This window comes from Marinoscillum sp. HNIBRBA16962, from assembly GCF_057801515.1.
Genome location: NZ_CM173603.1, coordinates 3,367,267 through 3,424,937, shown reverse-complemented (window position 1 = coordinate 3,424,937; position 57,671 = coordinate 3,367,267). Strand labels below are relative to the sequence as shown.

General features: G+C 44.6%; 40 protein-coding genes and 1 pseudogene (2 of these 41 only partly in view). 36 read left to right on the top strand and 5 right to left on the bottom strand.

Annotated elements, in window-relative coordinates:
* From AC3E9V_RS14195 to AC3E9V_RS14180, 4 genes are all read left to right on the top strand, one after another.
* Positions 1 to 3,305, top strand: partial view of an Ig-like domain-containing protein gene (locus AC3E9V_RS14195; protein ID WP_488748788.1) — the 3' portion only. The gene continues 1,963 nt to the left of window position 1, outside the view; the window shows 3,305 of its 5,268 coding nt (coding positions 1,964-5,268); its start codon lies off the left edge, out of view; the stop codon is at positions 3,303 to 3,305.
* An 89-nt stretch (positions 3,306 to 3,394) separates the two neighbouring features.
* Positions 3,395 to 5,047: a T9SS type A sorting domain-containing protein gene (locus AC3E9V_RS14190; protein WP_488748787.1), complete on the top strand. Its 1,653-nt coding sequence runs from the start codon at positions 3,395 to 3,397 to the stop codon at positions 5,045 to 5,047.
* Positions 5,047 to 6,495, top strand: coding sequence for a pectinesterase family protein (locus AC3E9V_RS14185; protein WP_488748786.1), 1,449 nt, complete (start codon positions 5,047 to 5,049; stop codon positions 6,493 to 6,495). The genes AC3E9V_RS14190 and AC3E9V_RS14185 overlap by 1 nt, the downstream gene beginning before the upstream one ends.
* 74 nt (positions 6,496 to 6,569) lie before the next feature.
* A complete protein-coding gene (locus AC3E9V_RS14180) occupies positions 6,570 to 8,270 on the top strand; it encodes a pectate lyase family protein (protein WP_488748785.1) in 1,701 nt (566 codons plus the stop codon).
* A gap of 31 nt (positions 8,271 to 8,301) precedes the next feature.
* Here the strand turns inward: AC3E9V_RS14180 and AC3E9V_RS14175 are convergent, their stop codons facing one another.
* Positions 8,302 to 8,427: a hypothetical protein gene (locus tag AC3E9V_RS14175; RefSeq protein ID WP_488748784.1), complete on the bottom strand. Its 126-nt coding sequence runs from the start codon at positions 8,425 to 8,427 to the stop codon at positions 8,302 to 8,304.
* Between the two features lie 163 nt (positions 8,428 to 8,590).
* Between AC3E9V_RS14175 and AC3E9V_RS14170 the strand changes: the two genes are divergently transcribed.
* The 12 genes from AC3E9V_RS14170 to AC3E9V_RS14115 all read left to right on the top strand — a co-directional run bounded on the left by AC3E9V_RS14170 (position 8,591) and on the right by AC3E9V_RS14115 (position 29,151).
* A complete protein-coding gene (locus AC3E9V_RS14170; RefSeq protein ID WP_488748783.1) occupies positions 8,591 to 11,701 on the top strand; it encodes a DUF6298 domain-containing protein in 3,111 nt (1,036 codons plus the stop codon).
* Position 11,702: 1 nt separating this feature from the next.
* Positions 11,703 to 12,848: an iron-containing alcohol dehydrogenase gene (locus AC3E9V_RS14165; protein WP_488748782.1), complete on the top strand. Its 1,146-nt coding sequence runs from the start codon at positions 11,703 to 11,705 to the stop codon at positions 12,846 to 12,848.
* Between the two features lie 116 nt (positions 12,849 to 12,964).
* A complete protein-coding gene (locus AC3E9V_RS14160) occupies positions 12,965 to 13,870 on the top strand; it encodes a dihydrodipicolinate synthase family protein (protein ID WP_488748781.1) in 906 nt (301 codons plus the stop codon).
* A 12-nt stretch (positions 13,871 to 13,882) separates the two neighbouring features.
* Entirely contained in the window at positions 13,883 to 14,911 is a 1,029-nt protein-coding gene (pdxA, locus tag AC3E9V_RS14155; protein ID WP_488748780.1) for a 4-hydroxythreonine-4-phosphate dehydrogenase PdxA, read from the top strand.
* Entirely contained in the window at positions 14,908 to 16,080 is a 1,173-nt protein-coding gene (locus AC3E9V_RS14150; RefSeq protein WP_488748779.1) for a four-carbon acid sugar kinase family protein, read from the top strand. The genes pdxA and AC3E9V_RS14150 overlap by 4 nt, the downstream gene beginning before the upstream one ends.
* 20 nt (positions 16,081 to 16,100) lie before the next feature.
* Positions 16,101 to 17,642, top strand: a complete 1,542-nt coding sequence (locus AC3E9V_RS14145; RefSeq protein WP_488748778.1) for a sodium:solute symporter family protein — start codon at positions 16,101 to 16,103, stop codon at positions 17,640 to 17,642.
* 2 nt (positions 17,643 to 17,644) lie between these two features.
* Positions 17,645 to 19,063 (top strand): glycoside hydrolase family 140 protein, encoded by a 1,419-nt coding sequence (locus AC3E9V_RS14140; RefSeq protein ID WP_488748777.1) that lies wholly within the window; start codon positions 17,645 to 17,647, stop codon positions 19,061 to 19,063.
* Positions 19,064 to 19,065: 2 nt separating this feature from the next.
* Entirely contained in the window at positions 19,066 to 19,998 is a 933-nt protein-coding gene (locus AC3E9V_RS14135; protein ID WP_488748776.1) for a glycoside hydrolase family 43 protein, read from the top strand.
* Positions 19,999 to 20,044: 46 nt separating this feature from the next.
* Positions 20,045 to 21,823: a six-hairpin glycosidase gene (locus AC3E9V_RS14130; protein ID WP_488748775.1), complete on the top strand. Its 1,779-nt coding sequence runs from the start codon at positions 20,045 to 20,047 to the stop codon at positions 21,821 to 21,823.
* A 96-nt stretch (positions 21,824 to 21,919) separates the two neighbouring features.
* On the top strand, positions 21,920 to 23,464 hold the full coding sequence (locus AC3E9V_RS14125) for an MGH1-like glycoside hydrolase domain-containing protein (RefSeq protein ID WP_488748774.1): 1,545 nt from the start codon (positions 21,920 to 21,922) through the stop codon (positions 23,462 to 23,464).
* A 4-nt stretch (positions 23,465 to 23,468) separates the two neighbouring features.
* Positions 23,469 to 26,222: an alpha-L-rhamnosidase gene (locus tag AC3E9V_RS14120; RefSeq protein WP_488748773.1), complete on the top strand. Its 2,754-nt coding sequence runs from the start codon at positions 23,469 to 23,471 to the stop codon at positions 26,220 to 26,222.
* Positions 26,223 to 26,337: 115 nt separating this feature from the next.
* Entirely contained in the window at positions 26,338 to 29,151 is a 2,814-nt protein-coding gene (locus AC3E9V_RS14115) for a glycoside hydrolase family 2 protein (protein ID WP_488748772.1), read from the top strand.
* Between the two features lie 244 nt (positions 29,152 to 29,395).
* Here the strand turns inward: AC3E9V_RS14115 and AC3E9V_RS14110 are convergent, their stop codons facing one another.
* Positions 29,396 to 29,878 (bottom strand): helix-turn-helix transcriptional regulator, encoded by a 483-nt coding sequence (locus AC3E9V_RS14110; RefSeq protein ID WP_488748771.1) that lies wholly within the window; start codon positions 29,876 to 29,878, stop codon positions 29,396 to 29,398.
* A 2-nt stretch (positions 29,879 to 29,880) separates the two neighbouring features.
* Positions 29,881 to 30,369, bottom strand: a complete 489-nt coding sequence (locus AC3E9V_RS14105) for a hypothetical protein (RefSeq protein WP_488748770.1) — start codon at positions 30,367 to 30,369, stop codon at positions 29,881 to 29,883.
* Between the two features lie 306 nt (positions 30,370 to 30,675).
* On the opposite strand from AC3E9V_RS14105, the gene AC3E9V_RS14100 reads away from it, so the two are divergent.
* The 14 genes and pseudogenes from AC3E9V_RS14100 to AC3E9V_RS14035 all read left to right on the top strand — a co-directional run.
* Positions 30,676 to 31,800, top strand: coding sequence for a sialidase family protein (locus AC3E9V_RS14100; RefSeq protein WP_488748769.1), 1,125 nt, complete (start codon positions 30,676 to 30,678; stop codon positions 31,798 to 31,800).
* Positions 31,801 to 31,813: 13 nt separating this feature from the next.
* Positions 31,814 to 34,543 carry a glycoside hydrolase family 78 protein gene (locus tag AC3E9V_RS14095; RefSeq protein WP_488748768.1) on the top strand — a complete coding sequence of 910 codons (2,730 nt, stop codon included), beginning with the start codon at positions 31,814 to 31,816 and terminating at the stop codon, positions 34,541 to 34,543.
* Positions 34,540 to 35,928 (top strand): alpha/beta hydrolase family protein, encoded by a 1,389-nt coding sequence (locus tag AC3E9V_RS14090; protein WP_488748767.1) that lies wholly within the window; start codon positions 34,540 to 34,542, stop codon positions 35,926 to 35,928. Before AC3E9V_RS14095 ends, AC3E9V_RS14090 begins: the two co-directional genes overlap by 4 nt.
* A 95-nt stretch (positions 35,929 to 36,023) precedes the next feature.
* Positions 36,024 to 37,118, top strand: a complete 1,095-nt coding sequence (locus AC3E9V_RS14085) for a glycoside hydrolase family 88/105 protein (RefSeq protein WP_488748766.1) — start codon at positions 36,024 to 36,026, stop codon at positions 37,116 to 37,118.
* Positions 37,119 to 37,223: 105 nt separating this feature from the next.
* Entirely contained in the window at positions 37,224 to 38,159 is a 936-nt protein-coding gene (locus AC3E9V_RS14080) for a sugar phosphate isomerase/epimerase family protein (RefSeq protein WP_488748765.1), read from the top strand.
* Between the two features lie 128 nt (positions 38,160 to 38,287).
* On the top strand, positions 38,288 to 40,165 hold the full coding sequence (locus AC3E9V_RS14075; protein WP_488748764.1) for a right-handed parallel beta-helix repeat-containing protein: 1,878 nt from the start codon (positions 38,288 to 38,290) through the stop codon (positions 40,163 to 40,165).
* A 13-nt stretch (positions 40,166 to 40,178) separates the two neighbouring features.
* The gene (locus AC3E9V_RS14070; protein WP_488748763.1) at positions 40,179 to 40,835 is read left to right on the top strand and encodes a DUF3826 domain-containing protein; all 657 of its coding nucleotides are present in this window, start codon (positions 40,179 to 40,181) and stop codon (positions 40,833 to 40,835) included.
* 299 nt (positions 40,836 to 41,134) lie between these two features.
* On the top strand, positions 41,135 to 41,512 hold the full coding sequence (locus AC3E9V_RS14065) for a GxxExxY protein (RefSeq protein WP_488748762.1): 378 nt from the start codon (positions 41,135 to 41,137) through the stop codon (positions 41,510 to 41,512).
* Positions 41,513 to 42,002: 490 nt separating this feature from the next.
* Positions 42,003 to 43,133: a glycoside hydrolase family protein gene (locus AC3E9V_RS14060; protein WP_488748761.1), complete on the top strand. Its 1,131-nt coding sequence runs from the start codon at positions 42,003 to 42,005 to the stop codon at positions 43,131 to 43,133.
* Between the two features lie 44 nt (positions 43,134 to 43,177).
* Positions 43,178 to 43,402 carry a hypothetical protein gene (locus AC3E9V_RS14055; protein ID WP_488748760.1) on the top strand — a complete coding sequence of 75 codons (225 nt, stop codon included), beginning with the start codon at positions 43,178 to 43,180 and terminating at the stop codon, positions 43,400 to 43,402.
* A gap of 179 nt (positions 43,403 to 43,581) precedes the next feature.
* On the top strand, positions 43,582 to 46,041 hold the full coding sequence (gene galB / locus AC3E9V_RS14050; protein ID WP_488748759.1) for a beta-galactosidase GalB: 2,460 nt from the start codon (positions 43,582 to 43,584) through the stop codon (positions 46,039 to 46,041).
* 86 nt (positions 46,042 to 46,127) lie between these two features.
* Positions 46,128 to 46,367 (top strand): type II toxin-antitoxin system Phd/YefM family antitoxin, encoded by a 240-nt coding sequence (locus tag AC3E9V_RS14045; RefSeq protein ID WP_488748758.1) that lies wholly within the window; start codon positions 46,128 to 46,130, stop codon positions 46,365 to 46,367.
* A complete protein-coding gene (locus AC3E9V_RS14040) occupies positions 46,364 to 46,741 on the top strand; it encodes a type II toxin-antitoxin system VapC family toxin (protein WP_488748757.1) in 378 nt (125 codons plus the stop codon). The genes AC3E9V_RS14045 and AC3E9V_RS14040 overlap by 4 nt, the downstream gene beginning before the upstream one ends.
* 30 nt (positions 46,742 to 46,771) lie before the next feature.
* Positions 46,772 to 46,903: pseudogene (locus AC3E9V_RS14035) on the top strand (hypothetical protein); the annotation flags it as partial.
* A 407-nt stretch (positions 46,904 to 47,310) separates the two neighbouring features.
* Here AC3E9V_RS14035 and AC3E9V_RS14030 read toward each other — a convergent pair.
* Positions 47,311 to 47,577 (bottom strand): Txe/YoeB family addiction module toxin, encoded by a 267-nt coding sequence (locus AC3E9V_RS14030; protein ID WP_488748756.1) that lies wholly within the window; start codon positions 47,575 to 47,577, stop codon positions 47,311 to 47,313.
* Complete coding sequence (locus AC3E9V_RS14025; protein WP_488748755.1) at positions 47,574 to 47,816, bottom strand: type II toxin-antitoxin system Phd/YefM family antitoxin; 243 nt, start codon at positions 47,814 to 47,816, stop codon at positions 47,574 to 47,576. Before AC3E9V_RS14025 ends, AC3E9V_RS14030 begins: the two co-directional genes overlap by 4 nt.
* Positions 47,817 to 47,972: 156 nt before the next feature.
* Here AC3E9V_RS14025 and AC3E9V_RS14020 point away from each other — a divergent pair, with 156 nt between their 5' ends.
* The 6 genes from AC3E9V_RS14020 to AC3E9V_RS13995 all read left to right on the top strand — a co-directional run.
* On the top strand, positions 47,973 to 50,726 hold the full coding sequence (locus AC3E9V_RS14020; protein WP_488748754.1) for a T9SS type A sorting domain-containing protein: 2,754 nt from the start codon (positions 47,973 to 47,975) through the stop codon (positions 50,724 to 50,726).
* 75 nt (positions 50,727 to 50,801) lie between these two features.
* Entirely contained in the window at positions 50,802 to 53,048 is a 2,247-nt protein-coding gene (locus AC3E9V_RS14015; RefSeq protein ID WP_488748753.1) for a glycoside hydrolase family 31 protein, read from the top strand.
* 27 nt (positions 53,049 to 53,075) lie between these two features.
* Positions 53,076 to 53,816 (top strand): phytanoyl-CoA dioxygenase family protein, encoded by a 741-nt coding sequence (locus AC3E9V_RS14010; protein ID WP_488748752.1) that lies wholly within the window; start codon positions 53,076 to 53,078, stop codon positions 53,814 to 53,816.
* Between the two features lie 252 nt (positions 53,817 to 54,068).
* A complete protein-coding gene (locus tag AC3E9V_RS14005) occupies positions 54,069 to 55,658 on the top strand; it encodes a sodium:solute symporter (protein ID WP_488748751.1) in 1,590 nt (529 codons plus the stop codon).
* A gap of 10 nt (positions 55,659 to 55,668) precedes the next feature.
* Entirely contained in the window at positions 55,669 to 56,742 is a 1,074-nt protein-coding gene (locus AC3E9V_RS14000) for a mandelate racemase/muconate lactonizing enzyme family protein (protein ID WP_488748750.1), read from the top strand.
* A 194-nt stretch (positions 56,743 to 56,936) separates the two neighbouring features.
* A protein-coding gene (locus AC3E9V_RS13995) for a glycoside hydrolase family 2 TIM barrel-domain containing protein (RefSeq protein WP_488748749.1) crosses the window boundary here: on the top strand, positions 56,937 to 57,671 show its start. 2,637 nt of this gene lie beyond the right edge of the window; the window shows 735 of its 3,372 coding nt (coding positions 1-735); the start codon lies at positions 56,937 to 56,939; its stop codon lies beyond the right edge, outside the window.

The following is a 57,671-nucleotide window of genomic DNA, read 5'->3' as shown; positions in this document are numbered from 1 at the left end:
CTGATTTGACACCGACAGCCCTTGCTGTATATAGTCATGCTACTGATGGCGGCTCAATAGGAGACCCTGAATGGATAGAATCAACTGAACTGGCTGAGATTAATCTTGAGGCGTTCATTGAGGATATTACCTTATGGTCACCTGGAGATACCATTTTACTTACCAAGCCAGAGTATACAGTAACCGGTACTATCGATATATATCAGGAGGTGGTCATTATGGGAGACCCTAATTTATCCGATCCACCACTAGTCCATATGTATGATAATGGATTCCGTGCGAAGGAAGATTCGATTGCTATTTCTATTGTTGGGATCAACTTTGACGGTTTAAATCCGGAAGATGATGGTCCTGCTCCTTATCTATTAAGATTTGATCAGTCAGGCTGGCAAAACTGGACAGACATTTTGATCCAGGATGTAGAGGCCTGGGACTTCAACGGTGGAGTGCAACTGTATAAGAATACAGGATCTTATTATGAGACAGTAACATTAAACAATGTATACTTCCATGATATGGTATCTGATTATGCAGTAGATCCAAGATTGAATGTTGTAGAGGAGTTGACCATTACCAATTCCACCTTTGCAAGAGTAAAAGGGTTTGTGAAAAACCTGTATAACAACAATGACGGTACAAGTGCATTTGGTACGGTAGCTCAGAATGTAGTTATCGATCACAACACTTTCTATAATGTGCCGAGTGATGCATTTATCCAGATGAATGACGGTACGGATGGGTCAATAACCCTGAACTACACGAATAACATAGCCAGCGGATTGCTGGATCCGGATAATAGCCGACCATTCAGGATCAACCCTGATGCCGGAACATTTACTTTAAGTAACAGTGTGTTCCATGATTTTGAGACGGCAAGACTTGGCGGTTTCAATTTGGATACTGCGGCAATGCAGGCTAACATAGACACTACGGCCATATCATTTGACAATCCAGGGTATGCAGGAGAGAATGAGTTTTACTTCTCAAATCAAAGCATAAATACTGCTGCTACAGATGGTGGTGCGATAGGAGACCCACGTTGGATCCAGGATAAAAACAATGTTTTTGATCTTGAATCTTTCATTGAAAATATCTCGCTTTGGAATCCTGGCGATACCATATTGCTCACACAGCCTGAATATATTGTGTCAGGTACCATAGATATTTATCAGGAAGTAACCATCATGGGAGACCCCAATTTATCAAGCCGTCCTTTAGTGCGGATGGATGATAATGGATTCCGAGCAAAAGAAGACTCTATTGCTATTTCCATTGTAGGGATCAACTTCGACGGTTTGAATCCGGAGGATAATGGTGCTGCTCCATACCTCTTAAGGTTTGATCAGGGAGGCTGGCAGAACTGGACCGATATCACCATTAAAAATGTTGAAGCATGGGACTTTAATGGAGGTGTACAGCTATTTAAGAATACCGGTTCCTATTATGAAACGGTAACCCTGGACAGTGTTTACTTCCATGACATGGTTGGAGACTTTGTGATTGATCCTCGATTGAATGTAGTAGAGCAGCTTACTATAACCAACTCATCATTTGTCAATGTGAAAGGATTTGTGAAAAACCTTTACAATAACAATGATGGAACAAGCGCATTTGGTACAGTTGCTCAGAACGTGACCATCGACCATAACTCCTTTAATAATGTTATCAGTGATGTATTCATTCAGATGAACGATGGAACAGATGGTTCAGTGACTCTGGATTTCACTAACAACATTGTGAGTACGGTATTGGATACTGTAAACAGTCGTCCGTTCAGAATAAGTGAAACTGCAGGTACGTTCACGCTGTCTAATAGTGTTTTCCACGACTTTGAAAGTTCTCGGGATGGAGGAATTTATAACCTGTCTACAGCAGAGGCTCAGGCCAATGTTACCACCAGTAACATTTCTACAGCAGATCCGCAATACGTAGGTCTGTATACATTGAACACTTTAAATGCTGACCTGGCAACCGCAGCTACAGATGGCGGTGCTATTGGCGATCCTAGATGGTTACTTGATGCCACGCCGACACTTAATATAGTTGCGCCATCTAAAGATGTGTTTGAAGGAGATGTAATTAACCTGGAAGCTGAAACCAACCAGGCAGCTATAACCTGGAGCATTGAAAACGGTGTGAACGGAACTTCAGGTAGTGCTCTACTAGAAGATGGTAATAAGTTTATTGCAGTTGCTGAAGGTCAGGTAAAAGTGAAAGTTGTATCTGATTCCGATCCTGGTCTGTCTGATGAGTTAACCATAGACATCCAGGAAAAAGTGATCCAAGTCACTTCACTAGAGCTGTTTGCTGAATCCAGTGAAATCAATAGTGCGGGTACTGCAAGGATAACTGCACAGGTACTTCCAGCAGGAGCTTCAGACAGATCACTGACCTGGACACTGAGCACAGACTCTACAGGTACCATTGAGGTTTCAGATCTTGATGTAGCGTGGTTCCATGCGTCTGCCGTAGGTGGAGTTGAAATCACAGCTACCACCAATGATGGTTCTGACCTGAGCAGCACAGTTGCATTGAATATCGTACAGGCAGTTACCAGCATAGAAGTATCATCGGAAGGAGATGTAACCAATGTAGCTGCAGGTGGTACTTTGCAGTTCTCCGCAACTGTTGGTCCGGAAGATGCAGTTGAAGACTCGGTTCTCTGGAGTGTAAGTGGAGATACATTAGCTACGATCGATGACGCAGGTCTGTTGACTGCCCTGGATACCGGTACGGTTACCGTTACAGCTACAGCATATGACGGATCCGGTGTTACAGGCACTTTTGAATTGGATATCACGCTGCCTGTTTCTGAAATTGCAGTATCAGCAGCAGGTGATATTACCGAGATCATGAGAGGAGAAACACTACAGCTGACGGCAACAATCACTCCTGATGAAGCTTTCAATAAAGAAGTAACATGGAGTGTGGATGATGAATCAGTAGCTACGATTGATGCGGCTGGTTTATTGACAGCTGTTTCTTCAGGTACAGTAGTGGCCACAGCAACAGCAGCAGACGGATCTGGTGTAACAGGTTCGATTACCATTACCGTGGCTGTTCCGTTGGCAGCAGATGTTGACAATTCGGCTCTGTTATATCCGAACCCATCACGGGATTTCATCTACCTGAAAGTTGATCGGCCAGTGAAGGCCAGAATACTGAACCTTTCAGGTCAGCTGATCTTCGAAAGAGAGATAGATGGTCAAACCGGTATCAATATTTCCACGTTGGAGGCCGGTTACTATCTGTTAAAATTTGAATCAAACGAAGGGGTTAAGTCTTTCAAATTTATAAAACAGTAACTCCTTTTTTCAATAACACTAAAGTGCACAATACTACCTCTTTTGAGGTGGTATTGTGTTTTTATAGCGAACAGTAAAAGACAAGATCCATGTTTAAAAAATTACTTCTGTCAATAGGAATCTCCGCTTTGTATTTTATGAATCTTAATGCACAGACCATTGCATTTCCGGGAGCAGAAGGGTATGGTAAACATGCCACGGGAGGCCGTGGCGGAAAGGTGATAGAGGTAGTTAATTTGCTGGATAAAAACAGATTTGGCGCTACGGAACCAGGAAGTTTCCGTGCCGCTCTGGAAACACCAGGCACTGATCCCATTACCATTGTGTTCAGAGTTTCCGGGATTATTGAGCTCTCAGGTGAACTACGGGCAAGCAGGTCTAACATGACCATTGCCGGACAGACCGCCCCAGGAGAGGGCATTTGCATTAAAAATCACACGGTGAACCTGGGTGGAAGTGAAAATGTAATAATAAGGTATATGAGGTTCAGGCCCGGAGATACGGGAGGTGCTGAGGCTTCGGCGTTGAGGTTTGAAAACTCAAAAAATATCATTATTGATCATTGTTCAATGAGTTGGGCCATTGAAGAGGTTATGGGGTTTTACGATAATAAATATACAACTGTTCAGTGGTGTATATTGAGTGAGGGATTATACGAGTCCATCCATAAAAAAGGCGCCAGGGGGTATGCTGCTCAGTGGGGAGGTCAATATGCCTCTTATCACCACAACCTTTTGGCTCATAACAACAGCAGATCGCCGCGGATTAACGGTAGTCAATCCAATGATACAATTGCCTTGTTGGATGTTCGAAACAATGTAATATTTAATTGGGGGTCTGAAGGTGCCATTTATGGTGGAGAGGAGGCTATTGAAGAAGGTAGATGTGAGACAAACTTCATCAATAATTACTATAAACCAGGAAAAATGACATCCTCCAACCTGTTGTTCGCCAGGCCTTCCTATAAAAGGGAGAATGTACCTGCGACCGGATATGCAGGCTGGTACTTCAGTGGAAATTATATGGAAGGTATTACCGGAGGCATGAATGAGGATAATTGGCTAGGCGTAGGTATAATTTCAGAAATTGGCTCAGCCGACAATATTCGATCAGAAGTTGAGTATGAGGTATCACCGGTCACTACCCAAAGTGCTGTTGAAGCAAGGGATTTGGTACTGGAAAGTGCGGGTGCCACTCTACCTGTAAGAGATGATGTTGACGAAAGAATAGTGGGTGAAGTAAATGGTACAGTTGAAGTCCAGGGCACTGGAAGAATTGACTCGCAATCTGAAGTTGGCGGCTGGCCGGAATACGATACGCTTGGTGCATTACCTGACTCTGATGTGGATGGCATGCCCGATGCCTATGAATTAGAAAACGGATTGGACCCAAATGATCCGGAAGATGGTAAAACAATTACTGAGAGCGGATATTCTAACCTGGAAATATACCTAAATGGAATTGATGGTATTACAGGCGTGGAACCTGTTATTTTGGGAGGAGAACCAGAAAGGTTCAGGCTATTTCCCAATCCCAGCTCGGGGCTAATTCACTTCAGCAGCCCCACAGAAATAGAGTCTGTGGTTGTTCGCGATCTGGCTGGTAAGAAAATCAGCTCTTTAGATGAGGCGGCACTGTCAGAAAGCTTTGTTGACCTGACCAACATCCAACCGGGAATTTATGTGCTGCAGGTAAGATTTGTGAATGGACAGATGGTGAAACGTAAGACCAGAATAAAGTGATGCGGCGCCCTGTTTTATTTTATGTTTTTTACCTCCTTTTAAATATCTCAGGAGCTTGGGCTCAGGTTTTTGATGCAGTAATTGCCGCTGATGGCAGTGGCAATTATACTTCAATACAGGATGCGGTGGACCGTCAGCGGTCCAATAGTTCAGGGAGATTTCTGTTTTATGTTAAACCGGGAAACTACACTGAAAAGATTTCCATATTTAAGGATAATGTTAGCCTGGTAGGTGCTGGTGCTGACGAGGTGATAGTGAGCTGGGATGATTACAGTGGGGATTCAGACGGCCACACCACAAGCAACTCCTATACATTTGAGGTGAGTGGCGATTATTTCTACGCTGAAAATATCACTTTTGAAAATACTGCTGGCGATGTAGGTCAGGCTGTAGCGGTAAGCACTACCGGAAGTCAGCAGGTTTTCAAAAGCTGTCGGTTCCTGGGTTTTCAGGACACTTATTATGCGCGGCAAGGTATGCAGTACCTGGTGAATTGCTATATAGAAGGTGCAACAGACTTCATTTTTGGGGAGGCCACCACGGTAATGGATAACTGTCAGATCCATTGTCTGAATGGCGGCCAGTATATTACCGCACCGGCTGATACCAAGCTTATTACGCAAGTCGATGGAGGAGATTTTTACCACGGATTACTATTCTTAAACAGCCAGATTACAGCTGCCGGGGGAGTAGGCAATAACTCCTACTACCTGGGGCGGCCCTGGCAGCCAAATGCTTCTTCGGTGTACATAAGCTGCACCCTTGGCGATCATATCCGTCCTGAGGGGTGGTCTGATTGGGACAATGACAATCACCTGACCGGCTTTTTTGGGGAGTATAACAGTATGGATCCGGAAGGCAATCCGGTGGATGTTTCCGGAAGAGTGAGCTGGAGCACTCAGCTTACAAACAACCAGGCTGAAAACTATTACAATCTGGATTACTTCCTGAATGGCTGGGACCCTTTAAGTGTGACTTCATCATTGGAGAAACCCACAGGAGTAACTCAGGATACGGAAAACATGCAGGAGTTTAAATTGACATGGAGTGCTGTGACTGGCGCTTTGGGGTATGCTATTCTTAAGAATGAGCAGGTTTTTGCTTTCTCCGGGTCCACCTCTTTTACTGATACGACTGCCGTAAATGGAGATTCATACCAGGTAGCAGCTATCAATTCCTTCGGAGGTATCGGTATGTTATCCGAAAGTGTAACTGTGGCAGGTCTGATTGTCCTTTCGGTCGAAGGAGAATTTGGCTTCAGGTATTACAACGGCATAATAGAGGCGACTGAAAGAATAGACTTGGAGGTTTACAGCCTTCAAGGCATCCTGTTGAAAAGAAAATTAAATGCAGAACGGATGAGCCTGGATTATTTAAAACAAGGCCTCTACCTGATCAGGATACAAAAACAGTCAGGAGAAGTTATGATCCGCAAGATAGCCTTATAGTACATGATACTTTAGAAGGATTCACGCCTCAAATTTGAAGAGGATTTATCAATAAAATAAACGTTGAGGAATAAATGAGAAATCGAAAGTCATTATTACCAATAATCATATTCTTCTTCAGTCTGGGAGCATTTGCTCAGTACCCGGATGTTTCTGAAGAAGACAAAAAGAAAGGACAGGAACTTATTAGGTTGGCAGAAGAAGAAGCCGCTGAAGCCTGGAAAAAAGCGCTTCCTGTAATTGAGAAAGAAGCCAAGGAGGGTAAGCCGTATATACCATGGGCCGCACGTCCTACAGATCTTCCACAAGCTGATATTCCGGCATTTCCCGGTGCTCAGGGTGGGGGCATGTATTCTTTTGGTGGCCGTGGTGGCCGGGTAATCGTGGTTACCAGTCTGGAAGATAGCGGACCCGGCACATTGAGGGAAGCATGTTTGCAAGGAGGAGCACGTATCGTAGTGTTTAATGTGGCAGGGATTATCAAACTGGAAAAGCCATTGATCATAGATGCTCCATACATCACTATAGCTGGTAATACCGCTCCGGGAGATGGGGTTTGTGTGGCCGGAGAATCAGTATGGATCAATACCCACGATGTGGTTATTCGGCATATGAAGTTTAGAAGGGGCGAAACGTTTGTAGGTCGAAGAGATGATGCCATTGGTGGTCACCCTGTTGGAAATATTATGATTGATCATGTATCTGCCAGCTGGGGGCTCGATGAAAATATGTCGATGTACCGGCACATGTGGAATGATGGAACCGGTAAACGTCTCAAACTGCCTACGGTCAATATAACCATACAAAACAGCATTTTTGCGGAAGCTCTGGATACTTATAACCATTCATTTGGCAGTACGCTTGGGGGCGAAAACTGCTCCTTCCACAGAAATCTTTGGGCCAATAATACCGGCCGAAATCCATCTATTGGCTGGAATGGCATCTTCAATTTCACTAATAATGTAGTGTATAACTGGAAGCACCGGTCTGTGGATGGCGGGGATTATACGGCTAAGTTTAACATCATCAATAATTACTTTAAACCTGGTCCGGTAACGCCTACGGACGATCCGGTGGGCCATAGGTTCCTGAAACCCGAGTCTGGCAGGAGTGATCTGGGGCATAAAGTCTTTGGCCGTGCCTTTGTGAATGGTAATATCATGGAAGGGAATGAGAAGGTCACCCAGGACAATTGGGCTGGTGGAGTCCAGGTGGAAGGGACGCCTGATCCTGAAAACCCATATCAGGAAGTGTTACTTGAAGATGCGGGTAAATACAAGGAGGAAATTCGTTGGCACAAACCATTCCCAATGGCTCCGGTGAATATTGTTCCTGCACAGGAAGCGTACAACTTCGTCCTGGAAAATGCCGGAGCAACACTTCCGGTAAGGGATCAGGTAGACCAGCGAATTGTAAAGCAGGTAAAGACAGGCGAAGTAGGATACGTCAAAGGATTGGATCCCGATGATTTTTATCAATTCAAGTACCGGCGGCTTCCAAAGGATTCATACAAAATGGGGATCATCACGGACATAGCACAGGTGGGAGGTTACCCGGAGTATAAAGGAAAGCCTTACAAAGATAGCGACAGTGATGGTATGCCTGACGACTATGAAAAGAAAGTAGGATTAGACCCGAATGATGCCACTGATGCTACTGGTGATCTGAATGGTGATGGGTACACTAATATTGAAATGTACATCTACAATATTGACCCGAAGACGAAGATCGATTGGACAGATCTGGCGAATAATAAAGATACTTTGGTTAATTAGTAATAGGTTGAATGAACAAGCAGAGTGATATTCAAAAAGTTTCAAAAACTTCTTTTTCAAGGCGTGAGAGTTTACTTATGGTTTCAGCATCTACGCCTGCTTCTGCAAGTTCAATGGCCAGTTCAAGTTGTTCGGGAATACTAAATGTTTTCATCATTAATTCAAAGCAAACTGTACGATTAAAGTTTCACGCTTACAACGAATTTAAATGACTTTTACCAAAAGTGAGATTAAATAGGCTACATAAACCGAATCCCCCCTTGAGGGGGGTAAGGGGGGTGTCTCCCCCCAAGGAGGGATGGAAGTTATCTCCCTTGAGAGTGGCTCTTATTTTCTGTTTTGCCATATCTTTTATCCATGTTCTAAGCCAGAAAAAAGGATTTCCTGCTGTTTCTCTAAATAATGGACGGCTGGTTTATTCTGAGGATTCCCTTGGTAATCGATTACCTGACTTTTCATTAGCGGGGTATAAGTCCTCTAATGAACCTATACCTGACGTTCCTGTCAAAGTGGTGGTTTCGCACCTTGCCGGTGATCAGACGGGCAGAATTCAAAAGGCTATTGATTATGTAAGTTCGCTGCCTCTAAATGAAGCAGGATTCAGAGGGGCTGTTTTACTGGAGCCCGGCACATTCACACTATCCGGCGGATTGGAAATAGCTGCTTCGGGGGTTGTATTGAGAGGTAGCGGAATGTCAGGAGAAGGTACCGTTTTAGTGGGGGAAGGAATGAGCCGAACAACACTTATTCGCATTTTCGGTGAGGATGATATGCAGGTTTCTGGTACTACTCAGATCACTGATGAATACGTGCCGGTTGGTTCTGGGCAAATCAGAGTAAGTGATCCCAAAGCATATAAGGTGGGAGATGAGGTGCTCATAACAAGGCCCAGCACCAATGAATGGATCACAGCGATACAAATGCATGATTTCGGAGGTGAGACCAGTTATATTGGATGGAAGCCGGGAGAGCGTGATATCACCTGGAACCGGACCATTGTAGCTATCAGTGGAGATCTGATTACCCTTGACGCGCCCATTACCACCTCTCTGGATCAGCGCTATGGTGGTGGAAAAATAGAGAAAGTATCGTGGCCCGGAAGGATCACAAATGTAGGGGTTGAAAATATTCGGCTGGTTTCTTCTTATGACAATGAAAACCCGAAAGACGAGCAACACCGGTGGATGGCGATCACCATGGAAAGTATCCGGGACGGCTGGGTCCGCCAGGTCACTTTTGAGCACTTTGCCGGCTCAGCGGTGGCTATTTGGAATACGGGCAGCAGGGTTACGGTAGAAGATTGCAAATCCTTAAACCCGGTATCGGAAATCGGAGGACAGCGTAGGTACACCTTTTATACGGAAGGACAACAGTGTCTTTTTCAGCGACTTTATGCAGAATACGGGTACCATGATTTTGCAGCAGGGTTCATGGCTGCAGGCCCAAATGCATTTGTGGAATGCAAAAGTTACCTACCCTATAGTTTCAGTGGCGCTATCGATAGCTGGGCTTCAGGCTTACTCTTTGATATTGTCAATATAGATGGTCAGGCCCTGCGTTTTGGTAATCGCGGTATGGCAGCTCAGGGAGCCGGATGGACAGCTGCAAATAGTATGTTCTGGCAATGCTCAGCTGCTATGATCGATTGTCCTGCTCCTCCTACAGCCATGAATTGGGCTTACGCAGTTTGGTCTCAGTTTTCAGGGGATGGAGACTGGTTTGAAGCTAATGGTTTTCTGAAACCAAGGAGTTTGTTTTATGGGCAGCTTGCTGACAGGCTTGGCGAAGAAGCTTTAGACCAGGCTTATCTTTTACCAATTACAATGGAGGCATCAAGCAGTCCTACACTGGAGGAGGCAAAGCAGTATGTAATGGAAGCTGAGAAGCCCGCAGTTCAATTGAAAAACTGGATCGACAAAGCAGGTGAAAGGACACCAATATCGATCAGTTATCCAAATGCTAAATCGGTAGATAAAATAAAGCATAGTGTACAGGATGATCAGTCCGGTGAGGTTATGGATCCTTTGATGCTTCAGGATGGAAAACTAACCTTTGGTGATCAGCTGGCAACCGGTAATTGCCAAACAGTAATGTGGTGGCGGGGAAATGTTCGGGATTATGATGCAAATAAAGCAAGTGCCCATATTACCCGATATGTACCCGGGAGAGTGGGGAAAGGGCATACCGATGATCCGGACGAAACCATTGCTAACCTGAAGGCTGACAACGTCAGTGTTCTCGATCACAACTATGGGCTGTGGTATGACCGCAGACGGGATGACCATGAGCGGATAAGAAGAATGAACGGAGAAGTGTGGGCTCCGTTTTACGAATTGCCGTTTGCACGCTCCGGGAAAGGACTGGCCTGGGATGGCTTAAGCAAATACGACCTCACGAAGTATAATCATTGGTACTGGAGTCGATTAGGAGATTTCGCAACGCTTGCGGATAAACGCGGAGTAGTACTTTATCACCAGAATTATTTTCAGCATAACATCCTGGAAGCCGGAGCTCACTATGCTGACTTCCCGTGGAGAACAGCTAATAACATCAATGAAACTCCATTTCCGGAACCAGTAAACTATGCCGGGGATAAACGCATTTTCATGGCAGAGCAGTTTTACGATGTGACCGAACCTGAGTATCGGGCATTGCATGAAGCGTACATTCGAAAGTGCCTGGATAATTTCTCAGAAAATACCAATGTCATTCAGTTTATAAGTGCTGAGTATACCGGCCCGTTTTCTTTCGTTGAGTTTTGGCTGGATGTTATTAGTCAGTGGCAGGATGAAACCGGCAATGACCCACTCATCGCTTTGAGTACAACTAAAGATGTACAGGATGCCATTCTCCGTGATGCTGAAAGGTCACGTTTGATTGATGTCATAGATGTCCGGTACTGGTGGTACGGCGAGAATAAACAGGAGTATATGGAGCTTTACGCCCCTGAAGGCGGCCGGAATCTGGCGCCTCGTCAGCATGCCAGATTGACAAAAACACCAAAAGAGACTTTCGAAGGCACTTTTCAGGCAGTACGCGAGTATAGGCAGCAGTATCCTGATAAGGCAGTTATTTATAACACTAATAGATCGTCTGCATTTGGATGGGCAGTTTTTATGGCTGGAGGATCACTAATGAATGTGCCTGAGGTTGAAGCTGAACGATTCTTTGAGTGTACCAGGATGTATAGTCCTGTATCTGCTGAGGAGGGGGAATACTGCATTCTCAATAGGCAGACGGGAGAGAGAGTGATCTACATAAATCGTGATAAGCCTGTAAATGTAGATCTCACAGGATACCCAGGCACATTTAATCTGGTGTGGATAGATGCCGAAACGGGTAGAACTGTAGAAGAAAACGTGTCCGGAGGGAACCTGGTAATTCCTGTGAATAAAATCCCTTCGGAAGTTTTATGGATTAACAAGAAGTAACATGCGTAATATTTCAATAAATCAACCGGGTAAATTAGTTATAGGAGAGGGAAGTTTGGATGACCTTATCGATGAGTTAGGGGAGCGTAGCCTGCGCAGTGTGTTCCTTTTGGTTGACCCACATGTATCTGATCTGGCTTTACCTTCTTTTTCAAAGCTGGGAAAGAAAGGAACGGAAGTCATTTGCAACCTTACAAATGGAGGTGAGCCTTCCTTTATGGATTTTGATGAGATTTTGAAAAGAGCAATGAAGCAAAGTATAGATCTCGTTGTAGGAGTAGGGGGAGGAAGTGTTCTTGATCTGGCAAAACTGGTAGCAGCTTTAGTTGATAAGGAATCTCCTGTAGCCTCATTTGTAGGTAATGGTCAGATCAAAAAGCGGTCCATTCCTTTGATCTGCGTACCGACCACATCAGGTGCAGGAAGCGAATCATCTCCAAATGCGATTTTGATCGATGATGCCGATAATGCAAAAAAGGGAATCATTGATGCGGTGCTCATGCCAGATGAAGTGTACATTGATCCATTACTTATTACAAGTTTGCCGCCCAATGTAACAGCTTTTACAGGCCTGGATGCGCTGACTCATTGCATTGAAGCTTATGCTAATAAGTTTTCGCATCCGGTAATTGATACCTACGCACTAGAAGGCATCAGACTGATCAGCCAAAACCTGGGAAGAACAATAGTTGATGGGACAGATATTGAAGCTCGCGAAAATGTGGCGCTTGGAGCGTACTATGGAGGGATGTGCCTGGGTCCTGTGAATACCGCGGCAGTTCATGCTTTAGCCTATCCATTAGGTACAAAGTATAAAATTGCTCATGGCCTGAGTAATGCGTTACTTTTGCCATTTGTGTTGGAATTTAATTTAGAAAATGCAGCGGATAGGTACGCAGAGATAGCAATAGCTATGGGTGGGAAGAAGTTGAGTAATGACTATGAGACAGGCTTTCAGGGTATTGAGTTAATTCGTAAATTCATCAAGGATTGCGGTATGCCGTCCAGTTTGTCGGACTTGAATATACCTAACAATTCTGTGACTGAGATGGCTGAAGATGCCTTGCTCATCCAGCGATTATTAAAAAATAACGTGCGAGAAGTAAAACTGGAAAATGCCATTGCAATATATGAAAGTGCTTTTTAGTCCGGATAATCCAGGCCGCACTGAGTAAGATATACATTTGAGAATATTTAAAATATGGCCGCCGATGGAAGCTTCGGGCCGAACCAATATCACAGGAGTAAAGCAGGTTAGAGGAAATGAAACTATTTGAAGGAGTTATAGTGCCCATGGTTTCTCCACTTAAGGAGGATCATTCTATTGACACCACGTCTGTAGGGAAGATTATTGAGTCGTTTGTTGAAAATAATTGTGCGCCGTTTGTTTTAGGAACTACGGGCGAAGCTCCTTCTCTGACTATGTCTATGAAGTTGGAGCTTGTTAAAAGTGCTGTAAAATGTGTGAATGGACGGATTAAGACTTTTGCAGGCATTTCCAGTACAAGTCTTTTTGAATCCATACAAATGGGTAAGGATTTCGTGCAGTTGGGTGCAGATGTCCTTGTAGCTACTTTACCTTTTTACTATCCCATTTCACCTGAAGAGATGCTTCGCTTTTTTGAGAAACTGGCAGATGACGTAGAAGCGCCCATTGTTTTGTATAATATGCCGGCCATGGTGGGGGAGAGTATTCCATTGGACATAGCAGAGAAACTAAGTCATCATCCTAACATCATCGGGATGAAAGATTCTGAACGTGATGTAAAACGCATTGATCAGTCCATTCAGCTATGGAAGGACCGGGAAGACTTTGCATTTTATCTGGGTTGGGCCGGCCAATCTGCTTATTCGTTGTTGGCAGGGGCTGATGGCATAGTTCCCAGTACAGCTAATTTTGTGCCCGAACTTTATAAAATGCTATATGACGAGGCGGTTTTGGGAAATGAGCAGGAAGCTTACAAACTTCAGGAAGAAACGGACAAGCTTTCACAGATTTACCAAAAGGGAAGGAAATTAAATACCTCACTGCCAGCCCTGAAAGTGCTTATGGCTGAATTTGGCTTATGTGAGGTTTATACCATGCCGCCTTTATACGAGACAGTACAGGATGAACAAGTTTCTCTAAAAGCTCAAATTCGCAATATGATGGAAAGTTTGTCAGACTAAATGAGAGCGGAGTTGAGTGACAGAAAACCAATATTGGCGGTAACAATGGGTGATCCTGCGGGAATTGGGCCAGAAATAGCAGCAAAGTTATTTGCAGGTGATGATGTGTATGACAAGTGTCATCCGGTGGTTATCGGTCATCCGCAAATCATGCAAAAAGCTGTACAGTTGGTTGGTTCAGCCACCACCATCAGGGCTATCAGCAAGGTGAGTGAGGCAACTTTTGAGCATGGCGTGATGAACGTGTATGATATAGGTGGTGACGGGGTGGATGAAATCAGGTATGGGGAGGTTTCGGCGAGTGCTGGCGACCTGGCATTTCGGTCTGTGATTACAGCCATTGACCTGGCGATGCATAAACAGGTACATGCCACCGTGACAGGACCAATTCATAAGGAATCCATTAATCAGGCAGGCCATAAATTTGCCGGGCACACAGAGATCTATGCGCACTATACCGGTACTAAGAAGTATGCAATGTTACTTGTTGAAGATAATTTTAAAGTAATTCATGTTTCTACCCATGTTTCTCTTCGGCAGGCTTGTGATTTAGTGAAAAAAGACCGTGTTTTAGAAGTAATTCACTTGATTGACAGTGGATTAAAAAATCTGAAGATCGAAAACCCCAGAATTGGTGTGGCGGGATTAAATCCTCATGCCAGTGACGGAGGATTGTTTGGGTCAGAGGATAACGAAGAAATTCTACCAGCTATACTTCAGGCACAAAATGAAGGAGTTACTGTGGATGGCCCCATTCCTCCGGATACGCTATTTGCAATGGCGTATGGAGGTAAGTATGATGGATGTGTTGCAATGTATCATGACCAGGGGCATATCCCTTTTAAGGTCATTGGTTTTAATTGGGACCAGAAGTCAGGGAAAATGAAAAGTGTAAAAGGAGTAAATATTACCTTGGGGCTTCCCATTATCAGAACCTCAGTGGACCACGGTACGGCCTTTGAAATAGCTGGTAAAGGTATTGCCAGTTCCGATGCTTTGGTTCATGCGATTGAATATGCTAATAAACTTATACCGAAATGATAGTTGTAATAGCCGATGACTTCACCGGAGCTGCCGAAATTGGTGGTATTGGAATAAGACATGGATTAAGAGTAGTGGTACAGACCAGGAGTCAGGAACTCCAGTCTGCTGACCTGCTTGTGGTGGTTGCTCATACGAGAGCCATGCCGGAGCAGGATGCCATTGCCAAGATCAGAGAAATTTCAAATGAGCTTAAAACCCTGAAACCGGATTTCATTTTTAAGAAAATAGACTCTGCCATGCGGGGGCATATCCTTAGCGAAATAAAGGCTCAGATGGAGGTTTTTAATCTGAAGCAAACGCTATTGATCGCTGGAAATCCCAATCTGGGCAGAACCATCAGTGATGGTGAGTATTTTATAGATGGTGTACCCCTGAATAAAACAGGTTTTGCTGATGATGTGCACTTCCCGATCAACTCATCCTCGGTTCTTGAAATATTAAATCCCGATGGCAAATCCGAAGTGGTCAACCTGAAACCAGGAGAATCATGGCCTGATACCGGAATAATCGCTGGTGATGTTACCAGTAAAGAAGATCAGGAAGCCTGGGCAAAGACCCCTACGAAAGAACCGGTTCTTTACGCAGGTGCTTCGGGCTTTTTTGATGCATTGCTGAGCTTTATGGATTTTGCTATTGTTCCCGGGAAGGCTGCTTTTCCTTTTGGTAACAGAAACATTTTTGTAGAGGGGACCAAGTTTCCCAAACCAGCAGACTTTATGCAAAAGCTGGAATCCCAGGGAGTCTATTTTTCGAACATGCCGGAGGAGATCTACCGGAACAAAAATTTTGATCGGGGTTTGATCGAGAGCTGGGCAGACGATATCGTTTCTGCATTTGAAGAAAAAAATGTGTATATCACCATGCGGCATTCCGGTAGTAAAGAAGAAGGACTCTCGGAGAGGCTATGTCAAATTCTGGGAGAGCTCGTTTGGAGAGTAACTGCTCGCTGTGAGATGGATGAGCTGCTGATAGAAGGAGGAGATACGGCAGCTATTGTACTAGAGCTTTTAAAGATCCGAAAACTTAAACCTGTTCATGAGTATGAAACCGGAGTGATCCGGATGGAAGTAATTGGAAACAGAAATTTTTATATCACCACGAAACCAGGCAGCTACAAATGGCCGGAAGATATTCTGGTGCCCAGAAAGGTTTCTTTGTTTAAATAAATCTTAAAACTGCTTTCGCTGTGACAATCCACCCTGTAGACTTAGTGATCATTGCCATCTCTCTGATCATTCCAATATATATCAGCTTTAGGTTTGCAAAAAGACAGACAGATACTACAAAATATTTTAAAGGAAGTGGAAAGATCCCTGCCTGGGCAGTGGGTATGTCTATCCTGGCCACCCTTATAAGTAGTGTCACTTTTCTGGCTTATCCGGGTAGCGGTTATTCCTCTAACTGGATCCTACTTGTTCAGGGGCTAATGGTGCCCATTACGCTGATCTTCTTTATTTGGTTTGTGGTGCCTTTATACCGGAAAGTGATCGGAATAAGCGCTTATGAATATTTTGAGCGGCGTTTTGGTTTTGGTGCCAGGTTATACGCTTCTTTAGCCTTTTTTCTGGCCCATTTCTCCAAAATGGGTACCGTGTTTTTTCTCATTGCCCTGGCATTTTCTAAAATGGTTGGTATCGGCACAGTGGAAATGATCTGGATCCTGGGAATTATGATCATAATTATTACCCTGATCGGGGGAATAGAAGCTGTTATCTGGATGGATGTGATACAGGGCTTTGTGCTAATTGCAGGGGGGATAATTACTTTGGGTCTCATTATCAGTAATACTGCCGGAGGCTTATCAGCAATACTCGAAGTAGCTGGTGAAAATAATCGAACCGGGTTTGGTCCCTATACATTTGACTGGACAAGTCTGACCTTTTTCGTTATAGCGATCAATGGTGTCTTTTATGCAATTCAGAAATATGGTACCGATCAGACCGTGGTACAACGGTATCTGACGGCCAAATCTGATAAAGATGCTGTCAAAGCTTCTTTGATCGGGGTATTTTTGACTGTACCCGTCTGGGCGCTTTTTATGTTTATCGGAACAGCTCTGTTTGCCTTTTATCAGATCGGTGGTGGTTCTCTTCCTGCAGATATTCGGCCTGACGCGGTATTTCCTCACTTCATCATGACTGAACTGCCAGTAGGAGTCGTAGGGTTGGTTCTGGCCGGTTTACTGGCTGCAGCTATTTCCAGTCTTGACTCAGACCTCAATTGTTTGTCGGCTATTTTTATGGAAGATTACTACATGAGATTTCGCCCAAATACAGAACCCAAAAAACAGCTGTTGATCAGTAAGGTTGTGGTGGCTATAGCGGGGATCGCATCGATCATCGTGGCGCTATACTATGTTAATATAGGGGGAGAAGGAGTATTAGGCATTATTTTTAAGTTCTATGCCATATTTTCCGGGGGTATCGCCGGTCTTTTTCTGCTGGGTATTTTTAGCAGCCGTGCTAATAGGTCTGGTACTTATATTGGAATCATTGCAGGGATTTTATTCACTGCTTATGCGGTTCTTACATCCACATCATTTCCTTTTTCAGATGGTGAGCGGTTGATACTTGATCTGGGAGACTGGAACTTTACCCATCACAAATACATGCTTGGTGTATACAGCCACCTGGTGGTGTTTGGCGTAGGGTATATCTCCAGCCTTTTCTTCAGTAAGCCGGATAACATTGAAGGATTGACATATAGAAGTTGGAAAAACGGAAGATAACAGTGAAAGCAAAGTCTATGCTCAATATCAACTGGCTTCTGGTCAGTTTCTTATCATTAGGTATGTTGACATGCAATGTTGCTAACCGAGAGTCAGAATGGAAGCCTATTCAAATCAGCCAAAATGGTCGTTTTTTTGAATACGAGAATGGAGAGCCATTTTTTTGGCTGGGTGACACCGGGTGGCTTATGTTCAAAAAACTCAATCGTGATGAGCTCAGGCAGTATTTGACGGATCGAAAAGATAAAGGGTTTAATGTGATTCAGGTGATGCTTCTCCATGAATCCGGAGTAACCAACTTTCAGGGAGATGCCGCATTAATCGATAGTGATGCTTCCAGGCCAAACATCACTGAAGGGAATGACCCAAACGACTCATCCCAATATGACTACTGGGATCATGTGGAGTATGGGATAGATATTGCCCTGGAGTTAGGGATCTACATGGCGTTGGTACCTGTATGGGGCACACCAGTAAGTAATGATGAGGTTAGCGTAAAACAAGGCACTGCCTATGCTGAGTTTCTGGCTAAGAGATTTGGACCCAAACCCAATATCATCTGGCTCAATGGTGGTGATGTTGTAGGCGATCGCCATGAACCTGTATGGCAGGCGATAGGCCATACGTTGGATAACCTGGATCAGGACCATTTGATCACATTTCATCCAAGGGGACGCCGCATGTCTTCAGAGTGGTTTCACAACGCTCCCTGGCTGGATTTCAATATGTTTCAATCAGGACACAGAACTTATGATCAGGATACGGCGAGCGACTCTCACCGGTTTGGACCGGACAACTGGAAGTATGTGCAGCTTGAGTATAATATGAAGCCGGTAAAGCCTACGCTGGATGGAGAGCCATCTTATGAAGAAATTCCTTATGGCTTACACGACCCTAACTTACCTTACTGGGAAGCGCAAGACATTCGGCGATATGCTTATTGGTCTGTTTTTGCCGGTGGAGCAGGATTTACCTACGGTCACAATAGTGTCATGCAGTTTTACGGCGAAGAGGATGGGGATAATAAGGCATTCGGGGCTAAATCGTATTGGCAGGAAGCTCTGGACCATCCGGGTGCGCAGCAGATGAAACACCTGAAAAACCTGATGTTGTCCTATCCATATTTTGAACGAATACCCGATCAAAGTCTTATCGCTAATCAGGGTGAGCAGTACGAATATCAGGTAGCTACCCGTGGAGATACCTATGCGATGATCTATACGTTCACCGGGAGGGAGATTACTGTTAACATGGGAAAATTTGCCGGTGACAAAGTAAATGTTCAGTGGTATAACCCACGAAATGGGACTTATTCTGGCGTGGGGGAGATTGATAATCAGGGTACACAGTCATTTGATCCTCCGGGAAAGCACAAAGAAGGAAATGACTGGGTACTGGTATTAAAAGCTGAACCAAAGTAATAATGCGATTATTCTTAGCTATAGCAATAGTATTCCTATTGGGAGCGTGTTCTGCTCAAGAGGAGTATTACCTGTTTACTTCATTCAAAGAGCCTGCTACCGAGGGACTTTATTATTTATATAGTAATGACGGATATCACTGGAAAAGGATTGAGCACATCTTTCTGGAGCCTAAAGTAGGCAAGCAGCAAGTCATGCGGGACCCTTCGATGGTACAGGGGACGGATGGCACCTATCATATGGTATGGACAACCAGCTGGCGGGGAGACCCTGGTTTTGGTTATGCCTCTACTAAAGATTTGAAAAACTGGTCTGAGCAACGAATGATCCCGGTAATGGATTTTGATACCACTACCGTGAATGTATGGGCTCCTGAACTGTATTATGATCAGGATGCGGACCGGTTTATTATTCTTTGGGCCTCTACCATTCCATATAAGTTTGAGAAAGGTCAGGAGGATGAAAAGAATAATCACCGGATGTATTACACCACAACGAAAGATTTTCAAACGTTTACTGAAACAAAGCTTTTTCTGGATCCGGGCTTTAGTGTGATCGATGCGGTAATTGTGCGGAGGAATGAAGATGATTATGTACTGGTTTTAAAAGATAATACCCGTCCGGAAAGAAACCTTAAGGTGGCTTTTTCCGGTAGCCCCCTGGGTCCCTGGGAAAATATCTCGGAGCCTTTTACCGGGTTTCTGACTGAGGGACCAACCGTTGTGAAACCGGGTGAAGATTATGTGATCTACTACGATGATTATCAAAATAAAAGATATGGTGCGGCTCGAACCACTGATTTCAAAGAATTTGAATCCATTACTGATCAGATTGACATACCTGAGGGGCATAAGCATGGAACCATTTTTAAAGCAAAGAAAAGCCTGGTAAATGGTTTACTGGAAGCTGCAGGAGAGGAAAAACTTGATGATTGATATGCGATTAAGCTGTAAACATATTTTTGGGGTTTGTTTAACCCTTTTGTCACTAAGCCTCATGGCTCAGGATGGTGAGGTTCGCTATACCGGAGAGACACTGTCTAATATAGATTACCACCACGGTCAGCTTCAACCTGCTGTGGGTACGCACAACATTCAGGTGTTGAGAGCCAACCGGGAGTTTCCCGACAGTGCGGATGGTTTTGGGTGGACGTACAACCATGCTCCAAACCTGGCATACTGGAAGGGTACTTTTTACCTGCAATACCTTTCTGACCCCATCGGCGAACACATTCCTCCGGGAAAAACCTTTTTATTAACCTCCGACAATGGATATGACTGGGATATGCCGCAGGTTTTGTTTCCAAACTATAAGCTACCGGAAGGCTTTCAAAAAGAGGGAGTTGACAAGGTAGCTCATGACTGGTATGCGGTGATGCACCAGCGAATGGGTTTTTTCGTGAGCAGTTCTGATCGTCTGGTAACGGTTGCTTATTATGGCATATCCATGAATAAAAAAGATAGCCCCAATGACGGGAATGGCATAGGCAGGGTAGTTCGTGAAATTTATGATGATGGTTCATTTGGCCCCATCTATTTCATCCGGTACAATCATGGCTGGAATGATAATAATACCAACTATCCATTTTATAAGAAAAGTAAAGACAAAGGATTTGTGAAGGCTTGTGAGGAGCTGCTGGGCAATCCTCTGATGATGCAGCAGTGGGTAGAAGAAGCAGACAGGGATGATCCCCTAATTCCTTACAAGAAACAGTTTAAGGCCTTGAGCTATTATCATCTGGATGATGGCAGAGTGGTAGGCTTATGGAAGCACGGCCTGAGTTCTATTAGCACCGATGACGGCAAATCATGGCCAAGACCTGACAGAGCTCCTGGCTTTGTGACCAAAAACGCTAAGATCTGGGGACAGAAAACCTCTGATGGTCGCTTTGCTACGGTTTACAATCCGTCAGAGTTTCGGTGGCCTTTGGCGGTGTCTGTCAGTGAGGATGGGCTGGAGTACACCAACTTGCTGCTCATTAATGGGGAGATCACCACCATGCGGTATGGCGGCAATTATAAAAGTTATGGTCCCCAGTATGTACGTGGTATTCTGGAAGGTAATGGTATACCTTCAGACGGAAAGATGTGGGTGACATACAGCATGAATAAGGAAGACATGTGGATATCAGCGGTTCCGGTACCTATTACCTCGGCTGCTTCCAGCCATGCGAACGATGATTTCAGTAATGTTAAAACCATTGAAGACCTGAAACTTTACAATATTTTCAGTCCTGTCTGGGCTCCGGTTTCCATAGGTGAGGGTGCAGTGAGTTTGAAGGATAAAGACCCTTTTGATTATGCCAGGCTTACTCGTGTGGTACCAACATCTAAAAAGCTGAGGGTGGAAATGGAGCTAGTGCCTCAGCAAAATGATCATGGACTGCTGCACATTGAATTTCAGGATCGTAAAGGAAGCCCCGCTGTTAGATTGATATTTGATAATGATGGCGTATTGAAATACAAAAATGGCTATCGAAACTCGGGGTTTTTAGAATACAATAAGGGGGAAACTTACCGGATCAGGGTTAATCTGGATGTGGAAACCAGATTATATTCTTTGGAAGTGAATGATAAAAAAGCAGAAGGAAGAATTTTCTTTGCTCCGGTTCATGAGATTGAACGGGTAGTCTTTCGTACGGGCGAGGTGAGGAGGTTCCCCAATGCCGACACCCCAACCGATCAGGATTATGATGTAGAGGGTGCTGGTAAATGGACACGGGAAGCAGAGTTTCTAATCAGGTCTTTGAGGACGGAATAGATTTCATTTTGATAATCCAACCTGTTAGAACAGGATAGTAGTTTTCTTATACCTTTCAATATTTGTAAGAAGAGCAGATCTTTATCAAAACTCTCTATGAAACTTCTGAATAAGATAAGTCAATTTTCGTTCCTTGTTCTCAACTTGTTTTGGCTGGCCTGTACACAACCGCCTGACACGCCTGTGCTCAAGGCGGAAAACTATCGGCATTATGTTGACCTTTTCAACTCCATGGAAGATGAAAATATTACTCAGGCCATACCAAATGCTGAGTCCTGGGAATGGATGAAAACCAATATCCCGCTTTTCGAATGTCCGCAGCATAATTTTGAGGAAATCTACTATTACCGCTGGTGGACCTTGCGGAAACATATCAAAGAAACACCGCTCGGTTTTGCTATGACTGAGTTTTTAGTTGAGCGGTCCTATTCTGATAAATATAACCTTATCAGCTGTGCACTGGGGCATCACATTGCAGAGTCCCGGTGGCTTCATGACGAGAAGTATATCGAAGATTACATCATAATATGGTATAGGGGTAATGAAGGTGAGCCCATGAAAAAGCTGCATAAGTTTAGTAGCTGGACACCTTATGCTACTTACGAGCGATTTTTGGTGAATAAAGACACTGCCTATCTGCTGGATATGTATCCTGATTTTGTTGCAGATTATAAACGATGGGAAGCGGAGTGCCGACTGGACAATGGCCTGTTTTGGCAACATGATGTCAAGGACGGGATGGAAGAGCAGATCAGCGGCGGACGCCATATAAAGAATGCCCGACCAACAATTAATTCCTACATGTATGGCAATGCACTGGCTATAGCCGAGATGGCAAAATTAGAAGGAGATCCGAGGATAGAAACCTTGTATCGGGCCAAAGCAGATACCATCAAAGCTCTGGTGGATACGGTACTTTGGAATCCTGAGATAAGCTTTTACGAAACCGTAAAAGAGGACGGCACTTACGCTGGAGTGCGTGAAGCAATAGGCTATATTCCCTGGTATTTTGAGTTGCCCACTGAGGATAAGTCTGTAGCCTGGCGGCAGGTCAGGGACACGGATGGTTTTCTGGCTCCATTCGGCCTGACCACTGCAGAGAGACGTCACCCGGAGTTTCGTACGCATGGCTGCTGTAACTGCGAGTGGGATGGAGCGGTCTGGCCGTTTGCAACTTCTCAGACGCTCACTGGCATGGCTAATCTGCTTAATGATTACGAACAGGATGTGGTTAGTGATTCTCTGTATTTTGACCTGCTGGAAACATACGTAGAATCTCAATACTACAGGGGCCGCCCATATATCGGAGAGTATCTGGATGAAAAGACCGGGTACTGGTTGAAGGGCGATCAGGAACGTAGCAGGTATTACAATCACTCAACTTTCAATGACCTTATCATTACCGGGTTGGTTGGGTTGCGGCCGAGACAGGATGATGTGGTAGAAGTAAGTCCGCTTCTGCCCGAAGATAAATGGGATTGGTTTGCATTGGATAATGTGAAATATCATAATAAGATCCTGACTATTGTGTGGGACCGGGATGGAACTAAATACGGAGTTGGAAAGGGTTTGCAGGTTTTTGCGGATGGTCGATTAATAGCTTCCTCTGATAAACTGGAAAAGGTAACGGGAAACCTCTAGGACTATGAAAGCTCTACCGATAGTAATTGTTACATTTTGTCTTGGGCTATGGTCCTGTGCAGAAAAGCCGGAATTACTTGAAAATGAGGCGATTAAAATAGTAGGCCTACGGACTGAAAGGTTGATTGATCCAGTCGGAATTGATACCAGTAATCCTCGTTTTAGCTGGAAGCTGGAATCGGACCAAAATGCAGTTTATCAAAAAGCTTATCAAATATTGGTAGCCACATCACCTGAAAAATTAACGCCTGAAGGTGCCGACCTTTGGAATTCCGGGATGGTCATTTCCAATGATAATTTGCATATACCATACGGAGGTGACTTGTTAAAGAGTCGTGACAATTGCTACTGGATGGTAAAAGTCCGGACTAATAAGGGTACTACCCAATGGAGTGAGCCAGCTTACTTTAGTGTCGGCTTTTTGCACTACAAAGACTGGTGGGGCAGGTGGATTGGCTTTCAGGAGCCATTTCCATGGGAAAGTGTCGAGAAGTTTCCAACGATGGGAGCCAGATATCTCCGCAAGGAGTTTGAAGCTAAAAAAGAGATCAAATCAGCAACGGCTTACATCTCAGGCCTGGGGCTTTATGAAATGTACCTCAACGGAGATAAGGTAGGTGATGCTGTACTGGCTCCAACTCCTACTGATTATCTGGAAAACGTCAAATACAATGTGTATGATGTGACCGATTACCTTAAAAATGGTCAAAACGCTGTAGGCGTAACGCTCGGCAATGGCAGGTACTTCACGATGCGGCCAAGATATAAACCTTATAAGATCAAGCATTATGGTTTACCAAAGTTGATCTTTCACATGGAGATAAACTACGCAGATGGCACCAAAGATGTGGTTTACTCCAGCACCGAGTGGAAAGGGACGGCAGATGGTCCGATCCGAAATAACAATGAATATGATGGCGAGCATTACGATGCCCGAAAAGAGTTTTCAGGTTGGACAATGGCTGGTTTTGATGACTCAGGCTGGCTGGATGTGGAGTATATGCTGGAGCCGGGAGGAGATTATGAGGCACAGATGAATGACAACATGAAGGTGATGCGAGAGGTGAAACCTGTAGCTATAACCCGGCTTAAGGCCGATACATACATAATGGACATGGGACAGAATATGGTCGGCTGGGTGCAGATGAAGGTTTCCGGAAAAAGAGGGGATAAGGTTACGTTGCGTTTTGCTGAGTCACTGAATGAAGATGGCAGCTTATTCATGACCAACCTTCGTGATGCCAGAGTTACCGATACTTATATCCTCAACGGTGATGGACTGGAAGTTTGGGAACCAACTTTTACCTACCATGGCTTTCGCTGCGTGGAGATTACAGGGTATCCAGGAGTGCCGACTGTAGATGATTTCATTGGAAAAATGATCTATGATGATATTGAGACCATTGGAAATTTTGAGTCATCCAATCCGGTACTGAACCGGATCTATCAAAATGCCTGGTGGGGCATAGCCGGTAACTACAAAGGGATGCCTGTAGACTGTCCGCAGCGAAATGAACGCCAACCCTGGTTAGGTGATCGATCAACAGGCTGTTATGGCGAAAGCTTTATGTTTGATAACGATCGTATTTATGCTAAATGGCTGGAAGATATCAGACATTCACAAAAGGCTGATGGTGCATTGCCGGATGTAGCTCCGGCTTACTGGAACTACTACAGCGACAATATGACCTGGCCTGGTACCTACCTCATGGTGGCAGACATGCTTTATAGACAAACCGGTGATAAGTCGGTCATTGAAGAAAACTATGCCTCCATGAAAAAATGGCTAAACTATATGAAAACCCGCTATATGAATGAAGATCACATCGTGACTAAGGACAGCTATGGCGACTGGTGTGTGCCGCCCGCCACCATAGAAGAAGCTGTAGGTAAAAATGCCGACGTAAAGCGTCCGAGCAAGCTTATCTCTACAGCCTATTATTTCTACTTCATGGGAATGATGTCACGGTTTGCTGAAATAGTAGATAGAGAAGAGGATATTTCAGGATATCAGGAACTACGAAAAAAGCTCGGGGAAGCATTCAATAAGACATTTTATCATGAAGACGGCTACTATGGAGACAATAAAATGACGGATCAGATCTTGCCTCTGGTTTTTGGCCTTGTGAGTGAGGAAAACCGGCAAAAGGTATTTGATAATCTGGTCAGGATCGTCGAAGAGGAGAACGATGGTAACCTGCGTACCGGGCTGATAGGCACTCAGTGGTTGATGCGTACCCTTACCAGTCATGGAAGGCCTGACCTGGCTTTCCAAATAGCCTCAAACACTACCTATCCCAGCTGGGGTTACATGATCGAAAATGGAGCTACCACCATTTGGGAGCTTTGGCATGGCAATGTGGCTAACCCCAAAATGAACTCTCAAAACCACGTAATGCTCCTTGGTGACCTGATAGTATGGTACTACGAAAGCCTGACAGGAATCAAAGCTATCGAGCCGGGGTTTACCAGGATTGAAATGAAGCCTGAGTTTAGTGTAGATGTAGAATATGTCAAAGCTTCTTATGAATCGGTTCAGGGACTGGTGGCCAGCCATTGGCAAAAAAAAGAGGATCAGCTGATCTGGAATATTACCGTTCCAGCCAACAGCCGTGCAATTGTATATTTCCCCACGGAGGATCAAAGTAAGGTGTCAGAGCAATCCGGTAATGGTAACTTCAGGTATTTGGAAACCAGGGATGGACGAATCCTCTTTGAGGTGCAATCTGGTACGTATGAGTTTGTGATTAAAAAATAGTCGCTCCCTAACAAACACGACTTTTTATATCACAATGAAGCGCGGGAGACCACAGGATGATCCAGGTTAAAAGTCCGTTTATCTTAGCTTCATTCGATTTAAGTTGGTATCTAAAATGACATTTTCTAAAAACTTTATTGCATCACTTTTCTTATGGGGAGGCCTTTCCGGTTCCTTGTTTGCTCAGACTGAAACCATCACCAAATACCTTTCCGGGAAAGGATATGGGGATGAAGTAATGTGGGACTTTAAAGTTTCAGAAGGGAGAAATAGTGGCGATTGGACCAAAATCCATGTGCCATCCTGCTGGGAGTTGGAAGGTTTTGGTACTTACAATTATGGTCATGCTAAAGATCATGAGCGAGGCAAGGAGGTGGGTTATTACAAACATGAGTTTAGTGTGCCTGCATCCTGGAAAGGTAAACAAATTGAGATTGTCTTTGAAGGCTCCATGACCGACACGGAGGTGAAGATCAATGGGAAGCTCGTCGGGGAGACTCATCAGGGAGCGTTTTACAGCTTCAGATATGATATTACGAAGTTGGTTGAGTTTGGGGAGTCCAATTTACTGGAAGTGAGGGTTTCCAAACACTCAGAAAATGAATCAGTGAATAAAGCCGAACGCTATGCTGATTACTGGATATTTGGTGGGGTCTTTCGTCCTGTTTTTCTTGAAGTAAAGCCAAAGCAAAACATCAAACGTGTAGCAATAGACGCTAAAGCCAACGGGAGTTTCACAGCGGAAGTCTGTCTGGAGAAATCAGGAGCTTCGGATCAGGTCCGGGTGCAGGTTTTCACCCTGGATGACCAGCCTGTAGGTGAGCCTTTTTCTACTGGGGTAGGCAAAAAAGACTGCAAAATTACCATAGCCTCGAGTATCAAAAACATCAACACATGGAATCCTGAAAAGCCCAATTTATACAAGGCACGATTTGAGCTGTTCAGCAAGGGTAAATTGGTGCACGTTACTGAAACACGGTTTGGGTTCAGAACCATTGAAATTCGCAAGCGGGATGGTATTTATGTAAATGGGGTCAAGGTCAGGTTTAAAGGGGTGAATCACCACTCTTTCTGGCCTGAGTCGGGTAGAACTACCAGTAAGCAGATGAGCATTGATGACATTAGGCTGATGAAGGAAATGAATATGAATGCCGTCCGAACCTCACATTATCCTCCAGATGCACACTTCCTGGATGTTTGTGACTCCCTGGGGATGTTTGTGCTTGAAGAGCTGGGAGGTTGGCACAATGCTTACGATACTGAGTCAGGAGTCAGGTTGATACAGGAGATGGTGACTCATGATGTGAACCATCCATCAGTGGTGATCTGGGATAATGGAAACGAAGGCGGGCACAATCCGGAGCTGGATGAAGTTTTTGGTCAATACGATATTCAGGATCGATTAGTCACTCATCCATGGGAGGAATTTAATGGCATTGCTACCCAGCATTACCGTCCTTATGATTATGGGGTTGGGACGTTTTGGCATGGGCACAAGATCACTTTACCAACGGAATTTCTGCACGGTCTGTATGACGGAGGGTCCGGTGCAGGCTTATACGACTACTGGGAGCTTATTTGGGATAACCCGATAGCAGCCGGAGGCTTTCTTTGGGTGTTTGCTGATGAAGGTGTGGTACGAACTGATCAGAATGGAAGGATTGATACTTACGGGGAAAAAGCTGCGGATGGGATTCTGGGGCCATTCCATGAAAGAGAAGCCAGCTTTTATACTATTAAAGAGGTCTGGTCTCCCGTTCAGTTTACCGAGGAAGACATTACCCTGGCTTTTGACGGCACCATTGAAGTGGAAAACAGGTATTTATACACCAACCTCAAAGAATGCCGCTTTAGCTGGAGGCTCACAGATTTGGAAGGCCCGAGCGGTCATCAGAAACTTGAAGGACTGACAGGCTCCATACCGGCAATTGCCGTACCACCAGGCGGTAAAGGTGAATTAAGCCTGGATCTCCCTGATAACTGGAAAAGCTTTGATGTGCTTTACCTCACAGCTTATGGCCCGGGTGGGGAAGAGCTTTATACGCATGGCTGGCCTATTGCTTTGCCAAAAGATATCATGGAAGATCTAATGCCTTCCGAAGTTTCGGAGAAGGTGACTTACACGGAAAATGATAGTGCTTATCAGGTGAGAGCAGGTTCGATAGCCTTCACTATTAGCAAACAAAACGGATTGCTTCAAAAAGTAGTCAATGAAAAAGGAGAGATCCCTTTTAATAATGGCCCCGTTCTCAGTGCTGGGAAGGTGGTTTTTAAATCGATCGGGATAGGAGAAGAAGGAGATGGACTCAGCCTGACCTGCTCCTTTGACGATAAGGAATCCCGAATGAAAGAATTCACCTGGACATTTTACCCCTCAGGTTGGGTCAATCTTGAAATCTACTATGTGCCTGAGGAATACGATGCGCATTTTGATTACATGGGTGTCAATTTCGATTACCCGGAAGAGCTTGTGGAAGGAGTAAGATGGATGGGAAAAGGACCATACAGGGTTTGGAAAAACCGTATGCAGGGAATGGAGCTTGGTCTATACCAAAAAGACTACAATAATACAATGACAGGTGTTTCACCAGTTGTTTATCCTGAGTTCAAAGGGTACCATGCAAACCTGTATTGGGCAGAAATTCAGTCCAAAGAGCAGCCATTTGTGGTGGGCACTTCGTCGGAAGATGTTTTTCTGAGGCTTTTTACCCCTGTGCAGGACAAAGACCCCAGGCTTTCACCACCTTTTCCTGACGGGGATATTTCTTTTATGCAGGCCATTCCGCCAATAGGTTCTAAAACAAATGATCCCTGGAATATGGGACCATCCGGAAAGAAAAACATGTTTTTCGATTATGGACCCTATGACTCCTGGAGAAAACGAAGTAAAGTGATGAATCTCTATTTTGATTTTAGGGGAGAGGAGTAGTTAATACCTTTAAATGGTAAGAATCAAGTTTTAGGCATCATATATTTCCGGAGGGAGTTAATGAAGCATCCATAATCCTTCAAGTTAGCCATTTGCAGGACTGGCCAATTCGAATTTCTGTACCTTATTGAATTCCTCATCTTTTTCAGCATGCGCATTTCTAAGATCATATTCACGTTGGAGGTTCATCCAAAACTCTTCAGTAGTTCCAAAGAATTTTTTAGTATTCTGTTATACCGCGTTTTTATGTATGTAGACCCATCAAATCATTTAATGAATAATCGGAATATTTATTTTTATCAGAATGCTGAAGTCTATTTATTTCGTTTTTTGCTTGTATCTCAATCCATAGCATTGGATCATGATTGAACAATCTGCCAAAAATCAATGCTAAATCATAATTTATTGAACGTTCTCCATTTAGCAGTTTACTCAAATTTGAAGGTTTTACACCAATGTAATTAGCAAACCTATTCTGTGGGATATTAAGCAATCTTAAAATTGCCCTTAAAAAATCGCCTACTGGCCTGATGTCATTCGTTTCAGAATGGATATAATCTTCCATTCTATATTTGAAAGTCGATAAGTCGATTTTCCTTTTCTGATTTTCAGAACGCTGCCTTGATCTGTTTAATATAATAGCCTGAAAATCATCAAATCCCTTTGTGCCAATATCCATTTTATCAGTCAAGGCACTTTCTTCTGGTTCATTAGCTCGTTTTTTCATGACTAATCAATTTTAGTTCTATTCAAATACTTCTCTATCAGCTTTTCTCCATTCTCCCAATCGATGAACATCCGCTGCCCAAGTGCTAGTTCGGCTCCATATTTTTCAGAATACCATTTGATCAAGCTTGTTTTAGATACAAACGTTAAAAAGCCTTGATAATCTCCAGGTATTTTAAAACTTTCTCTGCACGCAAATGCTATCAAACAACCAGCTACATAATCATAACGTTTATTTCCCCGACCAATATTATGAGGTGCCAATTCAAGTGCATCCATAATAAGCATTTCATATTCAATCCTTAGGCATAAAGCTCCTTCTATATTGCCTGGAGAATCAATTGTACGCAAAACATAGATTTCACTATCCTTTGAAAGTTGCCTCCAATTAAATTTCCACCCATCTTTTTTAAGTGGAAGTGTTTTTGTATCTGGTACTACAATTTCGGATTTAACTAGTTCTCCATTTATTGTATCCAAAATGTGCATCACAGATACAAATTTACTGATATTTTATCAATTATGTATAATTTACGTATAGGATATTTCCAAATGAGATAATTATTTATTTGCTTAATAGTGGTGTGGTTTATGAATTAAGGAGGATAGAAGTCATGTCAAAATTTTGCAAAGGATAGAGCAGGATACATTTTCAGGATTACAGGGCTAATTTGGCTGGATAATTAATCCGATATTGTTAAGTTATATTGAATGATCATAGTAGAGTATGGGTTTGATACAAATTGCAAACTTGACAAAAGTAGAATTAATCAGTTTTTTAAATCCGAAAATCAAAAAATGACCTACCCAAAGAAGCTTGTATTTCTATTAATCACATTATTGCTCATTTTTGGCTGTAAGCCGGATAAAAGAACCGACTGGAAGAGTGGCATCCTAGTAGATGAGTTTGTCTATGATACTGCTTCATTCCCATCGTGTCATGCTTCTACCATAGCAGAAACAACGGATGGTACACTTGTGACTGCTTTTTTTGGAGGTACAAAAGAGCGTAATCCTGATGTATGTATATGGGTTTGCAGAAAAGAAAATGGCAACTGGACTGACCCCCAGAGGGTGGCAGAGGGATTCATCGAAGGGGATACCACAAGATATCCTACCTGGAATCCTGTTCTTTATCAGGTGCCCGAGGGTGATCTTTTGCTGTTTTATAAAATCGGTGCTCATCCTTCCAGGTGGTATGGTTTTATGCGGCGGTCGTCAGACGGTGGCAAAACATGGTCAAAGCAGGAAGCTTTGCCGGAGGGCTTCATTGGTCCGGTGAAGAATAAGCCCGTGTTGCTTGATAATGGCACCTTGATTGCCGGTAGCAGTACGGAGGGTGATGGATGGAAAGTCCATTTTGAGCTTTCAAAAGACTTTGGACAAACCTGGGAGATGGTTGGACCAATAAATAAAGGCGAAAAGTACGGAGACCATGACGTGATCCAGCCGAGCATCCTGATCCATGGCGATGGAAAGCTTCAGATGCTGGCCCGTAGCAAAAGCCGCAGACTGGCTACAGCATATTCCAATGACTATGGTCAGACCTGGTCAGACGTGCAGCTCACCAGTTTACCTCAGAACAACTCCGGTACCGATGCTGTGACCTTGAAAGATGGCCGTCATGTTTTGGTTTACAATCATACACTTGATCCAGAGGGTCACTACAAAGGACCCAGAACCCCTTTACACATGGCCGTATCTGAAAATGGTAAGGACTGGTCAGCTGCATTGATCCTGGAAGATTCACCTATCAGTCAGTATTCATATCCTTCAATCATACAAACTTCTGATGGGATGCTGCATGTGGTTTATACATGGAGAAGGGAAAGGATCAAACACGTGAAGATCGATCCGTCTAAATTGGAGCTAACACCAATCGAATCCCTGGAATGGCCTAATCTCACCTTGAGGAGGGATTGAGAGGGGTGAAGTTATGTTAATAACACTACGAAATATCTTCTTCATTACCCTTTGCCTCAGTCTCTTTTCTAACTGCAGCCAGTCGAAATTGCAGATCGATGAGGTGACAGTGGACTATATGGAGAACCCCCTCAATGTGAGTTCCACAAGGCCTAGATTTAGATGGCAGTTGTCTTCAGAGGAAAATGGTGTCATTCAATCCGCATATCAACTTTCTGTATCTCAAAAGGGTAAAGAACTCTGGAACAGTGGGAAGGTTAATTTCAGCCAAAGCCAACGGGTGATATATAGCGGGAAAGCCCTGGAAGCTTCAAAGAAATATGATGTAGCAGTAACAGTTTGGGACCAGTCAGGGAATAGCACTTCATCTAAAACCACATTTAGAACAGTTCCGGAATCATTGAACGCACAATGGATCGGGGCGATTCGCCGGGAGAATGCACACTTGCCCAAAGGGCGTGGCTGGCATGCCCCATCCCTCAGGAAAAACCGCGAAATGTATGATAGCATTCCTGCTTTGGCTAAGCGTTCGATCATGTTGCGTAAAGAATTGAACGTGACCAACGAAGTAAAGTCAGCCATCCTGCACATTTCGGGGTTAGGTCATTATGAGCTGAGTCTGAATGGTGAAAAGGTTGGGAAAAGCCAGTTTGCACCGCTTTGGACGGACTATGACCGTACGGTGCTTTACAATACCTATGAGCTGACAGAGGAAATTCAACAGGGCGCAAATGCTTTTGGGGTCCACCTGGGAAATGGCATGTACAATGCTGTGGGCGATCGCTACCGCAAGTTTTGGGTGAGTTTTGGGCCACCCACATTGCTTTTCCAGCTTGAAGTGACTTATGAAGATGGCACTCAGCAGCAATGGTCCTCTGACATGAGCTGGAAATATGTGGAGAGCCCGATCATGTTCAATGATATTTTCGGAGGAGAAGACTATGATGCACGATTAGAACCGGAAGGGTGGAATATGCCCGGGTTTGATGATGAGTTCTGGAAGCCTGTAATTATTCAGGATGCGCCAAAAGGAAGCTTAAAACCTCAACATGCTCCGGCTGTGGAGATCCAGCAGCAGTTTAAAATCAAGCAATCTTACCATATTGATTCGGCCACTTATGTGTTTGATATGGGACAGAACCTGTCAGGCTTTCCCACCCTTACGGTGAAGGGAAAAGCCGGACAAACGGTAAAACTGATCGTCGGGGAGCGATTGAAGGATGACCATACGGTGACCCAGAAAAACACTGGCGGGCCGCACTTTTACCAATACACGCTGAAAGGAAATAGTAAAGAAACCTGGCAGCCACGGTTCAGTTATTATGGCTATCAGTACATCCAGGTGGAAGGTGTTCATTATGGGGAGGAAATCAATGAATCAGGTTTACCGGAATTGTTGGATCTGAAGTCCAATTTCATTTATAGCAATGCTGAGGAGATCGGATCATTTGAGTGCTCGAATGAGATCTTTACTAAAACCCACACCTTGATTAATAATGCGATGAAGAGCAACATGCAGGCAGTTTTTACGGATTGTCCGCATCGTGAAAAGCTCGGTTGGCTGGAAGAAATTTATTTGAATGGTCCCGGGCTGTTATACAATTATGATTTGACACAGCTCTTACGCAAGGAAATGCAGGACATGGCTGATGCTCAGCGACCCAATGGGTTGGTTCCGAATATCGCACCGGAATATGTGAACTTCTCCAGGGAATCCTGGGGAGCGGACTTTACGGATTCCCCGGAATGGGGCACGGCTGCTGTGATGGTTCCGTGGTTGTATTATCAATATTATGGAGACGCTTCTTTGGTCGAGAACTATTATGACGTGATGCGTCGATATGTGGATTACCTCACGTCCAGAGCAGAAAACGGGATCGTTTCCCATGGGCTGGGCGACTGGTACGACTATGGTGAGCATGCTGCCGGTTATTCAAAAAATAGTCCAATAGCTTTATCAGCAACTTCTCACTATTATGTGTGCATTCAAAAGCTTGCTGAAGTTGCCAAATTGACCGGCAAACGGAATGATTTCAGTAAGTACGCTTCATTGGCAGACTCGGTGGAGACTGCATTCAATCAGGAATTTTTCAATCCCGAAACCAATCAATATGGAACCGGAAGCCAATTCTGTAATGCCGTGGCGATCTACCTTGGTTTGGTTAGCCCTGAAAACAAGCAGGCTGTTCTGGATAACCTGGTAGCAGATATCAAAGCACATGGTAATCGACTCACCACAGGTGATGTGGGTAACAGGTATCTGTTCCAAACTCTGGCTGAAAATGGATTAAATGAATTGCTTTATGACATAGTCAATCATTATGATGTGCCGGGTTATGGTTACCAATTGCAGTATGGCCTCACGACACTTACGGAACAGTGGGATCCTGAACGTGGAAATTCCTGGAACCACTTTATGCTTGGACAGATCGAGGAATGGTTTTTCAAATCACTTGCTGGGATCAAGCCTGATCCTGAACGCCCAGGCTTTAAGCATTTTATCATCCAGCCTGAGATTGTTGGTGATCTCACATTTGTGAAAGCATCTACTCAATCGCTCTATGGGAAAATTGCCGTGGACTGGAAGGTCGAAAACGATCAATTTAATATTAGTTTGGAAATCCCGGTAAATAGCTCTGCTACCTTTATTGTACCTAAGGGATTAATCATGGGTGACCCTCAGGTTGATCTGCCTTCAGGTACACATGCTTTTTCATTCCCCATGCAATCAACCAGCAAATGAGAAAAGTCAGCTACATATTTCTGTTGATCAACTTGGTGGTAATCACGGCCCAGGCACAGACATCTGATCAGGACTATGCCCGACCATTGATGGAAGTGTTGGATGATTTGCAGGAAAGGTACCAGGTACGTATCAATTACAAAAAGGCAGATATTCAGGATTTTGTTTTGAAATATGCTGACTGGCGACTGGCGCCTGGAAATATTGAACAGAGTCTAAAGAACGTATTGGCTCCCTTTGACTACACTTTCGTGACCCAGGGCGAGGGAATATACAAGATCAAACCCTTTCAGTATCACCTGATCACACCGGAAGCAGGCGCTGCATCTCTGGAATACCTGAAAACGCTGTATAACGATAAGGCGAGCTGGGAAGCTCGTAAAGCTGCATTGAAAAGCTGCATGGTGGAAGCGCTGGGGTTAAAAGACCTCGTGCGGGCTGAAGATCCAAACGTAATTCTGGGAAAAAAGCGAAAGTACAAAGGCTATATAGTACAAAACATCGCGCTTGAAACCGTGCCCGGATTATTTGCAACAGGTTCGATCTTCCGGCCAGCTGCAGCCAATGGGAAAATACCCGTGATCATCTCTCCAAACGGACATTTTGGTGATGGCCGCTACAACAAGGATATCCAGACCCGATGTGCCGGTTTGGCAAAGATGGGTGCAATCGTGGTAAGTTATGATCTGTTTGGCTGGGGCGAATCTGAGTTGCAGGTGGGTTCCACTTCACACCGTAAAAGCATTGCTCATACCATCCAGACAAACAATGCCATCAGCTTTTTGAATTACCTGCTAAAAGACAGGCAGGCTGATGCTATGCGCGTTGGGATAACCGGTGGTTCGGGTGGAGGCTCACAAACCATGCTGGTAGCGGCAATTGATGACCGCATAGCTGTGAGTGTGCCAGTGGTAATGACATCTTCTTTTCATTCAGGGGGATGTCCGTGTGAAAGTGGCATGCCGATCCATCTCTGTGGCGGACGCACTAGCAACGTGGAGATTGCAGCCATGTTTGCTCCTAAACCCCAGCTGATCATTTCAGATGGAAAGGACTGGACATTTCAGGTGCCGGAGGTGGAGTACCCTTTCGTGAAGAGGACTTATGGGTTTTATGATGCTGAAAGCCAGGTGCAAAATGTACATTTCCCGGAAGAGGGCCATGATTATGGATTATCGAAGCGTACGGCCATGTATGAGTTTATGGCTGAAAAGCTGGGACTGAATCTCAAAGCGATCCAAAGCAAATTGGGTGAGATTGATGAGTCGGATATTGTGGTGGAGCCCGCTGATGCCCTGAAGGTTTTTGGTCCGGAAGGAAAGGCATTACCCGAAGGAGCCATTAGAAGTTTGGATGAATTGTATGAAGTATTAGGAAAGAAATGATGATGAATAAAATAACAAAAATACTATTACTGATACCGCTTTTAGTTTTTGCGTGCTCGCAGAAAAAAGAGCGACCGGAAAAGATGTCGGTACGCATGGCTGATTCGGAAATGGTACGGTTTCCCGAACTGTGGACGGTGGACGATATAAGGATTCCATTTTGGGGCTATACGCATGGGATCATTGCCAAGTCTATGCTCGATATGTACGATTATACCGGTAACAAAAAATATTTCGAGTATGCGGAGGATTATGCAGATACATTGATTCAGGAAGGTGGAGTGATCGTGACTTTCGACTCTGCCAGGCACAATATCGACATGATCAATCCGGGGAAGATCCTGTTTCCGATGTATGAATATACGGGGGAGCAAAAGTACCTGGATGCGGCAAAAACGCTACGGGAAGCAATGCGTCATCACCCGCGAACCAGTGAGGGTGGATTTTGGCATAAGAAGCGATATACGCATCAGATGTGGCTGGACGGACTGTACATGGGGGCGCCGTTTTTGGCCCAATATGCACAGGTATTTGATGAGCCGGAGTTGCTGACAGATGTAGCAAATCAGTTTAGACTGATTGATAAATATACCTATGATCCTGAAACGAGCCTTTATTACCACGGCTGGGATGAGAGCCGGTCGATGCTCTGGGCAGATTCTGTAACAGGCACTTCACCCAATTTCTGGGGTCGGAGCGTAGGCTGGTTTGCCATGGCACTGGTGGATGTGTTGGACTATTTTCCGGAAGATCACCCGGATCGACCCCTCTTGATCGAGATTTTAAATAAAACCGCAAGAGGCATCAAAAGCGTGCAGGATGAGGCTTCAGGGGTGTGGTATCAGGTGCTGGATCAGGGAGACCGTGAAGGTAATTACCTGGAAGCTACTGCATCGTCCATGTTCGTTTATTCGCTTTATAAAGGTGTACGCAAGGGATATTTATCTGAAGAATATCTGGAGGTGGCTAATAAGGGCTATCGGGGGATTTTGGATGAGTTCATCAGGGAGAATCCTGACGGGACCATTTCGCTGACACGCTGCTGTGCAGTCGCAGGGTTGGGGGGTGATAATAATCGAGATGGCAGCTTTGAGTATTACATTGGTGAAAAGATCCGTGATGATGATCCGAAGGGTGTAGGACCGTTTATCTGGTCAAGCATGGAATATGAAATGAATTCCCGCAGATGACGCAGATAAGCGCAGAGCAAGTGGAATGTTATTGGTTACTAAAATGATTGACTATCTGCGTAAATCAGCGTGATCAGCAGGAAGAATGTCTTAACATTAGTATTAATGAAAACAAAAAGAAAAGTACAAACTACCAGGCGATCCTTTTTATCTAAATCAGCACTGGCAACAGTTGCGTTGGCTACCGGACCGGTGGCGATGGCTGAAAGCAGATCGGCTGAATCTATGGTTGATCTCTTCAAAAAAGATGAGCGATACAAAGTCGCAGTATGCGACTGGATGATCCTGAAGCGTCAGAAACTGGGAGCATTTAAGCGTGCTTCCGAAATAGGAGCTGATGGTGTGGAAGTGGATATGGGTGGTTTGGGAGACCGGGTGACCTTTGACAACAAACTTCGCAATCCAGTGGAGCGGCAGGCTTTCAGGGAAGAGGCTGCCAAATACAACCTGAAGATTTCATCGATTGCCATGTCAGGGTTTTATGCCCAGTCGCTGGCGGAGCGGGACATTGCCCCGATGATGGATGATGCCATCAATACAATGGTGCTCATGGGAGTAAAGACAGCATTTTTGCCATTTGGGGTGAGGGGCGATATGGTGCAGAACCCTGAACTAAGACCGATTTTGGTGGATAAGTTTAAAAATATTGTTGCCCCAAGGGCAGAGGCGGCAGGAGTGGTGATCGGTATAGAAACGGCGCTGGATGCTGCTGGTGAGGTGAAGTTTTTGGATGAGGTTGGCTCCAAAAACATTCAGAGCTACTTCAACTTTGCCAATGCTCTGCAAAATGGCAGGGATCTGCACGATGAACTGAGGACAACTGGAAAGGACCGTATCTGCATGATCCATGCTTCCGATGAGGACAGGGTGTGGCTGGAAAACAATGAGCGTATTGACATGCTCAAGGTGAAACAAACCCTGGATGATATGGGATGGAGCGGCTGGCTGGTGATCGAGCGATCACGAGATGCCAGCAATCCTCGTGATGTAGTAGGTAACTATGGAGCCAATACCCGGTATCTGAAGTCTGTATTCCAATAATTTGAACATATGAAATGAGCATGATGCCGGGACGCGCAGTCCAACCGGGTATGCCTGGCTGGCCGCAATCAAAATTGGGTGGGGCACGCCTAGTGGCAAACCGCTTATTTCAGTAGACTTTTGAACATATGAAAAAAATAGCAATATTAGTTTTTTGTCTGTTTGTGACTGCCGGGCTTGCGGCAGAAACTGAGATATGGGTAGCTCCGTCTGGTAGTGACTTGAATGATGGCACCAAAGAATCTCCCTATGAGAGCTTACACATGGCCTTACGAAAGGCCAGAGAGCTTCGGCGTACGAACGATCCTTCGGTAGCTGGTGGAATCACCATTTACCTTAAGGGAGGTACGTACCAGCTTAATGAACCTGTAAGATTGAGGCCCGAAGATTCCGGAACACCTGATAGCCCTACGCTCATTATTTCCGATGGAGGTCAAAGGCCACTGATAAGCGGAGGTGTACAGGTAACAGGATGGGAAAAAGCCAGTGATATGGACCGATTCCCTCAAAAAGCTCGTGGTGAACTTTGGGTTGCACCTGCTCCAAAAGTAGGAGGAAGACCTATCAGCTTTCGCCAGCTTTGGGTGAATGATGTTAAAGCCAACAGAGCCAGCAACTTGAATGATGGCGAGCTGGATCGGATCTTATCAGTGAATAAAAAGGACCAGTCTTTTTACATACCTGTTCCTGACTATGACTTTAAAAAAATCGGGCAACTTGAATTTGTCATTCATCAGTGGTGGGCTATTGCTAATCTAAGAGTAAAAAGCATAGAAAAAGAGGGTAATAAAGCCCTTGTAAAGTTTCATCAGCCGGAGAGTCGAGTGGAGTTTGAACATCCATGGCCGGCACCTTTCATTGATGAGAAAAAGGAGTTAAATGGCAATTCAGCTTTTTATCTCGTCAATGCTCCGGAGCTGCTGAATGCACCGGGTGAATGGTACCAGGATATCGAAAATGGCAAGATTTACTACTGGCCAAGAAAGGGAGAAAATCTTAATGAAACAAAAGTAATAGCCCCTTACCTGGAAACTTTAGTTGATATTTCAGGTCTACCGGATTTGCCAGTTTCGCATATCAATTTTGAGCGTGTGGATTTTGCGCATACTACCTGGATGAGACCTTCAGAGGCCGGGCATGTTCCCCTTCAGGCGGGATTCTATTTACTAGACGCTTACAAGCTGAAAATACCAGGCACACCGGATAAGGCTGCTTTGGAAAATCAGGCCTGGCTGGGAAGGCAGCCGGGAGGGGTGGAGCTGGAAGGAGCACATCATATTCGGTTTGAAAGATGCTCCTTCAGGCACATGGCTGCTACGGGGCTAGATCTGATTTCCGGCACACATCACAATGAAATTGTAGGAAATCTTTTTGAGGATATTGGGGGTACAGGCATTCAGATCGGTTTTTTTGGAGATGAGAAGTTTGAGGCACATTTACCTTATGATCCTACGGATGAACGTGAAGTCAGTCAGCACGAATTGATTGCTAATAATCTGATCACCAACGTGACCAACGAGGATTGGGGCTGTGTAGGGATCAGTGCGGGCTTTGTTCATGATGTGGTTATTGCTCACAATGAAGTAAGCCGTATCAATTATTCCGGAATTTGCGTGGGCTGGGGATGGACCAGGACAGTTACCTGCATGAAAAACAACCAGGTGTTAGCTAATGAGATCCACCATTTTGCTGAAAATATGTACGATGTAGGAGGTATCTACACCCTTTCGGCCCAGCCAAAAACGCTTATCGAAGGGAATAGTATTCATCATTTAGAAAAGGCTCCGTACGCACACATTCCGGATCATTATCAGTACATCTACTTTGATGAAGGTTCTTCTTTTATCAAAGCCAAGGACAACTGGACGGAGAAAGATAAGTTCTTTTCAAACTCACCCGGCCCGGGAAATGAGTGGATCAATAACGGTCCGCAAGTAGATAAAGGAATTAAGAATAAAGCAGGGCTGGAACCTGCCTATCAGTATTTAAAAGATTGGTTGAAGTAGAAACAGAAAGATTATGAAGAAAATAGTATTAGCAATTTGCGTATTTGCATTTGGGTTAACAACGTCAGCTCAGTACGTAGATATGGATCAGGTAAACCCGGAATACATCAAGGTGCTGAAAGACAGAACCCGGAAGTTTCTGGAACCCATGAGTCTTGGGGGAAAGTATGATGAAGTACAATCTATTGTCATCGAGCAATACTGTAACCTGAGCGCTATTCATGATACCTGTGGTGTGAAGAAGAAATCAGTCCGTCCACTGGACATTTCTACGGAAGAGAAAGATCAGCTGATCATTCATTACGAAAATGAAAGGGACGCTAAACTTTACATCCGGCATAACACCTACATCGCTCAGCTACTGGGAGTAGGGTTGACTTATGATCAGGTAGATGAAATCAAAAACGGAATGACTTACGGAGTGATGCCTAAGACCTATGTGGCTTTTCAGGAGATGCTTCCGGATCTTACCGAAGAGCAAAAGCAAAAAATATGGGTGTGGCTTTATGAAGCCAGAGAAAGAGCCATGGATCAAAGCGAATCAGGTGACAAGCACAAGATGTTTGGAAAGTACAAAGGGAGGATCAATAATTACCTTTCTGACGAGGGTTATGACCTGAAAAAAGAAAGCGAAGCCTGGCATAAGCGGATGAAGGAAGATGGGGAATAGTTTTGTCCGCAGATCCGCGGGAGAAAAAAGTTTGCCCGCAGATTACGTGGAAGAGCGCAGAAAAGTTGGTTTTTTAGAGAACATAAGGAAAAAAGCTCTGCGAGAATCAGCGCTATCCGCGGGAGATATATTTTGCCCGCAGATCTCGCAGAGAAACGCAGATAAGGTGGCTATTTAGACCACGTAAGGAAAAAGATCAGCGAGAATCAGCGCTATCCGCCGGAGAAAAAATATACACGGGAAAATTGATTAAGATCAAAACAGTATCTTTCAGGATTTACAAATAATTGAAAGGTACTATGAGCGAAAATGAAATATCCTATAAGGTAAGAGGAGCGATTTTTAAAGTATTCAATGAGTTGGGGCCCGGACTACTTGAGTCAGCTTATGAGGCAGTTTTGGCTTATGAATTGGACAAGCAAGGGCTTAAGGTGAAGACACAGGTTGCACTTCCTTTATTTTATGAAGAAGTACAGATGGATGTAGGCTACCGATTAGATATTTTGGTTGAAAATAAAGTAGTAATAGAAATTAAATCAGTAGAAAACTTAGCTGAAGTACATCACAAGCAAGTTATTACTTATTTGAAATTGTCCGGTCTGAAGTTAGGGCTACTGGTTAATTTCAACTGTGACCGTATTAATGAATCAATATTTAGGAAGGTAAACGGACTCTAAATAAGCTGTATTACGCTGAAAAGTGCAGACAATGTTGTTTGGAGAAATAAAGCTCTGCGAGAATCAGCGTTATCAGCGGGAGAAAAAATTTTGCCCGCAGATTACGCGGAAGAGCGCAGATAAGTTGATTTTTAAGACCCATAAGGAAAAAAGCTCTGCGAGAATCAGCGCTATCCGCGGGAGAAAAAAGTTTGCCCGCAGATTACGCGGAAGAGCGCAGAAAAGTTGGTTTTTTAGAGAACATAAGGAAAAAAGCTCTGCGAGAATCAGCGCTATCCGCGGGAGATATATTTTGCCCGCAGATCTCGCAGAGAAACGCAGATAAGGTGGCTATTTAGACCACGTAAGGAAAAAGATCAGCGAGAATCAGCGCTATCCGCGGGAGATATATTTAGCCGGCAGATTACGCGGAAGAGCGCAGACAAGTTGGTTTTTAAGACCCATAAGGAAAAAAGATCAGCGAGAATCAGCGGGAGAAAAAATAAATAAAATGAACAACTTTTATCAAATCATATTTCCAGTAGTTGTCATACTCTTTTCTGAATGTCAAACCAGAAAACCTGCCGTAGTGCCAAAGGAGGTTATGAACAAAATCTATGAGGAAGTAAAAACACCCTATAAATATGGTCTGGTGATGGCACCGGAGGATCAAACCAAAAAGATTGATTGTCCCACCGTATTTCGAGAAGGTGATAAGTGGTATATGACTTATTTCATCTTTGATGGGCGTGGATATGAAACCTGGCTGGCGGAGAGTGACAACCTGCTGGACTGGACAGTCAAAGGTAAAGTGCTGGCTTTTTCCGATAGTACGGATTGGGATGCTAATCAGAAAGCCGGTTATCCGAGTTTGCAAGACCCGAAATGGGGTGGTTCTTACAAGCTAGATATTTACGATGGCAAATACTGGATGCCTTATTTCGGTGGTAGCTCTACAGGTTATGAGAGTGGCCTTTTGTCAATCGGAATGGCTTACACCGAACAGGACCCAACCACGGCTCACCTTTGGGACAGGTTGAAAGAACCCATTCTCAAGGCTACAGATGAAGATGCTCGCTGGTGGGAAAATAATACCATTTATAAAGCCTGGGTGTTGTTGGATGAAGAGGAGACCACCGGTTATCCTTTTGTGATGTATTACAATGCCCGAGGGGATAGCCTTAATCCTAAGCGTGGAGCTGAGCGTATTGGCATGGCTGTTTCAGATGACATGATCAACTGGCAGCGCTTTGGAGAAGATCCTGTGATCAACCACCATAAGGGCATTTCTGGTGATGCTGTGGTGCAGAAGATCGACGATGTATGGGTGATGTTTTACTTCGGAGCTTTCTGGCCCACTCGTAAAGATCATGATGCTTTTAATCGTTTTGCCTGTTCGTACGACCTGGTAAACTGGACCGAGTGGGAGGGAGTGGATCTGATCGCACCCTCGGAGCCTTATGACAATTGGTTTGCCCACAAGTCTTATGTAATCAAACATGATGGTGTAGTTTATCACTTCTACTGTGCTACCAACAGAGACCAGGAGCGGGGAATTGCTGTAGCTACCTCCAAAGATCTGGGTAAGAGTGGTATTCAATATGTCAGAAAACCGGAGTTGGAGGAACCAGATGTAGAGTGAGCTTAGCCCTATTATTCTTCAAAGCAATGATTTAACTTTAGGGTATGAATCAATTAATGACTAAATATCTTTCTCTGAGTCCGGATAAGCAGAAGGAGGTGGATGATTTTGTTGATTTTATGCTTTCAAAAGAGGATAAGCCGAAGACTTTTGATATGAAGAAGTATAGAACCAAAATCAAGGATATATCGACCTGGACAGAAGCCGACATCAAGGTTTTTGAGGAGAATCGTAAACATTTCAGTGAATGGAAACCGGAAGAATGGTAGTAGATACTGGGATTTTTATTGATTATTTAAGATTTTCATTGCTGCAACAGCCTTGGTTCATCGTCTTCCCATTCTTCCCAGAAATACCAAACACTTTTCCCGTATCGAGAACCTTTCATTGATTGACATTTAATGTAAAACGTTACGGTATCACTTAATCAAACCAATTATTATTCATTGTGGATTTAACAAATCGAAGGCTCATTAAGCATCAATATTTATTTCTCACTACACTGGTAGTACTTCTTTTTATGTCATCATCTTGCAAAGAATCCAACCCACGTGAGATTACTGACTTCAATCGCAATTGGAAATTCCACCTTGGAAATGACAGCCTTGCCTTTCAACCTCGTTACGATGATGTAGAATGGCGAACCTTGAGCCTTCCTCACGACTGGAGCATCGAAGGAACGTTCAGCGAGGATCACAAAACCGGTCAGGCGGGAGGGGCGCTTCCGGCAGGTAAAGGCTGGTATCGCAAGCATTTCAAACTAAAAGAATCCGATCAGGGGAAGTCCATTTTCATTGATTTTGGAGGAGTCTACCGCAATAGTGAAGTCTGGATCAACGGATATTACTTAGGCAAGCGGCCATTTGGTTACATCTCTTTTCGATACGACCTGACGGATCACCTCAACTTTGGAGAGCAGGAAAATGTAGTGGCTGTAAAAGTGGACAACACCCCACAACCCAACTCCCGCTGGTACACCGGTTCGGGTATTTACCGAAAGGTAGAGCTCGTCAAAACACAGCCTGTCCATGTGGGACATTGGGGGACTTATATTACTACCCCGGAAGTTTCGGATAATAAGGCAGTTGCGGTCCTTGAAATAAAGCTGGATGGCGTGGATTCAACCACGAATGTTGAAGTGCAAACGCAAGTCGTTGATCCGGGAGGGGCCGTAGTTGCCAGTAACAATACCAAAGTCACCAAACCGGTTATAACTCAGCGGTTTGACGTTACCAAACCTCTACTCTGGTCGGTTGATGACCCTAATCTGTACAAGGCCGTCACGAGGGTATATGCGGAGGGTAAACTTTCGGATCAATATGAAACACCCTTTGGGATTCGTGATTTCAGGTTTGATCCGGAAAAAGGTTTTTTCCTCAATGGCGAATACCTTAAAATCTACGGAGTGAACCAGCATCACGATTTAGGTGCTTTAGGTGCAGCTTTTAACAAAAGAGCTGCCGAGCGTCAGCTGGAAATCCTCAAAGAAATGGGAGTGAATGGCATCCGCATGGCTCATAATCCCCCCGCTGAAGAATTGCTGGATCTATGTGATCAGATGGGATTCATTGTTGTGGACGAGTCGTTTGACGAATGGAAAAAAACGAAAGCGAAAAAGGGTTATCACCTCAACTGGGATAAATGGCATGAGCAAGATCTGGAGGATATGATCTTTCGTGATCGCAATCACCCATCCATTTTCATCTGGAGTATTGGCAATGAGATTCGTGAGCAATTTGATTCCACTGGCATCACGATAACCCGGGAGCTGGCTGATATCGTCAGGAAGCTGGATACCACCCGAGTGATTACCAGTGGGCTTACTGAAAATATCCCGGAGAAGAATTACATCTGGCAGTCCGGGGCCCTGGATCTGCTGAGTTTTAATTACAAGCATGAGGCCTATGCCGATTTGCCTAATCGGTTTCCGGACTATCCCATGCTGGCATCCGAAACCTCTTCGGCATATGCCACACGCGGGCATTATGATATGCCTTCTGATAGTATTCAGCGCTGGCCAAAAGCGTATAACGAACCTATCCCCAACGCTAATCCTGATTACACCATCTCTGCTTATGATATGATATCTGCCTACTGGGGGTCTACCCATGAAGAAACCTGGAAGGTGGTAAAGCAGCTCGATCACATGGCAGGAATATACGTATGGTCAGGCTTTGATTACCTGGGGGAGCCCTCACCATATCCTTACCCGGCTCGCAGTTCGTATCTGGGGATCATCGATCTGGCGGGTTTTCCAAAAGATGCCTATTACATGTACCAGAGCGAATGGACGGATGAACCCATGCTGCACGTATTTCCTCACTGGACTCCCGCCCGAGGCGGGACAGGTTGGGTGGAAGGCCAGGTAGTAGATATCTGGGCCTATTATAACAATGCTGATGAGGTGGAGCTTTTCCTGAATGGAGAGTCACAGGGTGTAAAAAGCAAAAAGGGTGATGATTTGCATGTGATGTGGAGGTTGCAATTCACACCCGGAACCCTGAAAGCAGTGTCCAGAAAAGGTGGTCGGGTAGTGCTGGAAAAAACCATCAAAACTGCCGGTGAACCAGCGAAGATCAGGCTCACCCCGGATAGAGACCAGATCAAAGCGGATGGTTATGACCTGTCATTCGTTACGGTTGACATTCTGGATGAAGGAGAAAATTTTGTTCCATACGCCAATAATGAAATCACTTTTGAAATAGAAGGACCGGGTAAGATTGTTGGTACAGATAATGGTTACCAGGCAAGCTGGGAGTCCTTCAAATCCAACCAGCGAAAAGCCTGGAAGGGCAAGTGTCTCGTGATTGTGCAGTCAGATGTTGAGGAAGGAAACCTTACCTTAACTGCGAAATCTGAAGGCTTGGAAAGTGATAGGATTCAGATAATAACTGTGAGTTCTGATTAGCTGATTGACGAGTAATCACCAACACGGCTGATTTCCAGATTTTAATACTTTTAGCTAACTTAGCTAAATACAGAAAGTGATGAGCTATGGAAGTGATCAATATGCATGAAGCAAAGTCCAACCTCTCCAAATTGGTGGAAAGAGTAATAGCTGGTGATACTATATATATCAGCCGCAGGGGCAAAGTGGTAGCACAGCTCTCATCCATAAGCAACCCGGCCAAAAAGAGGACAGGCGGAGTTTGGAAGGACAAAGTCAAGATTAGTGAGGACTTTGATCATCTTCCGGATGAAATATTAAAAGGTTTTACAGGGACGGGGGAGTGAATCTGCTTTTGGATACCCATATTTTGCTTTGGTGGCTTTCTACACCATCCAAACTATCAAAACAAGCTTTTGAGCTAATAGAAAATCCGGAAAACAATGTCTATGTGAGCGCCACCTCAATCTGGGAAATCACGATCAAAAAGAAGCTTGGGAAATTGGAAATCCCTGACGGGATCAAAAAAGTGATCGAAAATGAAGGTTTTATGTTTCTCCCGATTACAGAGGTACATGCCCTGGCATTGGAGAAACTTCCTGACATACATCAGGATCCTTTTGATCGAATGCTAATCACCCAGGCTATTTTCGAAAACTTGATCCTGGTTACCAGGGATGCTCAAATTATGGCTTATGATTTACCGTTGGTGAAAGGGTAAAATGCCTAACCAGGGTGGTTCAAATCCAATCAGCGAAAAGCCTGGAAGGGCAAGTGTCTGGTGATTGTGCAGTCTACCCAGGATGTAGGAGAAATCAAATTAAAGGCTACTTCGGAGGGGCTGGAAAGTGAGGAGGTGGTTTTAGTTTCTGGAAAATTTTAGATTATCCTAATTTGGGAGTACCCATTACATGCCCATCATACCCACTTACCTATGTGGGTACCCCCACCTCATAGGTACCCCTCCCCACTTCAAAGATGCGCTCTTGCATCTTTTACATCCGATCGCGTATGTTTTATATTCAAGCTTGCATCTATTACATGCGAAGACGCATGTTTTACATTCGAGATCGTATCTTTTATATGCGATCTCGCATCTTTAACATCCGAGTTAGTATGTTTTACACTCGCTTCCGCATCTTTTATATGCGCCACCGCATGTAAAAGGTCCGACGGGAGTATGGATTTGATACAAAAGGCAAAGGGGGGCGATGGGAGCTATGGGAAATTCATCAAACCCATTCTCCATTACCGCTTAATTGCAACTTGACAAGCAGGATTGGTTATATCCTATTCGTAATGTGTCCACATCCTGATCACCTTCACAATTTTTTCGTTTTCCAGAACCTGATACACTAGACGATGTTGAATATTTATTCTTCTGGAATAAGCTCCTGACAGATCACCAACCAATTTTTCAAAAGGCGGATAATCCAGAAAGGGATCATTCTGAAGAATATCAAGCAATTCGGATATTTTCGGTTTTAAGCCTGAAGAAGCAGCTTTTTTGGCATCTTTTTGAGCTTGTTTTGTATAAACTATCTTATAATTGCTCACCAGTCCAATTCTTCAGACGTCTCTGAAAGTGGAGTGTCTAATCCCTTTCTAATCGATTCACGCATTCCTGGAATGGATATTAAATGCAGCGTTTCCTGAATAGCTCTCCAATCATTCTCACCTACCAAAATAGCATTGTGTCTCTTTCCTGAAATTTGAATTGGCTCATGGGTTTCTGAAGCCTCATCTACAATCTTGTAGATATTTTTTCTCGCTTCAGTAATCGTTAGATTTTTCATAACACAAACGTACGTTATAGCGTACTTATTTACAAATATTAGTAAGGTTTATATGGCAAAGCGTCGAGGAGTTCTTAACCTCCTTTTTGGGACCATCACAGTACAGGTAACTATTCCGCAACCATTCAGGTACTTTTAGCCCTCAATTAAAAACCTATGAGCAGAATTACTAAAAGTACTCTTTATTTTTCCCTTTTAAAGCTTTCATTGGTCTTTTTACTGGTCACCACTCCGGTCCTGGTATCCCTGGCCCAGGTGGTCAAAGTGGACCTCAACTTCGACCAGCGGCAGGAATCTGAGGTGCATTCACCCGGATATTCCTCATGGGTCATCAGTAGCGGATCTTCAGCTTCTTTTGAAGAATCCGGGGTTACCTTCAAATTTGTGGCGGATGGATTTACCTCCAGCTGGTATAAGGCCGGAATTCAAAATCCCTATTTTGCTCAGCTGGCTAACGATGGCTTAGTTAGTCAGGATGTTACCCTGGAGATCAGTGGTCTCCCGGCGGGAGAGCATTCGTTCTTATCATTTCACAACTCCTTTGATAACCCTGAAACAAACACTTTTGCCAACATTGAAATATTTGTCGGAGAAACGCTGGTACATGATGAATTAGTACAATCCAATCGTGTTCTAAATGATGCTGATGCGACTACTGCATTTGTCACGTTTACGCTGGGTGAAGGAGAAACTGCAATGATCAGGTTTCGGGCAGAGCCTGAGTCTGGAGCCACAAAAAAAGTGGTTTATCTCAATGGGTTTGAGTTGAATACTGCAGATGCTGCCCGTCAGCCGTCTAATCCTTATCCTTTAGACATGGACCAGCATGCCAACGCGGATGATGGTACCTTAAACCTGCAATGGAAGACTGCCGAGGGTGCGCTTTCTCATAATTTGTATGTCGGGCAGGATGAAAGTGAAGTACTTGCAGCCGGCCTGGAAAGTCCTGTTTTCATAGCCAACCTTACAGACACCACTTACCAGATTGCTACGGAAGGGTGGGAGCCTTATTACTGGAGAGTGGATGAGGTGTATGAAGAAGATACGGTGAAAGGAGATATTTGGTCTTTCAGGCCGAGGCACCTGGCATTTGATGAGGCAGAAGGTTATGGACGTTTTGCAATGGGAGGTAGAGGTGGACAGGTAGTTCACGTGACCAACCTTGAGGATGATGGCCCGGGCAGCCTGAGAGAGGCTGTAACCAATAGCATAGGACCAAGGACAATTGTTTTTGACGTGTCAGGGATCATTGAGCTTGAATCACGACTGGTTTTAAAGGATAATTATGTAACGATAGCGGGTCAAACGGCACCAGGCAAAGGTATCTGTATAAAAGGTGCACCGTTTGGCATGAGTGGAGCAAAAGACTGCATCATTCAAAACATCCGCGTACGGTTAGGTGCAGGAACTACCTATGATGGTATGGGCATGCAGGGCAGTGATCATTCGATCATAGACCATTGCTCGATCAGCTGGACTATAGATGAGTCATTTAGCTCCAGAAGTGCAAAAAACATTACCCTGCAGCGCACTCTGATCAGTGAAGCACTGAATGTAGCCGGACATTCAAATTATCCGGATGGAACTAAGCATGGGTATGCTGCAACCATAAGCGGTGATCGAGGCACCTTCCACCATAACCTTTTAGCGCACTGCTATGGCAGAAACTGGAGCTTGGGCGGAGGTCTGGATGGCAATGGTTATTATGCTGGCGAACTGGATATACGAAACAATGTAGTATACAACTGGGGTCATCGAACTACTGACGGAGGCGCTAAGGAAGTTAACTTTGTGAACAACTACTACAAACCGGGCGCCAGCACTGATTTCTTTTATGCCTTCAATGCCCAGCATGAAAATGTAGGGATGGGCACGCAGCGATGCTATTTTACCGGAAATGTAATGCCCGGGCATTTTGATGAAAACAGTCAGGAAGCAGGTCGCAAAGTGTCATATTCCAATGGGGCTTCCGAAACGTATGAAACGTACGTTGAGGATCCGTTTTTTGAGTCGTACGTTACTACTCAATCGGCTGATGAGGCTTACAAAGATGTGCTTTCTGATGTAGGTTCTATCAGTCCGATATTTGATGAGCATGATCAAAGGATCATCCGAGAAACCCTGGAGGGTAGCTATACTTACAAAGGCAGTCGCTCTGGTCTGCCGGGCATGCCTGATCATCAGGATGATGTAGGAGGCTGGGAAGATTACCCTGATCTGGTACGTCCGGAAGATTGGGATTCTGATGGAGATGGAATGCCTGACTGGTGGGAGAATTATAACAGTGTGAATGATGCGAATGCAGACCCGGATGCGAATGGCTATACCAACCTGGAGGAATACCTGCAGTGGATAGGCAAACCGCATTATTTTATTACGGGTGATTCTACATTGACTGTTGACCCTGGCATGTATACCCGAGGGTACCAAAATAGTCCGATATATGAAATAATCACCGCCGAAAACGGGAACGCGAATCTCTCTGAAGATGGAATGATAGTGTTCAATGGTAATCAGGAGGGACTTGCCGGATATTCATACAGTGTGACTGACGCAGAAGGTAGTAGCAAGACCGTGAAAATCAATGTTGCAGTAGGGCAATTCACCCTTTCTGAAGAAATCCCCAATGAAGGCGAAGAGGAGGAGGAAGAAGAGGCAACAGTGCTCGAAGTAGGTGCAAAATCCACGACGATTGCTTATCCGAACCCTGTATCAGATATCATCAGCATTCAGAGTGACCGGGTTATTGATTCCGTGGAAGTGATCAATATGCAGGGAAAAAAGGTTTTTTCCAGGCATGGTATTCACACGTCTACTGTTGAGTTTGACATCAGCAACCTGCAGAGTGGAATGTATTTTATCAAAATTATTGGGCCTGCTTACGAGGAGCAAATGAAAATAGTGAAGTAATTACCGGTGGTACCTCGAAGTGAAAATAGGTATCGTCACTTCGATTTTGCATATCGTGAATTATCAGTTTCATAAATGAACCAAACCAACTATCAGCTTTTTGATTTTCTCGAATTTGACCATGCTTTGGACGGTACGGAGTTGCTGTGGAAAGCCTGCACACCTACAGCTATAGCTGAAAAAAATGGAGAGGTCCACGTGACTGTTCCGTTCCAAAGGCATCTGCCACAGCATGATATTATACCGGATGAGTCCTGTCCCCGAAAAGATTACATCCTGAAGTTGAAAGCCTATGGACAACGTATTTTAAGGGTTTCCATTGGCATAGAGGAGGATACTCGAGACTCTGAAATGCTGCAGCTTCATGAAGACGTTTCAGCGAGCCCATTAACTTATGAAATGGGTAGGGACCAGTGGGTTGTAAAAGACCTATCGGGGCAGGTCAAAGCTGTTTTTGATTTTACTGAGCCCGCAATCGATCATTGGAGTGACTTATTGCCAGCACCGCATGAAACGTTTAAAGTGGCTTTTTATCCTGATGGAAAACATCGGGTTGATACAAGTGCCCGGGACCAGTTTTTCCCGGCAAGGAATGATGCCATGGCTTTGGCTTTTGTAGAAAAAAAAGGGAAGCCGGATCGGATCACTTTTTCTGTAGAATCCAGACCCGATGAGGTCTTTGTAGGTACGGGAGAGCGTTTTGCAAAAATGGATCTTTCGGGCAAAACTTTTCAGCTGAAAAACCAGGATGGTCAGGGAGTCAACAATCGGCGGACTTACAAAAATATCCCGTTTTATCAATCTAGTAGGAGCTACGGGCTTTTTCTCCATACGGCTGCATACAGCAAGTTTTCCCTGGCAGATCATAGCACCAGATCAGTTCAGGTTTTGGTGGAAGAGCCTCTTCTGGATGTTTTTCTTATAGGTGGAGAAAAACCAGCAGATATCCAGCTGGGCTATCGTCAGCTAACAGGCTTCCCGGCCATGCCTCCGTTATGGAGCTTTGGTATTTGGATGAGCCGGATGACCTATTTCTCAGCAGAGGAAGTGGAGGATATCTGTGAACGGTTGAGAAAGGAGCGGTTTCCTTGTGATGTGATCCACCTGGATACAGGCTGGTTTGAGACAGACTGGCTGTGTGAGTGGAAGTTTAACAAAGAGCGATTCCCGGATCCAAAGGGATTTATTGAAAGACTAAGGAAAAATGGCTTTCGCGTAAGCCTTTGGCAGATGCCTTATATAGCCAGAGAGGCACAGCAGCATGATGAGGCTGTAGCCAATAAATACATTGGTCCCTTGCTGGAATCTCGTGAACAGGGCGGCTCTAATTTTAGCGCACTGGATTACGCAGGTACTATAGATTTCACCTATCCCAAAGCAGTGGACTGGTACAAAAGCTTGCTGAAGGAATTGCTTGATATGGGAGTGGTGTGTATCAAAACGGATTTTGGTGAGGAGATCCATCTGGATGCCGTTTATCACGGTATGGAGCCTCGGTTTCTGAATAACCTTTATGCGCTGCTTTATCAGAAGGCGGCTTACGAAATCACCAAAGAAGTAACAGGAGAGGGCATTGTCTGGGCACGAGCTGGCTGGGCTGGTTGTCAGCGATATCCCCTTCACTGGGGTGGAGATGCCGCTTGCACCTGGGATGGTTTGGCTGGTTCGCTGAAAGGCGGCCTGCACCTCGGCTTATCCGGGTTTGCTTTTTGGAGTCACGATGTGCCAGGCTTTCATGGTATTCCCAATTTTATGAATTCGGTGATTCCGGATGATCTGTACGTTCGCTGGACTCAGTTTGGGGTGTTTTCATCCCACATCCGTTACCATGGTACTTCTAAGCGAGAACCTTACGAGTATCCGCAGATTGCCGATATCATTCGCAAGTGGTGGGATCTGCGCTACCGACTGATCCCCTACATTTTGCAAGAAAGTGAAAAAGCCACGAAAACCGGTTTACCGGTGCTCCAGGCGATGATTTTTCATCACCCGGATGACAAACTCTGCTGGCACCTGGATGACCAGTATTTTCTCGGAGAAGACCTGCTGATAGCTCCCGTGATGAATAGTGAAAATCAGCGAGATGTCTATTTGCCGGAAGGTGAGTGGATCAATTTTTTCACCGGAGAACAACAGACCGGTCCTAAATGGCTCAAGGGTGTAAAAGTGCCTATGGAAGAAATGCCGGTATGGTGCAGGAAAGGAGCCAAGGTGCCTTTTTATCCTGAAAAGGTGAATTGCACGGATGAAATGAATTTAGATAGAACCATAGAGTTAAAAATAGCCCCTGGTTTCAAAGGAATCCTGGGTCATATTAAATAAATGATTCAAAAGTAAAAGTTATAAAATATGAGTGTTGCAATTACAAATGAGCAAATAGAGCAATTCCGTAAGAACGGTTTTGTGATATTGAGAGATGTGATCTCTCAGGAGATGATAGAGAAGATCCAGGATGAATGCGAGCGCTTCATCAAAGAAAAAGACGATGAGATGGACGCGAAAGGTGTAGAGGTGGATGAAATAAACCACAAGGGTAAGCGCTATTTCATTGCTATGAAAAATAAAAGCAGTCAGCCCATGCAGGAGCTGTTGTTTGGAAAGGAAATGGAAGCTATCACTCGAGCCATTCTTGGTGATGATGTGTATCTCTTTTTAGAACAATTTGTAGTAAAGGCTGCTGACAAGGGAATGAAATTCTCGTGGCATCAGGATTCCGGATACCTTGATTTTGAGCACAAACCTTACTTGTCCTGCTGGATGCCCCTGGATGACGTAACTGAGGAGAATGGTACTGTTTATCTTCTTCCATATGATGAGGCTGGTACAGACACGCGGATTGATCATGTTTTGGAGGAAGGCACCAATGATCGGATTGGGTATTTTGGTGATAACCCGGGAGTGCCAGCCATTCTTAAAAAGGGTGATGTAGCGCTGTTCTCCAGTACATGCTTCCACCGCAGTGGATCTAATAAGACCAATAAGTCGAGGAGGGTATTGCTTATGCAGTATTCTGCTGAACCCATCATGAAAGGAGAAAAACCGCTTTACCTGGCAGAGCCATTTGTGGTGAATGGGGAGATGGTAAAGTGATTTGGGATTTTCGGGTTGAGGATTTCGGGTTGAGGATTTTTTTGCAAAGGTTCTTTTTTTCTGGATAGGCAATCTATTGACCCTAAGACGGGAAATCGAAAAGATAAATTAACCGATATATTGAAAGAGTCTGATGAACTCACAGCTATTTTTATTGCGTCAGGAAAACAGCTAAAGGTAACAACAACAAGCAGGAGGATTTCGAATTTCCAAATCCACAATCCACAATCAAGAAATCCGAAATTAAGATAAATGGAAAACATCAACGATTATTTACAGACCATAGATTTTGTGATCGTAGGGCTTTACCTGGTGGTGCTGATTGGCATTGGGTATTGGGTGAGCTTTGTCAAAAAGAGAAACTCTGGCGATGAAAACCTGTTTCTTGCAGGACGATCATTGAAATGGTACAGCATTGGACTGACCATGTGGGGGACGAATGTCGGACCTTCTATGCTCATTGCTTCAGCAAGTATTGGGTATACAACCGGAGTTGTTGCAGGTAATTTTGGCTGGTATGCTTTTCCTTTTATTTTCCTTCTGGCAGTAGTTTTTGCACCCAGGTACCTGAAAGCAGATATCCAGACCTTGCCTGAATTTATGGGCAAACGCTTTGGACAAAGTACCCGAAACATTCTGGCCTGGTACACTACCATAACCATTTTGATCTCCTGGCTGTCGCTGACCTTGTTTGCCGGAGGTATTTTAGTAGGGCAGATCCTTGGTTTGCCCTTGTGGGCTTCGGTGATCATTCTGGTTTTAATTGCAGCCTTTTTCACCATCGCAGGTGGTCTGGAGGCCATTGCTTACACCAATGTCTTTCAGATGATCCTGCTGATCCTGGTCTCCGGGGCGCTTACGGTCGTAGGTGTGGTGAAAGCCGGTGGACCAATGGCGGTTTTTGAATCCGCTCCTTCAGGCTATTGGAACCTGCTGCTACCCATGGACGATCCCAATTATCCCTGGCTGGCAATCGTACTGGGATACCCGGTAATGGGTGTGTGGTTTTGGTGTACGGATCAGAGCATGGTACAATCCGTGCTCGGAGCAAAAAACCTCAGGCAGGGCCAAATGGGCGCCAACTTCACGGGCTGGTTAAAGATCTTTGATGTGGCGCTTTTTATTATTCCGGGTATCGTGTGCTTTATTCTATTTCCGGATCTAAATGACCCGGATGAGGCTTACATGACGATGGTTACGCGACTCTTTCCCGCCGGTATGACAGGTATGGTAATGGCTGTGCTGATTGCCGCCCTGGTAAGTACGATTGATTCCGCACTCAACTCTCTCAGCACGGTTTTTACTATGGATATCTACGTCAAAAAATACAGGCCTGAGGCCAGCCAGAAGGAGATCGTCAAAATCGGACGGATTGTGACCGTGATTGGCGCTGGTATTGCCATTGTTCTGACGCTGGCAATCGACAGTATCAAAGGGCTCAATCTGTTTGATGTATTCCAGGCAATACTGGGATTTATTGCACCGCCACTTTCAGTGGTTTTTCTGACGGGTGTTTTCTGGAAAAAGATGACCACCAGAGCAGCTAATGTCACGTTGCTGGGCGGTACGATCATTAGTATTGGGACAGGTGTTTTTTACCTCTGGATCTTCCCCTCAGCTGAGTATGACTTTTGGCCACACTTTCTACTGCTATCGTTTTACATTTTTGTATTCCTTCTTGGTCTGGCCTGGATAATTGCCAGCACAGATAAAGTGGGTCAGCAGGAAGAGCATGAGCTGGATATGACCGGCATTGAAAAACCTTCCCGACAGGTTTGGGTAGCCTGGATTGCATTGATTATCGTCATGGTTTTGCTGTATCTGATTTTTAACGGTCACTAACACTAAGTCAATGGGTTTGATAAAACAATATTCTCTTTTTAAAGCCAAAGCGAAGCTGGATGCACCAATCGCAGATTCTTCTCACACCCTTACGGAGATCTCTTTTATCGTTTTACGGTTAACCACCGATAAAGGGGTCGTAGGTGAATCGTACCTGTTGAGTTTCCAATACAGTCCGAATGCCATAGTGGGTGCCCTCAAGGATACCGGGGAGGCGGTAGTAGGAGAGCACATTCATAATACCGGCCTGGTTTTTGAAAAACTCAATGCTCTCAATGAGTATTTTGGTCAGGAAGGTGTGAATCGCTGGGCTCAGGCGGCATTTAATGTCGCTATGTGGGATGCCTGGTGTAAAGAGATAGGACAACCTGTATGGAAAGTTTTTGGTGTCAGGCGTAATTCGGTCCCTGTTTACGGGAGCGGAGGATGGCTTTCTTATTCCAGGGAAGAGCTGATCGGGGAGGTTACGGGATACAAAGAGCGAGGGTTTCAGGCGGTCAAGATCAAAGTAGGAAGTAAAGACTGGCGAGAGGATGTGGAGCGCTTACATTCCGTACTGGAGGCTGTGGGAAAGGACATTAACATCATGATGGATGCCAATCAGGGAATGGACCTTCCATCAGCACTGGCATTGGCCAAAGCCGCTGAAAAACTCAATATCCGGTGGTTTGAAGAACCAGTGGATCATGCCAATTTTCAGGGATACAAAACACTGAAGGAACAAACGGGCATATCACTGGCTATGGGTGAACGGGAGTATTCTTTGCTTCCGTTACAAGAGTTGATCAGGTTAAATGCATTGGATATCTGGCAACCTGATATGATGAGAATAGGGGGAGTAGAGGCGTGGCGAAATAGTGCAGCTGTTGCTCAGGCGAATCACATTGCAGTCTTGCCGCATTATTACAAAGATTACGATGTGCCATTACTCTGTACCATCCCTAATGGTGCCGGTGCAGAATCATTCGACTGGATTGATCCGCTCATTGATCATCCGATGAAAATCATTGACGGTATAGCCTACCCACATGATCGAGCAGGATGGGGGTTTAATTTTAAAGACTCAGTTTTAGAGGAGATTTAGGGTTGCGGATTTTGTGATTGTGGATTGAATTGATTTGGGGTTACCTTCAGGAAGACAAAACTGTCATTATCGATAGACAATCCCCAATCCCCAATCCCAAAATCTGCAATCTCTCAATCCCCAACCAGACACTACCGGATAGCTACTTAAAAGTAAAGCCTCATTTTTGAGATGGTATAAATCTGATGACCCAAATGGCTGTCTCAACTTCGATCGAGTTTAAAAAACCTGAAACTTCCTGTCCAAATCCACAATCCCAAATCTCAAAATCCCCAATTCAGCTTCCATTGCTCAGGATCACACAGTTTCTGATTCTCCTGTTGCCTGCTATTTCTACCACATTCGCCCAAACCGTAACAGGTGAGCCAGCAGGTATTCCACCAACGCTAAAAATATTTGAATTCAATCCCTGGGAAGACCCGCTGATTACCTCGCTCAATCGTGATCCGGCCAGGGCTACGGCCTATTCGTTTTCAAGTATTGAAAAAGCCCTGGAAGGGGACCGGGAAAAATCGGATCGGTATATTTCGCTGAATGGAGCGTGGGATTTTCACTATGCCGTAAACCTTAAAGAAGCGCCACAAGATTTTATGAACAGCAGGGTGAATGGTTGGGATCAAATAGAAGTCCCTTCCAACTGGGAACTGAAGGGCTATGATATTCCAATCTATGCCAGTGCGGTTTACCCGTTCCGGCCGGTTAATCCGCCTTATGTACCAAAAGATTATAACGGCGCTGGTTCGTATCAGCGCACATTTACGGTGCCCAGGGATTGGGATGGCATGAATATCACCCTTCATTTCGGTGGAGTGAGTTCTGCTTTTAAAGTATGGGTAAACGGACAGTTTTTGGGTTATGGAGAGGATAGCTGTTTGCCATCTGAATTTAACGTGACACCCTATTTGAAAGGTGGTGAGAACATCGTCTCG

What these genes read in the sequence shown, in the direction of transcription:
- AC3E9V_RS14045 (WP_488748758.1), top strand. Translation starts at nt 46,128, where the DNA reads ATGGAAGTGATCAATATGCATGAAGCAAAGTCCAACCTCTCCAAATTG.
- AC3E9V_RS14015 (WP_488748753.1), top strand. Translation starts at nt 50,802, where the DNA reads ATGAACCAAACCAACTATCAGCTTTTTGATTTTCTCGAATTTGACCAT.
- AC3E9V_RS14095 (WP_488748768.1), top strand. Translation starts at nt 31,814, where the DNA reads ATGTTAATAACACTACGAAATATCTTCTTCATTACCCTTTGCCTCAGT.
- AC3E9V_RS14020 (WP_488748754.1), top strand. Translation starts at nt 47,973, where the DNA reads ATGAGCAGAATTACTAAAAGTACTCTTTATTTTTCCCTTTTAAAGCTT.
- AC3E9V_RS14100 (WP_488748769.1), top strand. Translation starts at nt 30,676, where the DNA reads ATGACCTACCCAAAGAAGCTTGTATTTCTATTAATCACATTATTGCTC.
- AC3E9V_RS14010 (WP_488748752.1), top strand. Translation starts at nt 53,076, where the DNA reads ATGAGTGTTGCAATTACAAATGAGCAAATAGAGCAATTCCGTAAGAAC.
- AC3E9V_RS14120 (WP_488748773.1), top strand. Translation starts at nt 23,469, where the DNA reads ATGAAAGCTCTACCGATAGTAATTGTTACATTTTGTCTTGGGCTATGG.
- AC3E9V_RS14180 (WP_488748785.1), top strand. Translation starts at nt 6,570, where the DNA reads ATGAGAAATCGAAAGTCATTATTACCAATAATCATATTCTTCTTCAGT.
- AC3E9V_RS14080 (WP_488748765.1), top strand. Translation starts at nt 37,224, where the DNA reads ATGAAAACAAAAAGAAAAGTACAAACTACCAGGCGATCCTTTTTATCT.
- AC3E9V_RS14110 (WP_488748771.1), bottom strand. Translation starts at nt 29,878, where the DNA reads ATGAAAAAACGAGCTAATGAACCAGAAGAAAGTGCCTTGACTGATAAA.
- AC3E9V_RS14115 (WP_488748772.1), top strand. Translation starts at nt 26,338, where the DNA reads ATGACATTTTCTAAAAACTTTATTGCATCACTTTTCTTATGGGGAGGC.
- AC3E9V_RS14150 (WP_488748779.1), top strand. Translation starts at nt 14,908, where the DNA reads ATGATAGTTGTAATAGCCGATGACTTCACCGGAGCTGCCGAAATTGGT.
- AC3E9V_RS14085 (WP_488748766.1), top strand. Translation starts at nt 36,024, where the DNA reads ATGGCTGATTCGGAAATGGTACGGTTTCCCGAACTGTGGACGGTGGAC.
- AC3E9V_RS14160 (WP_488748781.1), top strand. Translation starts at nt 12,965, where the DNA reads ATGAAACTATTTGAAGGAGTTATAGTGCCCATGGTTTCTCCACTTAAG.
- AC3E9V_RS14175 (WP_488748784.1), bottom strand. Translation starts at nt 8,427, where the DNA reads ATGATGAAAACATTTAGTATTCCCGAACAACTTGAACTGGCCATTGAA.
- AC3E9V_RS14125 (WP_488748774.1), top strand. Translation starts at nt 21,920, where the DNA reads ATGAAACTTCTGAATAAGATAAGTCAATTTTCGTTCCTTGTTCTCAAC.
- AC3E9V_RS14070 (WP_488748763.1), top strand. Translation starts at nt 40,179, where the DNA reads ATGAAGAAAATAGTATTAGCAATTTGCGTATTTGCATTTGGGTTAACA.
- AC3E9V_RS14165 (WP_488748782.1), top strand. Translation starts at nt 11,703, where the DNA reads ATGCGTAATATTTCAATAAATCAACCGGGTAAATTAGTTATAGGAGAG.
- AC3E9V_RS14185 (WP_488748786.1), top strand. Translation starts at nt 5,047, where the DNA reads ATGCGGCGCCCTGTTTTATTTTATGTTTTTTACCTCCTTTTAAATATC.
- AC3E9V_RS14090 (WP_488748767.1), top strand. Translation starts at nt 34,540, where the DNA reads ATGAGAAAAGTCAGCTACATATTTCTGTTGATCAACTTGGTGGTAATC.
- AC3E9V_RS14060 (WP_488748761.1), top strand. Translation starts at nt 42,003, where the DNA reads ATGAACAACTTTTATCAAATCATATTTCCAGTAGTTGTCATACTCTTT.
- AC3E9V_RS14065 (WP_488748762.1), top strand. Translation starts at nt 41,135, where the DNA reads ATGAGCGAAAATGAAATATCCTATAAGGTAAGAGGAGCGATTTTTAAA.
- AC3E9V_RS14025 (WP_488748755.1), bottom strand. Translation starts at nt 47,816, where the DNA reads ATGAAAAATCTAACGATTACTGAAGCGAGAAAAAATATCTACAAGATT.
- AC3E9V_RS14000 (WP_488748750.1), top strand. Translation starts at nt 55,669, where the DNA reads ATGGGTTTGATAAAACAATATTCTCTTTTTAAAGCCAAAGCGAAGCTG.
- AC3E9V_RS14075 (WP_488748764.1), top strand. Translation starts at nt 38,288, where the DNA reads ATGAAAAAAATAGCAATATTAGTTTTTTGTCTGTTTGTGACTGCCGGG.
- AC3E9V_RS14055 (WP_488748760.1), top strand. Translation starts at nt 43,178, where the DNA reads ATGAATCAATTAATGACTAAATATCTTTCTCTGAGTCCGGATAAGCAG.
- AC3E9V_RS14135 (WP_488748776.1), top strand. Translation starts at nt 19,066, where the DNA reads ATGCGATTATTCTTAGCTATAGCAATAGTATTCCTATTGGGAGCGTGT.
- AC3E9V_RS14190 (WP_488748787.1), top strand. Translation starts at nt 3,395, where the DNA reads ATGTTTAAAAAATTACTTCTGTCAATAGGAATCTCCGCTTTGTATTTT.
- AC3E9V_RS14005 (WP_488748751.1), top strand. Translation starts at nt 54,069, where the DNA reads ATGGAAAACATCAACGATTATTTACAGACCATAGATTTTGTGATCGTA.